The organism is Actibacterium sp. XHP0104, assembly GCF_025751515.1.
Taxonomy (GTDB): Bacteria; Pseudomonadota; Alphaproteobacteria; order Rhodobacterales; family Rhodobacteraceae; genus Actibacterium_D.
In genome coordinates, this window is record NZ_JAOWLE010000001.1 from 56,781 (window position 1) to 112,992 (window position 56,212).

Sequence of the window (56,212 nt, forward strand, 5' to 3'; positions counted from 1 at the left end):
GGGGCTGAAGGCCATCGCGCAGCGCATTCATTCGAAAACCTGCCGTCTGGCCGAGGTGCTGCGCGACCATGGCTTTGCGGTTGAACCCGAGGTGTTTTTCGACACCGTCACCGTCGAGGTCGGCCCGATGCAGGGCGTGATCTTGCGCAATGCTCAGGCGAACCAGATCAACCTGCGCAAGGTGGGCAAGACCAAGGTCGGGATCTCGCTTGATGAAACCACGCGCTGGCAAAGCGTGGTGGATGTCTGGTCGGCCTTTGGCATCGAGGACGTGCCCGAGGATCGCAGCCGCAAGTTCACCATTCCCGCCCCGCATCTGCGCGACAGCGATTACCTGACCCATCCGGTGTTCCAGATGAACCGCGCCGAGACCGAGATGATGCGCTATATGCGCCGTCTGGCCGACCGCGACCTGGCGCTGGACCGCGCGATGATCCCGCTGGGCAGCTGCACGATGAAGCTGAACGCCGCGGTCGAGATGATGCCGATCAGCTGGCCTGAATTTGCCCATCTGCACCCGTTTGCTCCCGCCGATCAGGCGCAGGGCTATGCCGAGGTGGTGCAGGGGCTGGGCGCGATTCTGTGCCAGGCCACCGGCTATGACGCCATGTCGATGCAGCCCAATTCGGGCGCGCAGGGCGAATATGCGGGGCTGCTGACCATTCTGGCCTATCACAAGGCGCGCGGCGACGGGCACCGCAAGATCTGCCTGATCCCGGTCTCGGCCCATGGCACCAACCCAGCCAGCGCCCATATGGCGGGCATGAAGGTGGTGCCGGTGAAATCGTCGGAAAACGGCGATATCGACCTGGCCGATTTCCGCGCCAAGGCCGAGGCCGCCGGCGATAATCTGGCCGCCTGCATGATCACCTATCCCTCGACCCATGGCGTGTTCGAGGAAACCGTGCGCGAGGTCTGCGAGATCACCCACCAGCATGGCGGGCAGGTCTATCTGGACGGCGCCAACCTGAACGCGCTGGTCGGGCTGGTGAAACCCGGCGAGATCGGCGCCGATGTCAGCCATCTCAACCTGCACAAGACATTTGCCATTCCGCATGGCGGCGGTGGCCCCGGCATGGGGCCGATTGGCGTCAAGGCGCATCTAGAGCCCTATCTGCCCGGTCATCCCGAAACCGGCGGGGCCGAGGGGCCGGTGTCGGCCTCGCCCTATGGCTCGGCGTCGATCCTGCTGATTTCCTATGCCTATTGCCTGGCGATGGGCGGTGCGGGGCTGACGCAGGCGACCAAGCTGGCGATCCTCAATGCCAATTACATCGCCAAGCGGCTGGAAGGGGCCTATGACATCCTCTTCAAGGGGCAGGGCGGGCGCGTCGCGCATGAATGCATCCTTGATACCCGGCCCTTTGCTGACAGCGGCGGCATCACCGTCGATGACATCGCCAAGCGCCTGATCGACAACGGGTTTCACGCCCCGACCATGAGCTGGCCGGTGGCGGGCACGCTGATGGTCGAACCGACCGAGTCGGAAACCAAGGCCGAGCTCGACCGGTTCTGCGACGCCATGCTGGCGATCCGCGAGGAAATCCGCGCCGTCGAGGCGGGCGAGATCGACCCTCAGAACAACCCGCTGAAACACGCGCCGCATACGGTCAACGATCTGGTGGCCGACTGGGATCGCCCCTATAGCCGCGAGCAGGGATGCTTTCCGCCGGGGTCGTTCCGCGTCGATAAATACTGGCCGCCGGTGGGCCGGGTCGATAACGTCTTTGGCGACCGCAACCTGGTGTGCATCTGCCCGCCGGTCAGCGACTATGCGGATGCCGCCGAATAGGGCTTGTGCGGGCCGGGGTGGCCCCACATATATTCCGTAACTGGAATTTGAATGAGGGGGCCGCCATGGCCGAGAACGTCAAGCTCGTATGTCTGGAATGCGAAGCCACCAACCGTGTGCCCGCCGCCAAGCTGGGGGCGGGGCCGAAATGCGGCACTTGCGGCGCCAAGCTGGTGGATGGCAAGGTGCGCCCGCTGGATCTGAAAACGCTGCTGAAGGCGGCGAAAAGCGATGACCTGCCGCTGCTGGTCGATTTCTGGGCGCCGTGGTGCGGGCCGTGCCGCCAGATGGCGCCGCAGTTTCAGCAGGCCTCGCAGAACCTGGCGCCCAATGTGCGCTTTGCCAAGATCGATACCCAGTCAAACCCCGATGCCACGGTCCGGTTCAACATCCGCGGCATCCCGCATCTGATCCTGTTCCAGAACGGCCGCGAATTCGCCCGCCTGGCCGGTGCCCGCCCGGCTGCGGCGATCGAGGAGTTCGTGCGGCAGAATGTGCGGATGCCGGCCTAGAACCGCCGGACAGACCGCCCCTTTTTCACCCGTGTTCCGCCGCGCCCAGCGGACGAGCGCCCCAGCGCCTTGTCGGCGGCGGCGTCGATGGCCGATTGGCGGGCCAGCGGGTCGTCGCTGATGGCCAGGTCGACGGCCTCCAGACGCTTGATCTCGTCGCGCATGCGGGCGGCTTCTTCGAATTCCAGGTTCTCGGCGGCTTTGCGCATCTGGGTGCGCAGCCCGTCCAGGTGCGCCTCGAGGTTGGCGCCATGCATCGGTTTGTCGATCGTCGCCGTGATGCGGTTCATGTCGACATCGCCCTTGTAGAGGCCCTGCATGATGTCCTCGACGTTCTTTTTCACCGTCGCGGGGGTGATGCCGTGTTCGAGGTTATAGGCCATCTGTTTTTCGCGGCGGCGGTTGGTCTCGTCCATGGCGCGCTGCATGCTGCCAGTGACACGATCGGCATACATGATCACCCGGCCTTCGGCGTTCCGGGCGGCGCGGCCGATGGTCTGGATCAGTGAGGTCTCGGATCGCAGGAAGCCCTCTTTGTCGGCGTCCAGAATGGCCACCAGACCGCATTCGGGGATGTCCAGACCCTCACGCAGGAGGTTGATGCCGACCAGCACGTCGAAGGCCCCCAGCCGCAGGTCGCGCAAAATCTCGATACGTTCGATTGTGTCAATGTCCGAGTGCATATACCGCACCCGGATCCCCTGTTCATGTAGATATTCTGTAAGGTCTTCGGCCATGCGTTTGGTCAGCGTGGTGACCAAAGTGCGGTAGCCATCGGCGGCCATGCGGCGGGTTTCGTCCAGCAGATCGTCGACCTGGGTCTCGACGGGTCGAATTTCGATCACCGGGTCCAAGAGGCCGGTCGGGCGGATCACCTGTTCGGTGAACACGCCGCCCGATTGTTCCAGTTCCCACGCCGCGGGGGTGGCCGAGACGAACACCGATTGCGGGCGCATCGCGTCCCATTCCTCGAACTTGAGCGGGCGGTTGTCCATGCAGCTGGGCAGGCGGAACCCGTGTTCGGCCAGCGTCGATTTGCGGCGATAGTCGCCCCGATACATGCCGCCGATCTGGGGCACGCTGACATGGCTTTCATCGGCAAAGACGATGGCGTTGTCGGGGATGAATTCGAACAGGGTCGGGGGCGGCTCGCCCGGCGCGCGGCCGGTCAGATAGCGCGAATAGTTTTCGATGCCGTTGCACACGCCGGTGGCCTCGAGCATCTCGAGGTCGAAGTTGGTGCGCTGTTCCAGCCGCTGTGCCTCGAGCAGCTTGCCCTCGGCGACCAGCTGGTCCAGCCGTTTGCGCAGCTCTTGTTTGATGCCGATGATCGCCTGTTTCATCGTCGGTTTCGGGGTGACGTAATGGCTGTTGGCATAGACGCGGATCTGGTCGAACGTGTCGGTCTTTTCACCGGTCAGCGGGTCGAATTCGGTGATGGCTTCCAGCTCTTCGCCAAAGAAGGACAGCCGCCAGGCGCGGTCTTCGAGGTGGGCCGGCCAGATTTCCAGCACATCGCCGCGCACGCGGAAACAGCCGCGCTGAAACGCCTGATCGTTGCGGCGGTATTGCTGGGCCACCAGGTCGGCCATCACCGCGCGCTGGTCGTATTCCTTACCGGTCACCAGGTCCTGGGTCATGGCGCCGTAGGTTTCGACCGAGCCGATGCCGTAGATGCAGCTGACCGAGGCCACGATGATCACGTCGTCGCGTTCCAGCAGCGCCCGCGTGGCCGAGTGGCGCATCCGGTCGATCTGTTCGTTGATCTGGGATTCTTTCTCGATGAACGTGTCACTGCGGGGCACATAGGCCTCGGGCTGGTAATAGTCGTAGTAGCTGACGAAATACTCGACTGCGTTAGAGGGGAAAAATCCGCGAAATTCCCCGTAAAGCTGGGCGGCCAGGGTTTTGTTCGGCGCCAGGATGATCGCGGGGCGCTGGGTTTCCTCGATGACCTTGGCCATCGTAAAGGTCTTGCCGGTGCCGGTTGCGCCCAGCAGCACCTGGTCACGCTCGCCCGCGTTGACGCCCGCGGACAGCTCCGCGATGGCGGTGGGCTGGTCGCCGGCGGCAGAGAAATCGGTGTGCATGACAAAGCGTCTGCCGCCCTCGAGCTTGGGGCGCGATTTCACCTCCGGGGCGGGGGCGTGCATCATGGGCAGGTCGGTCATGGCGATTCCTTTGGCGATGTCCCAGATTTGATCTGTTTTTGTTCCGGTTCAAGAGGCTGGGCAATCTTTCCTGACACTGGTTTCGCTTGCGCTGGGCGCGTGAATTTTCCATAAGGAAACCGGAATCTTGAGGAGAGTCAGCCGATGCGCGCACGTATCTACCGCCCCGCCCGCAACGCGATGCAATCCGGAACGGCGAAAACCCATCACTGGGTTCTGGAATATGCCGCCGACAGTGCGCGCGACCTTGACCCCCTGATGGGCTGGACCGGGTCGTCGGATACCCAGACCCAGGTGCGTCTGCGCTTTGAAAGCAAAGAGGCCGCGCTGGCCTATGCTGCCGACAAGGGCATCGAGGCTACCGTCACCGAGCCGCAGGGCCGCAAGCCCAACATCCGTCCCCGCGGCTATGGCGAAAACTTCGCCACCAACCGCCGCCAGGTCTGGACGCACTAAGCCCGGCAACAGCCTGATTTGATGACGCCGCCCGCATAGCCGAGGCGGCGTTTTTCGTTGTGTCCGGGCGGCGCGGCACAAGCGGACGGCCCTGTCGGGGCGCGGTGATTTTCATGAAGGGGAAAGTGGTAGCGGAGGAGGGACTTGAACCCCCGACACGCGGATTATGATTCCGCTGCTCTAACCAACTGAGCTACTCCGCCACAGGCGAGGGGCTGATTAGGCCGTCGGGGCGGAGGCGTCAAGTGGGAAATTGGCAATTTCCGGCAGCGATTTGAAAACTTTGCCGGTCGTGTTTCGGGCCGCTTTGGCGCGCGGATTGGCGCCAGGGGGGAATATGCGCGCAATATGCCCCTGTTTTGCGGCTTCCGGCCTCTATTCAACTGGAAACCGTGGGGCGTAGTGGTTAGATATGGCCCGATAGATCACGTTGGGGGGCCTGATATTGCTCGATCTTACCAACATTCGCGCCATTCTGGCCGAACATTACGACCTTGCGCCTTCGGTTGAAAAAGCCGAGGCGATGGCGGACATCTACGCCCGCATGGACCGGGTGGTGCCGGCCGCCGACTGGGCGATCTATGCGCCCTATGTCGCGGCGATCAACGCGCTGAAAAAAGAACGCAACGCGGTGATCCTGGCGCATAATTACATGACGCCGGAAATCTATCACGGCATTGCCGATTTCGTGGGCGACAGCCTGCAACTGGCGATCAAGGCGACCGAGGTCGAGGAAGACGTGATCGTGCAATGCGGCGTGCATTTCATGGCCGAAACCTCGAAGGTGTTGAACCCCGGCAAGACGGTGCTGATCCCCGACATGGGGGCGGGCTGTTCGCTGGCGGAATCGATCACCGCCGCAGGCATCGAGGAAATGCGCGCCAAGTATCCCGGCGCCCCGGTGGTCAGCTATGTGAACACCACCGCCGAGGTCAAAGCGGCCTCTGACATCTGCTGCACCTCGTCGAACGCGTTGCAGATCGTCGAGGCGATGGACAGCGACACGGTGATCATGACGCCCGACCAGTATCTGGCGCAGAACGTGGCCAATGAATCGACCAAGAAGGTCGTGTTCTGGCCCGGCTCGTGCATCGTGCATGAACTTTATACCGCCGAAGATCTGCGCGCCTATCGCGAGCTCGACCCCGAGGTCAAGATCATCGCCCACCCCGAATGCACGCCTGCCGTGGTGGCCGAATCTGATTTCACCGGCTCGACCAGCGGCATCATCAAATGGGTGCATGACAACAAGCCCGCCAAGGCAATGCTGGTCACCGAATGCTCGATGGCGTCGAACATCGCTGACGAGCTGCCCGAGGTGGAATTCGCCAAACCGTGCAACATGTGCCCCTACATGAAGAAGATCACGCTCGAGAAGGTGCTGTATTCGCTGCACACGATGACCGAAGAGGTGATCGTTGACCCGGCCGTGGCCGACAAGGCCCGCCAGGCGGTGCAGCGCATGATCGACCTCAGCCAGTCCCTGGCCAAGTAAGGCAGCGCGATTGAGCGGGGCAATTACCACTGATCGCATCGTCATTGTCGGTGCCGGGATGGGCGCGCTTTACGCCGCGCTGAAACTGGCACCGCGGCCCGTTCTGGTGATCTCGCCGGAGCGCGTGGGCGAGGGGGCCAGTTCGGCCTGGGCGCAGGGCGGCGTGGCGGCCGCGATGGATGTCGCAGACAGCCCCGACCAGCATGCCGCCGACACGGTGCGCGCCGGGGCGGGCACCGTCGATGCCACCATCGCCGACAAGGTGACGCGCGACGCCAAGGATTACATCCTTGATCTGACCGAGATGGGCACGCCGTTCGACCGCGATGCCGATGGCAATTACGTGCTCAGCCGCGAGGCCGCGCACAGTCTGGCCCGCGTGGTGCGCGTGCAGGGCGACCAGGCCGGCCGCCAGATCATGGAGGCGCTGATCACCGCCGTGCGCCAGACGCCGTCGGTGCAGGTGCTTGAGGGTGTGATGGCTGCGGGGCTTGAGGTCGACAATGGCGCGGTCACTGGCGTCTGGGTCGAAACCTCGGCGCTGAACCGCTCGAAACCGTCGCTGGTGCGCGGGGCGGCCTATTTGCTGGCCGGGGGCGGCTCGGGAGGGCTTTATGCCCTGACCACCAACCCGCCGCGCATTCGCGGGCAGGTGATCGGCATGGCGGCCCGTGCCGGAGCGGTGATCGCCGATGCCGAATTCGTGCAGTTCCACCCCACCGCAATCGACGCGGGCGAAGATCCCGCGCCGCTGGCGACCGAGGCCCTGCGGGGCGAGGGCGCAACGCTGATCAATCGCCAGGGCGAGCGCTTTATGCTGGCCATTCACCCCGATGCCGAGCTGGCCCCGCGCGACATCGTGGCACGCGCGATCTTTGCCCAGACGCAGGCGGGCAACCGGCCGATGCTGGATACCCGTGCCGCGCTTGGCGCCAAGGTTCTGACCCAGTTTCCCGCCGTGGCCGAGGCCTGCGCCCGCGCCGGGATCAATCCGGCCGTCGACCCGATTCCGGTCGCGGCGGCGGCGCATTACCATATGGGCGGCATCGACACCGCCGAAGACGGGCGCGCCAGCCTGGGCAATCTCTGGGTCTGTGGCGAGGCCAGCTCGACCGGGCTGCATGGCGCCAACCGCCTGGCCTCGAACGGGTTGCTCGAGGCGCTGGTTTTCGCCCGCACCTGTGCCGAGGGCATCGCCGCCACGCTGGGTGCGGCCCCCGCGGATGTGCCCGAGGTCGCGATCGACTTTGCCCCCGGCGGCAGCAGCCCCGATTTCGATCTGGTGCAGCAGCTGCGCCAGACCATGACCAACATGGTCGGCGTGGTGCGCGATGCGGCGGGGTTGAAATCCGCGCTGCGCACGATTGCCACGCTCGAGGCCCGTCAGGCCGACTGCCCTGATTTCGTGAACATGACCGCCACCGCGACGCTGATCGCGGCCTCGGCGCTGATGCGCGAGGAAAGCCGGGGCGGCCATTATCGCAGCGACTATCCCGAAGCCGACCCGGCCATGGCCAGCCGCAGCCGGATCACACTGGCCGAGGCGCTGGCCATCCGCGCCGCCGCCGTGAAGGAGACATCATGACCACCGCTTATGCCACCGTGCCCGACCTGATCCTGGAACCGATGGTGCGTGCCGCGCTGGTCGAGGATCTGGGCCAGTATGGCGACATCACTACCCGCGCCGTGATCCCGGCCGAGACCACCTATAACGCCCGCATCAACGCGCGCGAGCCGGGGGTGGTGTCGGGGATGCAGATCGCCCAGATCGCCTTTCGGCTGGTTGACCCGAACCTGTCGGTCAAGACCCTGCTGCGCGACGGCGATCCGTGCCAGCCGGGCGATACGCTGATGGAGATCTCGGGGCCGGCGGCGTCGATCCTGTCGGCCGAGCGCGTGGCGCTGAATTTCGCGGGCCGCCTGACCGGTATCGCGACGATGACCGCCGCCTTTGTTGCCGAAACCAAGGGCACCCACACCCGCATCACCTGCACCCGCAAGACCACGCCGGGGCTGCGCATCGTTGAAAAGCTGGCCGTGCTGCATGGCGGCGGGTTCAACCACCGCTTTGGCCTGTCCGATGCCATCCTGATCAAGGACAACCACATCGCCGCCGCCGGGGGCGTGAGGGCGGTGCTGGAGGCCGCCAAGGCCGTAGCCTCGCACATGACCCGGGTTGAGATAGAGGTCGACCGTCTGGACCAGCTCGAAGAGGTTCTGGCCACTGGCGGGGCCGATGTGGTGCTGCTGGATAACATGGACACGCCCACGCTGACGCAGGCCGTCAAGCTGGTGAACAAGCGACTGGTGCTAGAGGCGTCGGGCAACATGAAGCTGCCGCGCATCGCCGAAGTGGCGGCGACCGGGGTCGATTATATCTCGTCGGGCGCGCTGACCCATTCGGTGAAAACGCTGGATCTGGGGCTGGATTTCTAAGCCGCCCGCCAGACATGAAAAAGGCCCGGATCGTTGGTGCGATCCGGGCCTTTTTGTTTGTATATCCGTGCCTTAGCCCTGCAGGCTGCGCACGCTGATTTCACCCTCGTTGCGCGACAGCATCGCCTGCGCGGCGGCATGGGCGGCGGCGGCGGTGGTGAAATACGGGATCTTGTCATACAGCGCGACCGAGCGGATCTCGCGGCTGTCCTCAACCGCTTGCGTGCCTTCGGTGGTGTTCATGACCAGCACGATATTACCGTCTTTCAGCATGTCGACCACGTTCGGGCGGCCCTCGTAGACCTTGTTGACCACGTCGCATTCGATGCCGTTGTCACGCAGGAAGGACGCGGTGCCGCGGGTGGCGACGATCTCAAAGCCCAGCTCGCGCAGAATGGCGCCGGTTTCGACCAGTTGCGGGGTCTTGTCGTCATCCTTGATCGAGAAGAACACCTTGCCTTCGGTCGGCAGGGTCACGCCGGCGCCCAGCTGCGCCTTGAGGAAGGCGCGCGGGAAGCTGCGATCCCAGCCCATAACCTCGCCGGTCGAGCGCATCTCGGGGCCAAGGATGGTGTCGACGCCCGGGAAGCGGGCAAAGGGCATCACCGCCTCTTTGACCGAGAACCACGGCGTGCGGTAATCGGCCAGCGCCAGCGGGTCGCCAATCGGGATGGTCACGTCGTCAGACACCGGCGCATGCGGTTTGGCGCGCGGGAAGGCCGACAGTTTTTCACCGGCCATCAGGCGCGCGGCGATCGATGCGATCGCGCTGTCGGTGGCCTTGGCGACGAAGGGCACCGTGCGCGAGGCGCGCGGGTTGACCTCGATCAGGTAGATCACGCCGCCCTTGACGGCGAATTGCACGTTCATCAGGCCAACCACGTTCAGCGCGCGGGCCAGGGCCACGGTCTGGCTTTCCAGTTCGGCGATGATGTCGGCGCTCAGCGTGTGGGGCGGCAGCGAACAGGCGCTGTCGCCCGAGTGCACGCCGGCCTCTTCGATATGCTGCATGATGCCGGCGACATGGACGTTTTCGCCGTCGCACAGGGCGTCGACATCGACCTCGGTCGCGCCCGACAGATAGCTGTCGAGCAGAACCGGGCTGTCGCCCGACACCACCACGGCCTCTTTGATGTAGCGTTCAAGCTGGGCCATGTCGCGCACGATTTCCATCGCGCGGCCACCCAGCACATAAGACGGGCGGATCACCAGCGGAAAGCCGATTTCCTCGGCGATGGCCAGGGCCTCGGCGTCGGTGCTGGCAATGCCGTTCTTGGGCTGTTTCAGGCCCAGACGGTTGACCAGATCCTGGAACCGCTCGCGGTCTTCGGCCAGGTCGATCGCGTCGGGCGAGGTGCCCAGGATCGGAATGCCGGCCTCTTCCAGCGCGTTGGCCAGTTTCAGCGGGGTCTGGCCGCCGAACTGAACGATCACGCCATGCAGCGTGCCGGCCTCTTGTTCCACGCGCATGATCTCCATCACGTGTTCAAAGGTCAGCGGCTCGAAATACAGGCGGTCCGAGGTGTCATAGTCGGTCGACACGGTCTCGGGGTTGCAGTTGATCATGATGGTTTCATAGCCCACGTCAGACAGGGCGAAACAGGCATGACAGCAGCAATAGTCGAACTCGATCCCCTGGCCGATGCGGTTGGGGCCGCCACCCAGAATGACGACCTTTTTCTTGTCGCTGGGGCGGGCTTCGCATTCGACCTCGTCCATGACGGGGGCTTCGTAGGTCGAATACATATAGGGGGTTTGCGCCTCGAATTCGGCGGCGCAGGTGTCGATGCGTTTGAACACGGCGTTGACGCCCAGATTGCGGCGGGCGCGGCGCACGTTGGCCTCGTCGCGGCCGGTCAGCTTGGCAAGGCGGGCATCGGTAAAGCCCAGCATCTTGACCTCGCGCAGGCCTTCCTCGGTGACGGGCAGGCCCTCGGCGCGCAGCTTGGCCTCGGCCTCGATGATTTCGCGGATGCGGGCCAGGAACCACGGGTCATAGGCGGTGGCGGCCTGGATCTCGTCGTTGGTCAGGCCGTGGCGCATCGCCTGGGCGATAGTGCGCAGCCGGTCGGGCGTGGCCTTGGACAGGGCCGAGATCACGGCGGCCTTGTCGGGCGCGCCCTCAATGGCGACCTCGTCGAACCCGGTCAGGCCCGATTCCATCGAGGCCAGCGCCTTTTGCAGCGATTCATGGATCGTGCGGCCGATGGCCATGGCCTCGCCCACCGATTTCATCGCGGTGGTCAGGTAGGGTTTCGAGCCGGGGAATTTCTCGAAGGCGAATTTCGGGATCTTGGTGACGACATAGTCAATGGTCGGCTCGAACGAGGCGGGCGTGACCTTGGTGATGTCGTTGTCCAGCTCATCCAGCGTGTAGCCCACGGCCAGTTTCGCGGCGATCTTGGCGATCGGGAAACCGGTGGCCTTGGAGGCCAGCGCCGACGAGCGTGACACGCGCGGGTTCATTTCAATGACGACCATGCGGCCATCGGCCGGGTTCACCGCCCATTGCACGTTCGAGCCGCCGGTTTCGACGCCGATCTCGCGCAGCACGTTGATCGAATGGGTGCGCATGATCTGGTATTCTTTGTCGGTCAGCGTCAGGGCCGGGGCGACGGTGATACTGTCGCCGGTATGCACACCCATCGGATCGACGTTTTCGATCGAACACACGATGATGGCGTTGTCGGCTTTGTCGCGCACGACCTCCATCTCGTATTCTTTCCAGCCCAGCAGGCTTTCGTCGATCAGGATCTGGCTGACGGGCGAGGCATCGAGGCCGGTGTGGCACAGGTGTTCATAGTCGTCGCGGTTATAGGCGACGCCGCCGCCGGTGCCGCCCAGGGTAAAGGCGGGGCGGATGATCGCGGGCAGGCCGATGTCCTCGAGCGCGGCCATGGCCTGGGCCATGCCGGCCTTGTGGTCATAGGTGCCGTTCTCGCGCTTGGGCGAGCTGACGATGGTGGCCTTGGGGTTCTCGATGCCCAGCCGGTCCATCGCCTCGCGGAACAGTTTCCGGTCTTCGGCCATCTCGATGGCCTCGCGGTTGGCGCCGATCAGCTCGACGTTGAATTTGTCCAGCACGCCCATGTCGGCCAGCGCGAGGCTGGTGTTCAGGCCGGTCTGGCCGCCCATGGTGGGCAGCAGGGCGTCGGGGCGCTCTTTCTCGATGATCTTGGCGACGACCTCGGGGGTGATCGGCTCGATATAGGTGGCGTCGGCCAGTTCGGGGTCGGTCATGATCGTGGCCGGGTTCGAGTTCACCAGGATCACCCGGTATCCCTCTTCGCGCAGGGCCTTGCAGGCCTGGGCGCCGGAATAGTCGAACTCGCAAGCCTGGCCAATGATGATGGGCCCCGCTCCGATGATCATGATAGAATTGATATCGGTTCTCTTCGGCATGGCCCGTCCTCCGGAATGGCAAAATCTCGGGGGTTATAGCCAAGCTCGGACGGGGTGCAAGACCCCGTCGGGACGGAAATGTCAGATTCTCGATAAACCTTGCGTCTGGCGGGCAGGGGGCGGCTTAGCCTTGCCCCTGACGCATGGCTGAGAGCGGGGCATTGACCCTGCGGGGGCAAAGGCCCACTTATGCGCGGACAAGCCGGAAGGAGACCGATGTCGGGCGCATATGTCTATTTCGATCAGGGGCCTCTGGCGGGCGGAACCCTGTTTGAGGCCCCCCGCCGGGTGATCCGCGCGTGGCAGCCCGACGAGGTGCCCGCCGCGCTTGCGGCGATGCATGCCGCGCATGAGGCCGGGCAATGGCTGGCCGGGATGGCGTCGTATGAGCTGGGCTATCTCTATACCGCCAAGCTGCGCGATCTGATGCCCGAGGGGCGCGATACCCCGCTGTTGGAATTCGGCGTGTTCGATGCGCCGCGCCCCGGAGATACGTGGGCGGCGCAGGCCCGCGCGCTGGCGCCCCGCGCCCGGTTTGGCGAGATGGTGCCCGCCTGGCAGCCGCAGGACTACGCCGCCGCGTTCGACCGGCTGCACGCCTATATCGGGGCGGGCGATATCTATCAGGCCAACCTGACCTTTCCGATTCACATGCGCGCCGATGGCCCCGCGCGGGGGCTTTATGCCGCGCTGACCGCCGCTCAGCCGGTGCCGCATGGCGCCTGCCTAGACCTGGGCGGGCCGGTGCTGTTGTCGCGCTCGCCAGAGCTGTTTTTCCGTGTGCGGGGCGGGGTGATCGAAACCCGGCCCATGAAGGGTACCCAGCCGCGCGGTGCCACGCCTAAGGCCGATGCCGATGCCATCGCCTTTCTGGCCGCCGACGAAAAGAACCGGGCCGAGAACCTGATGATCGTCGATCTCTTGCGCAATGATATCAGCCGCGTCTGCCGCCCCGGCACGGTCAAGGTGCCGGAGCTGTTCAAGATCGAAACCTATGCCACCGTGCACCAGATGACATCGCTGGTGCGGGGGGAACTGGTCGGCCGCGTGCCGCTGGCCGATCTGTTCGAGGCGCTCTTTCCCTGCGGCTCGATCACCGGCGCGCCCAAGATCCGCGCGATGCAGATCATCCGCGAGCTGGAACCGGCCCCGCGCGGCGCCTATTGCGGGGCGATGGGCTGGGTTGCGCCGGGTGGGGACATGGCGTTCAACGTGGCGATCCGCACGCTGACCCTGTTGCCGGGTGGCATGGCCAGGCTGAACGTGGGCGGCGGTGTGGTCTGGGACAGCACCGCCGAAACCGAATACGAGGAAGCATTGTGGAAAGCCCGCTACGCGCAACGGCCCCAGGCGGCCTGATCCTGATCGAGACCCTGCGGTTCGAGCCGCGTCTTGGCCCGCTGCGGGGTGACCTGCACCTGGCGCGGATGGCGCGGGGCGCGGCGGCGCTGGGCTGGGGGTTTGACGCGGCGCGGGCGGCCGAGATGATCAATGTCGGGGGCGACGAGCCGCTGCGCCTGCGGCTGACTTTGGATGCGGGCGGTGAGCTGTCGCTGACCACGGGCCCTTATGAAATGGTGCAGGGCGCTTGGCGGCTGGGTCTCGCACCCGAGCGGGTGCAAGCGGATGATCCGTGGCGCGGGGTGAAATCCAGCCACCGCGCGATTTATGACCGGGCGCGCGCCGACCTGCCTGAGGGGCTGGACGAGCTGCTGTTCCTGAATGAGCGCGGCGAGCTGGCCGAGGGCACGATCACCAACGTCTTTATCAAACGCGACCGCGCGTTGCTGACGCCGCCCCTGGCGTCTGGCTGCCTGCCCGGCGTGCTGCGCGAAACCCTGCTGGCCGATGGCACCGCGCGCGAGGCTGTGCTGACCCCCGATGATCTGCATGGGGCCGAGGCGGTGTTTGTCGGCAACTCGCTCAGAGGGCTGATCCCGGCGGTTTGGGCGGCTTAGAGGGGTATTTCGTGGGGTTTTCGCCCGATCCGGCGTGCGCTTCCCTTGACTTTGCCCGCGCGGGCGGGTGTATCGGCGCGACACCGGATTTTACCCAAAGGGACGACCCATGCACGCCTTTCGCAGCCATACCTGCGCCGAACTGAACAAATCCAACGTTGGTCAGACCGTCCGCCTGTCGGGCTGGGTGCACCGCGTGCGCGACCACGGCGGCATCCTGTTCATCGACCTGCGCGACCATTACGGCGTGACGCAGGTGCTGGCCGACCCCGACAGCCCCGCATTCGCCGATGTGGAAAAGGTGCGCAGCGAGTGGTGCATTCGCATCGATGGCGAGGTCAAGGCCCGCGACGAAAGCCTGGTGAACCCCAAGCTGCCCACCGGCGAAGTCGAGGTGTTCGTGCGCGAGCTCGAGGTGCTGGGCGCCGCCGAGGAACTGCCGCTGATGGTGTTCGGCGATCAGGAATACCCCGAGGAAACCCGCCTGCGCTATCGCTATCTCGACCTGCGCCGCGAGGCGATGCAGGACAACATGAAACTGCGCAGCGACGTGGTGGCCAGCATGCGCCGCCGCATGTGGGACAGCGGTTTCCGCGAATTCCAGACCCCGATCATCACCGCCAGCAGCCCCGAGGGCGCGCGCGACTTTCTGGTGCCGTCGCGCCTGCATCCGGGCAAGTTCTACGCCCTGCCGCAGGCCCCGCAGCAGTTCAAGCAGCTGATCATGGTGTCGGGCTTTGACAAGTATTTCCAGATCGCGCCCTGTTTCCGCGACGAAGACCCGCGTGCCGACCGCTCGCCCACCGATTTCTATCAGCTCGACCTCGAGATGAGCTTTGTCACCCAGCAGGATGTGTTCGACACGATCCAGCCGGTGATCGGCGGTATCTTCGAGGAATTCGGCGGCGGCCGTAAGGTTGACCAGACCTGGGAGCAGATTTCCTACAAGGACTCGGCGCTGTGGTATGGCACCGACAAGCCCGACCTGCGCAACCCGATCAAGATGCAGGATTGTTCCGACCATTTCCGCGGCTCGGGCTTTGCGATTTTCGCCAAGCTGCTAGAGCAGGACGGCACCGAGGTGCGCGCCATTCCCGCGCCCACCGGTGGCTCGCGCAAGTTCTGCGACCGGATGAACGCCTTTGCGCAAAAAGAGGGCCTGCCGGGGATGGGCTATATCTTTTGGCGCGATCAGGGCGAAGGCATGGAGGCTGCCGGCCCCCTGGCCAAGAACATCGGCCCCGAGCGCACCGAGGCCATTCGCCAACAGCTGGGCCTAGGCGTGGGCGATGCCGCGTTCTTCCTGGGCGGCAAGCCCTCGGCCTTTGAAAAGGTTGCCGGCAAGGCCCGCACCGTCATCGGCGACGAGCTGGGCCTGACCGAAAAAGACCGCTTTGCCTTTGCCTGGATCGTCGATTTCCCGATGTACGAGGCCGACGAGGAAACCGGCGATATCGACTTTAGCCACAACCCGTTCTCGATGCCGCAGGGCGGGATCGATGCGCTGTCGGGCGATCCGCTGAACGTGCTGGGCTATCAGTATGACCTGGCCTGCAACGGGTATGAGCTGGTGTCGGGCGCGATCCGGAACCACAAGCCCGAGATCATGTTCAAGGCGTTCGAGCTGGCCGGCTATCCCGCTGACGAGGTGATCAAACGCTTTGGCGGCATGGTCAACGCGTTCAAATTCGGCGCCCCGCCGCACGGGGGCTGTGCCGCCGGGATCGACCGGATCGTGATGCTGCTGGCCGATACGGCCAACATCCGCGAGGTCATCATGTTCCCCATGAACCAGCGCGCCGAAGACCTGATGATGAACGCGCCCAGCGAGCCGCTCAACGAACAACTGCGCGAATTGCACCTGCGGGTCATCCCGCAAGACTAAGCCAGCGAATTCCCGCGTATGTGATTGAACCGGGCGGTGCCAGTGCCGCCCGGTTTTGCTATTGTGGCCTCCACATTGTTTTGCAGCCGAGGCCGCACGTGCCCTTTGACCCCCGCATTTCCGCGATCCGTTTCGGCTATGGCCTTGCGCCCTCTGCCGCGCCGCCTGCCAGTGCGGGCGCGATGCTGGCGCGGCTGACGGGGCCCGACCGGATGGCGCAGGCGATGCCCATCGCCCGGTTTGGTGACATGCTGCCCCGCGTGGCGGAGTTTCGCGCGCTCAACCGTCAGCGCAAGGCCATGGGCCGCGACAGCCCGGCGCAAGAGGCGATCAAGGCGCTGCGGCGCGAGATGCGCGGCGACCGGCAGAACGCGCTGGTCACGAACCTTTATCGGGCCGCGCGGGCCGAGGATGCCCTGCGCGAGCGGCTGGTGCGGTTCTGGGCCGATCATTTCACCGCGCTGGGCAAGAACCCGATCCTGCGCGCGCTGGAATTCGGCTATGTCGAAGAGGCGATCCGCCCCAATATCACCGGCACTTTCGCGGGGCTGCTCAAGGCGGCGGTGACCCATCCGATGATGCTGCACTACCTGGATCAGGCGCGTGCGGTGGGGCCGAACGCACCGGAGGCAAAAGGCACGCGGGGGCTGAACGAGAACCTGGCCCGCGAGGTGCTGGAGCTGCACACGCTGGGTGTGGGCGCGCCCTATGGCCAGAACGATGTGCGCGAACTGGCAGAGCTGTTCACCGGCATGACGGTCAATTCTGAACAAGTGTTCAATTTCTATCCGCGCCTGGCCGAACCGGGTGCCGAAGAGGTGCTGGGCCAGCGTTATGGCGGCGCCAATCCGCGCCTTGCAGACATTCACGACGCGCTGGATGATCTGGCCCGCCACCCGGCGACCGCGCGCCATATCGCCTCGAAGCTGGCGGTGCATTTCGTGGCAGATGATCCCGATGCCGGGCTGGTCGATCACATCGCGGCCGCCTATACGCAAACCGGCGGCGATCTGATGGCCTGTTATGGCGCGCTGCTGGATCACCCCGCCGCCTGGGCTGCCGAGGCGCAAAAGGCGCGTCAGCCCTTTGATTTCGTCGCCGCCAGCCTGCGCGCGCTGGACGCGCCAATGCCCGAGGGCGACAAGGCGCCGCTGCGGCTGTTCTCGCGCCCTATGGCCGAGATGGGGCAGCCGATCGAGGGGCCGATCGGGCCCGATGGCTGGCCCGAAGAGGCGCAATACTGGATCACCCCACAAGGCATGGCGGCGCGCATTCAATGGGCCGCGCGGGCGCCGTCGGCGCTGATGCCCGACCTGCCCGATCCGCGCGCCTTTGCCGAGGCTGCGCTGGGCGGCATGGTGCCCGACGATCTGCGCTTTGCCGCTGCCGGGGCCGAAAGTCGGCCGGTGGGGGTGGCGCTGGTGCTGGCTTCGCCGGCCTTTCAAAGGAGATAGCCATGCCGTTCTCGCGCCGCGATATCCTGACGATGGGCTGTTCGGCCGCCGCCGCGCCGTTCCTCACCCCCGTCACCCTGGCCGCCGCCCCGTGGGATCAGCGGCTTGTGGTCATCATCTTGCGCGGCGCGATGGATGGGCTGGACGTGGTGCGGCCCTTGGGCGATCCGCATTTCGCCGCCGCACGGCGCAGTTTGAATAATGGCGTTCAAGGTCATGATCTGGATGGATTTTTTGCGTTGCACCCTGATCTGGGCGGCCTGATGCCGCTGTGGCGTGCGGGGCAGCTGGGGTTCGTGCAGGCGGTCTCGACCCCCTATCGCGACAAGCGCAGCCATTTCGACGGGCAGGATCTGCTTGAGGCTGGCACCGGGTTCGAGGGCGGCACATCGACCATCCGCGACGGCTGGCTGAACCGGATGCTGCAAACCCTGCCGGGCATCACCGCCGAAACCGCCTATGCTGTGGGATCGGGCGGAATGCTCTTGACCTCGGGCGCGGCGCCGGTGGCCAGTTGGGCGCCCGATGCCGATCTCGACCTGTCACCCCAGGCGCGTGATTTGATGAAGCAGGTGGCGCGCGGCGATCCGCTGTTTTCCGGCGCGGTCGAGGGCGCAATCGGCATTGTTGAAAGCCTCGAGGCAGAGGCCGGTGCGGCCGGCGGCCAGCGCGGGCAAAAGCCGCATGTCGCCATCGCGCGCTTTGCCGCCGGGCGGTTGCGGGCCGAAAGCCGGATCGCGACCTTCTCGATCAACGGATGGGATACGCATAACCGTCAGGCGGCGGGGATGCGGCAACCGTTGCAGGCCTTGTCCGATAGTTTGCTGACCCTGCGCGATGAGCTGGGCCCGGTCTGGGATCGCACGGCCGTGGTGGCGATGACCGAGTTCGGCCGCACCCTGCGCGAGAACGGCACTGGCGGCACCGATCACGGCACGGGCGGCGCGATGGTTCTGGCGGGTGGGGCGATTCGCGGCGGGCGGGTCTATGGCGACTGGCCCGGGCTGGACGAGCTGGACCTTTACAAGGGCCGCGACCTGATGCCGACGGCCGATGTGCGGGCCTATGCGGCCATGGCAATGCGGGGGCTGTTCGGGCTGCCGCGCGACGTGCTGGAACGCGTGGTGTTTCCGGGGGTGGAACTGGCCGGGGTGCCCGAGATCATTCTTTAGGGCTTTCGCAGGGGCGGGATCACGGGCAGGCTGCGTGGAAAGCAAAGAGGCCTGACATGACCACGAACCCGCTTGGGGCCCCCGTGCCCGACTGGACTCCGCCGCCCGCGCCCGATCTTGATGTGATCGGCGGGCGCATTGTGCGGCTGGAACGGCTGCGAGCTGATGCCCATGCGGCGGATCTTTATGCGGCCTATCAGGGCCATCATGACCTGTGGGATTACATGCCCATCGGGCCGTTCTTGTCGTTCGACGATTTCCGCGCCTGGGTGCAGCAGGCCGAGGCCGGGCGTGATCCGCTGCTTTATGCGATTGTCGATCAGGCCAGCGGCCGGGCCGTGGGGCAGGCCAGTTTCCTGCGAATCGCGCCGGCGGCCGGATCGATTGAGGTGGGGTTCATCTGCTTTTCTCCGGAACTGAAGCGCGCGCCAGCGGCGACCGAGGCAATGTATCTGATGATGCGTTGGGCCTTTGATGCGGGCTATCGCCGGTATGAATGGAAATGCGATGCGCTGAACCGGCCTTCGCGCCGGGCGGCGCAGCGGTTGGGGTTTAGCTACGAGGGCATTTTCCGGCAGGCGGTCGTGGTTAAGGGCCGCAATCGCGACACGGCCTGGTTCGCGATGATCGACAAGGAATGGCCGGCCCTGCGCCTGGCGTTCGAGACCTGGTTGGCGCCCGAGAATTTCGATGCGGGCGGGCGGCAGATACAGCGCCTGTCGGATCTGACCGCGCCGATCCGGGTTACATCCGACCCGACGCTTGCCGAGTAAAGGTGATCGGGGCGTCGGTGGTGCGGTCGCGCAGCAGTCGCGCCAGCTTGCGGGCCAGAACCTCGGCCCGGGCGCCCTTGCGGCGTTCCTGCGTCAGGTCCGAAGTGACATGTTCCAGCCGGGCATCCTCGGCTGAAGTGGCGAGGGCCGCCAGGAATTGCAGCAGGTAATCAACAGTTTCGGCATCTGCGTGCCCCTCTAGCAGATCGGCGGCATGGCGCAGGTCGTCCAGTTCGGCCAGCGGGTCGGGCTGCACGGTTTCGGTGCTGATCACGAAGGGGCGCTGGGCATTTTCTGTGCGCAGATGGGGCAGGATGGTGTGCTGAAAGGCGGCGACGCTGGTGACGGGTTTGGGCAGAAACCCGTCTGCCCCGGCCTTGATCACCCGCGCCTCGGCGGCGTCATCGCCGCTGGTGCCCAAGATGACGGGGATGCGCGACCTTGCCCCGGCCAGCTGCGCGATCAGGGTTTCGCCGGCACCGTCGGGCAGGCCCAGATCGATGATGACCACATCGGGGCGATAGCAGCGCAGGTGCCTGTCCGCGGCGGCCAGGCAGTCGGCCCGGCGCATCCGCGCGCCCGATCGCAGGCACATCAGGCGCAGCGCCTCTGAGGCATAGCGGCTGTCTTCGACCGCCAGAACCGTTGTGCCGCCCAGCGGCCGCCCCAGCCCCATTCCGAAAGTGTTCGTCAGATCATCCATGCCGGCCTCCTGTCCGTCAGGATCATTGATGACCGCAAAGGATTAAGCCCGCGTAAATCTCACCCGACCCTTGCAGGAGGGCGCGGGAAACCTCATAACCGGCAAAAATGGAGGAAAGGAAACACCCATGATCGGTCGTCTGAATCACGTCGCCATCGCCGTCCCGGATCTTGAAGCCGCCTCGGCGCAATATGCCAACACCCTTGGCGCCACCGTGCGCGCGCCGCAGGATGAGCCCGACCATGGCGTGACCGTGGTGTTCATCGAGCTGCCCAACACCAAGATCGAGCTGCTGTATCCGCTGGGCGAGAACAGCCCGATCGCCGGGTTCCTGGAAAAGAATCCCTCGGGCGGCATTCACCACATCTGCTACGAGGTCGACGACATTCTGGCCGCTCGTGACAAGCTGAAAGAGCAGGGCGCGCGGGTTCTGGGCTCGGGCGAGCCCAAGATCGGCGCTCATGGCAAGCCCGTGCTGTTCCTGCACCCCAAAGATTTCAACGGCTGCCTGGTCGAGCTGGAACAAGTCTGATGACCATTACCGCCGCGCTCGTCCTGTTTGCCGTGATCTGGTTTATGGTGCTGTTCATCGCACTGGCCATGCATCGCGATTTTCAGGGCGATACCGGCGAGGTCGTGCCCGGGACGCATTCCAGCGCCCCGGTCAATTTCCGCCCCAAGCGCACGGCGTTCATGGTTACGGCGATCACCGTCGTGCTGTGGGGAATTGCGGCCGGCGTCATCACCTCGGGGGTGATCTCGGTGCGCGATTTCGACGGGCTTAACCGGCTGACGATTTTGCCAGCCGGTGGAAAAGATGGGTAAAGGTCGCCACGCCCAGTATCGGGATTAGCAGGTTGATCAGCGGCACGCTGAGTGGAATAGCCATCAGCGTGCCGGCCAGCCAGACCTGGGCCCGGTTCTTGCGACGAAACTGCGAGGCCTCGATGCGGCCCATGCGGCGCATGGCGACCATCTGGAAATATTCGCGCCCCAGCAGATAGCCGTTCACCAGCCAGAACATCACCGGTGCCAGCGGCCCGATGAAGACCGCCATCCCCAACGCCAGCGCGTTCACCGCCACCAGCACGCCAAAGAAATTCACGCTGTCGCGAAACGTGTCATAGGCGCCGGTATGCAGGGCGGGGGGAAGGTGCGGGTAATGGGTGTCTTCGACCGCGTCGGCCACTTCTTCGAGGAACAGCCCGGTAAAGGCCGAGGCCACCGGCACCATCAGGAACACCGACATCAGCATCATCACCCCGATCGCGGCGAATGAAAACAGGCTGTCCAGCCCGCGCACTTCGCCGATCAGGGGCAGGGTGATGACGTCGGGGGTGACAAACCCCACCAGCCACAGCACCGCCACCGAGATGCCCACCAGCAAGGCCACCGTCAGGCCCAGGCCCATCACCAGGATCTTGCGAAAGCGCGGGTCGCTCAGCTGTGCCAGCGCCTTGGAGAAATCGTTGAATATCATGCGTCGACCCAGGTGGTGATCGCGGCCAGGTCGGGGCGCGGGCGATCGGGCGGCGCGAATTTCGGCGTGCCCAGGTGGATGATGCCGGCCACCTGTTCGGTCGGGCCAAGGCCCAGCCCGGTCTCGACGAACTCGCGGTCGAACGCGGCCCAGCCGGTGATCCAGTTCGCGCCCCAGCCCGAGGCCAGCGCGGCATTGGTCAGCGCTAGGCAGACCGCGCCGGCGGAATAGATCTGCTCGATCTCGGGCACCTTGTCCGACACCTGCGGGGCTGAGACGACCACGACGGCCAGGCCTGAATCGGCGTAGGTCATGCGTGATTTCTCGATCTTGTCGGGGTCGATCCCCAGGGCCTGCCCGCGAGCCGCCACCAGATCGGCCAGCCGGGTCAGCGCCGCGTCGCCCAGCACGATGAACCGCCAGGGTTCCAGCTTGCCGTGATCGGGGCTGCGGGCGGCGGCGGTCAGGATCGGCGTCAGGTCGTCGCGCGACGGAAAGGGCGCGGTCAGCGTCTTGGCGGGCACCGACCTGCGGGTCAGCAGGAATTCCAGCGCGGCGGGGTTCGGATCGGGCATCGGTGTCTCCTTTGGCTCGCCCTTCATGTCGGCTATCGGGGGCGGGGGTTCAAGAGGGCGGGGGCAATTTGGCGAGGGGGTTGTGATCGGCCTCGGGGTGCCGCAAGACTGGGCAAACGGAGGGGCACATGGCCGGGGCAGAGCTGGCACATCTGGCGCAAGAGGGCGCGGAACTGGCCGTGCGGGTCACGCCCAAGGCCGCGCGCAACATGGTGCGGGCCGAGGATGGGCTGATCCGCGTCTATGTCACCGTGGTGCCCGAGGGCGGCAAGGCCAATGCCGCCGTGCAAAAGCTGTTGGCCAAGGCGCTGGGCGTGCCCAAGTCGCGGCTGGAGTTGCTGCGCGGCGCCACCTCGCGCGACAAGGTGTTTCGGGTGCTGGGCTAGTCTTGGGTGCGCGCCAGGCGATAGACGCCTTCGGGCAGGTCCAGCGCCGCCGCCAACTCGTTCAGCTGGGTCAGCGACAGGGTGATGGTCTTGACCTCATCGGTGCGCGGGTCAAGCTGTTCGATGGTCACGCATTCCTCGAAGGCGTTGATGATGACGTCCTCTTGCAAGGGGGCGTCGCCTTCGTCGACAAGGGTGATGACAGTGGCGTCGAATTCGTGCTCGATGGTAAACATGGGGCCACGCTAGCGCCCTGCGGTCAGGTTGGAAAGAGGTTCTGACCGGGATAAGAATGGCCCGGGCCGGTGTGGCTTGGCAGAGTGAAATATAGGTATCGGAGGTTTCATGCGCAGATTTTCCCTGATGGTTTCGGCCTTGGCCCTGGCGGGCTGTGTCACGACGACGGAGGCTCCGCCCGAGGAGACGCCCCAGATTGATTCTGTGGCCAGCCGCAATTTTCAACTGGTTGTCGCCCAGGTCGAGCCCGTGGCAGAGGCCCTGTGCCGCGAACGGATCAACAAGGTTAAGGGCGGCAATTGTGATTTCCTGATTCAGATCGACCCGCGCGCCGATCAGCCTGCCAACGCCTATCAAAGCGTCGATCGCAGCGGGCGCCCGGTTATCACCTTTACCCAGGCGCTGATCGCCGATGCGCAAAACCGGCACGAACTGGCCTTTGTTCTGGGGCACGAGGCCGCGCATCACATCCGAAACCACATCCCCAAGAAACAGGGCAGCGCGATCGCTGGCGCCCTGATTCTGGGCGTGCTTGCCGCCGCCGGAGGGGCCGGTTCGGCCGGGCAGGATGCCGCCATTCGGGTGGGGGCCGCGATTGGTGGTCAGGTTTTCTCGAAGGATATGGAGCTGGAGGCCGACGAGCTGGGCACGGTCATCACCGCGCGTGCGGGGTTTGATCCGGTCAAAGGGGCCGAGTATTTCGCCCGCATCCCCGATCCCGGCAACGGGGTGCTGAGCTCGCACCCGCCCAATGCCGAACGCCAGAAAATCGTGCGCCAGACCGCTGCGGCGCTTTGACCCGTTTGCGCCCGGTTGCGTTTGACACGTGTCAAGGCGGGGCCGGGCGCGCTCTGGTTTCCTGATCCTGTATTCTACGGGAGAAACCTGATGTTTGGTTTTGCGAAACTGGAAGAGCACGGCAAGCTGGTCGACAAGATGGCCGATGCCGTAGGCGTTGATCTGGACGAGATGGAACAGCGCGGAGAGCTAAGCCTTGAGGCGCGCGAGGATCTGGTCAAGCGCTGTGTCGGTTGCGCCGACACCTGCGACTGCCAGCAATACCTGGCCCAGACGCCCCCCGGCTCGGCCGAGGCCGCGCCGGATTACTGCCTCAACCGCGACGCGTTCGCCGCGATGCGTGGCGCAAAGGGCTAGGCGGATCAAGATGCAGGAAAGCGCCCGCCTGGAACGCCATTTCTGGCTGACACAGGGCATGGCCCGCAGTGTCGGCGTCGACTTGAACGCGGCGCTGAAATCGGGGCGCATGCCGCGGCCCGATTACGACGCAGCAATCGCCGCCTGTTTCATGTGTGGCCGCTCGGACGATTGCGTGGCCTGGATGGCGCGCCAGGGCGCGGGGGCAGAAGCGCCCCCGGCCTATTGCGCGATCCGGCACGAGATCGAGAAGCTGCGCAAACAGTCTCAGCGCGCGTAGGGGTCTTTCAGCGCGGGCAGCAGGGTGCCGGTACAGGCGCCAAAGCCGATGGTATAGCCATCGCCATGACAGGCGCCATGCAGGGTCAGCGTGTCGCCATCCTCGATAAAGCTGCGGGTGTCGCCGCTCTCCAGCGTCATCGGCTCTTTGCCGCCCCAGCTGAGTTCCAGCAGGGATCCGCGGCTGTCCTTGGTCGGCCCCGAGATCGTGCCCGACCCCAGCAGATCGCCCACATTCATCGCGCAGCCCGAGGTGGTGTGATGCGCCAGCTGCTGCGCGGCCGAGTAATACATGACATTGTAATTGGTCTGCACGATCTGGGTCGCGGGCTTGCCCTGCGGCGCCATGGTGACACGCAGGTCGATGTCATACAGCATCGGCCCGGTGTCGCGCAGATGCGGCAACAGCTCTTTCTCGCGCGCGGGGGTGTCGCAGCGGAACGGTTCCAGCGCGGCGCGGGTGACGATCCAGGGGCTGATGGTGGTGGCGGTGGCCTTGGCCTGAAAGGGCCCAAGCGGCTGATATTCCCAGGCCTGAATGTCGCGCGCCGACCAGTCGTTCAGCAGCACATAGCCAAAGATCATCGCATCGGCCTCATCCACCGTGACCGGGCCGTCCGAGGGCTGGCCGACGATGGCGCCCATTTCCAGCTCGATATCGAACCGGGCCGAAGGCGCAAAGCGCGGCGCGTCGTCGTCGGGGCCTTTCAGCTGGCCCCAGGGGCGGCGTACATCGGTGCCCGACACCACCACCGAACTGGCGCGGCCGTTATAGCCGATGGGGATGTGCAGCCAGTTGGGCGGCAGCGCGTTTTCGGCGCCGCGGAACATGGTGCCCACGTTGAAGGCGTGGTTCTTGCCGGCGTAGAAATCGGTGTATTCCGACACGACCATCGGCATTTCCAGCACGGCCTCGGCCATCGGTACCAGCGCGGGTTCGATCCGGGCGCGGGTGTCGGCGTCGGCGCCATCACCCAGCATCGCGATCAGATTGTTGCGAAAGGCGGCCCAGGCGTCGGGGCCCAGATCCATGAAATCGTTCCAATAGGGCACGTCGAACACCGGATGCTCGGCCGGGGCGATCACGCCGTCCTCTTCCAGGCGCGTGACGTCCAGGATCATGTCGCCGATCGCCACGCCACAGCGGGCCTCGGACCCATCGACCGAGAAAACCCCGCAGGGCAGGTTGTTCAGCGGAAACGGGCAATCGGGGGCGTTGGCGCTGTCGATCCAGGATGTCAGCAGGGGCATGGGCGTATCCTTCAGGGCTGTGCGTCGGGTTGGGCTTCGGGGGCGGCGTCGCGAAAGGCGTCAAGCGCCAGGCATTCGGCCTCGATCGCGCAAAGGCGCGGGTAGGGGGCGAGGTCCAGCCCCCAGCGGCGGGCGTTGTAGAACTGTGCGGTCAGGCAGATATCGGCCAGGCCCGGCGCATCACCAAAGCCAAAGCGACTGTCGCCCGCCATCAGCGTTTCCAGCGCGGCGAAACCGGGGGCCATCCAGTGGCGCATCCACTCGGCCTTGTCCTCGGGCGAGGCGCCGAACCGGGTGCCCAGGTGGCTGACCACGCGCAGGTTGTTGACCGGGTGGATATCCATCGCCACCGTATGCGCCGCCGCCAGAACATGGGCGCGGCGCACCGGGTCGGCGGGTAGCAGCGGCGGCGCGGGATGGGTGGCCTCGATCCAGTCGATGATCGCCAGCGACTGGGTCAGAACGGTGCCGTCGTCCAGCTCCAGCGCGGGCACCAGCATCGCCGGGTTCAGCGCCGCATAGCCGGGCGCGCGGTGCTCGCCGCCATTGGCGACCAGGCTGACCGGCCGGGCCTCATAGGCGATGCCCTTGAGGTTCAGCGCGATGCGCACCCGGTAGGCGGCGGTCGAGCGCCAATAGGTGTAAAGCCGGATCATTTCGTCCCCGGCGTGCCGTCGAATTTCTTTTCCAGCCCCGACCAGCAGTCGACATAGTCATCCTGCAAGGGCGCCTCTTGCGCGGCAAAGGGCGTCAGGTGCTGGGGAAAGCGGGTCTCGAACATGAAGGACATGGTGTTGTCGAGGAAATGCGGCTCCATCGGTTCGTTGCTGGCGCCCTCGAACGCGTCGCGGTCGGGGCCGTGGGGCAGCATCATGTTGTGCAGGCTGGTGCCGCCGGGGATAAAGCCGTCGGGCTTGGCGTCGTAGATGCCATAGATGTTGCCCATCAGCTCGGACATGATGTTCTTGTGATACCAGGGCGGGCGAAAGGTGTTTTCGGCCACCATCCAGCGTTCGCGAAATAGCACGAAATCAATATTCGCGGTGCCCTCAACACCCGAAGGAGCGGTCAGAACAGTAAAAATCGAAGGATCGGGGTGATCGAACAGGATCGCGCCCACGGGGCTGAAGGCGCGCAGGTCGTATTTCACCGGCGCGTAGTTTCCGTGCCATGCGACCACGTCCAGCGGCGAGTGGTCGATGAAGGTTTCGTGGAACTGGCCGCACCATTTGATCACCACGCGGCTGCGGGCCTCGCGGTCCTCATAGGCGGCGACGGGGGTCTTGAAATCACGTGGGTTGGCCAGACAGTTTGCGCCGATCGGGCCGCGGCCGGGCAGGTCGAATTTCTGGCCGTAATTCTCGCAGACAAATCCGCGGGCGGGGCCTTCCAGCACCTCGACCCGGTAGACCAGCCCGCGCGGCAGCACGGCGATCTCTTTCGGTTCCAGGTCGATCACACCCAGCTCGGTCGAGAACCGCAGCCGGCCTTCTTGCGGCACGACCAGCAGCTCGCTGTCGGCGGAAAAGAAATATTCGTCCTGCATCGACTGGGTGATCAGGTAGATATGCGCGGCCATGCCGACCTGGGTGTTCACGTCGCCTGCCGTGGTCATGGTGCGCATGCCGGTGATCCAGGTCAGCGGTTCGTCGGAATGGGGCACCGGATCCCAGCGGTACTGACCCAGGCTGATGATGTCGGGGTCGACGCAGGGGGCCGATTTCCAATAGGGCAGGTCGATCTTGGAGAAGCGCCCCACATGTTTGACCGAGGGGCGGATGCGATAGCACCAGGTGCGCTCGTTCTGGCCGCGGGGGGCGGTGAATGCCGTGCCCGACAGTTGCTCGGCATAAAGGCCATAGTTGCATTTCTGCGGGCTGTTCATGCCCTGGGGCAGGGCGCCGGGCAGGGCTTCGGTTTCAAAGTCGTTTCCAAAGCCGGGCATATAGCCCGTCGCGGGCGCGAGGCCCTGCATGGTGGTATTGGCCTGAATGTGGTCGCTCATCGTGCCCTCCCTGAACCTGATCGCCCCCGCATCATATTGTTGCATGTGCAACGATCAAGCAAAACCTGACTTTGATATGCCTGTTTCGTTACGCGAAGGGGTCTTGGGGGTATCCGACGCGGGCGAGGTAAAGGCCCTGCGGCGGGCAGACCGGGCCGCAGGCGGCGCGGTCGCGGGCATCAAGCGCGGTTTTCACGTCATCCGGCGCCCAAGACCCGGCGCCGACCCGTTCCAGCGTGCCGACAAAGCTGCGCACCTGGTTGTGCAGAAAGCTGCGGGCGCGGACGTGAAAGTGGAACTCGCGGCCATGGGGGATGTCAAAGGCCTCGACCCGCAATTCGTCCAGCGATTTGACCGGCGAGGCCGCCTGGCAGATCGACGCGCGGAAGGTGGTGAAATCATGCCGGCCCAGCAGGTGACGGGCGGCCTCTTGCATCGGTTCCAGCTCCAGCGGGTGCTGCACTTGCCAGACCTTGCCGCGCTCATGCGTGACGGGGGCGCGGCGGCTGATCAGGCGAAAGAGATACTGCCGCTCGGTCGCGGAAAACCGGGCGTGAAACGCGTCATCGACCCGTTTCGCGACCAATATCGAAACCGGCAGCGGCTTGAGGTGGAAATTCAGCGCCTCGGACAGGCGAAACGCATCCCAGTCTTTCGCCATGTCGCAATGGGCCACCTGACCCAGCGCATGCACGCCCGCATCCGTGCGGCCCGCGGCAGCGATGGTATGGGGGCCGGGCTCCAGCCGCGCCAAGGCATCCTCGATCGCGCCCTGCACCGAGGGCTGATCAGCCTGTCGCTGCCACCCGGCAAAGGGCGCGCCATCATATTCGACTTTCAGGGCGTATCTGGGCATGGCACCGGGTTAGCGCGGCTGCGACGCTTTGGCAATCATGCGATGGCGGCTGGCGCAATGGCGGGGGCGTGCCTATCTTTATCGTGACCAATCAAGAGGGTGTCGTGGGTATCGGTGATCTGGCAGAGGGTTTGGCGCGCAGCGTGGGCGGCATTGGCGATGCGGTCGGGGATGTGTTTCGCGAGCCGGTGATCCGGCTGGGCGTGACCGGCCTGTCGCGGGCAGGCAAGACGGTGTTCATCACCTCGCTTGTGGCGAACCTGCTGGATCGGGGGCGGATGCCTCAGCTGATTGCGGCGCGGGATGGCACGATCCAGACCGCCTATCTGCGGCCCCAGCCCGACAATACCGTGCCGCGGTTCGATTATGAAACCCACCTTGCCGCCCTGACCGGCGATGTGCCGCATTGGCCCGACAGCACCCGCGCAGTGTCGCAACTGCGCCTGTCGTTCAAAGTGCGACCCGGCGGGTTGCTGGGGCCGGTGACGGGGCCGCGCCGGATTCATCTGGATATCGTCGATTATCCGGGCGAGTGGCTGCTGGATCTGGGGCTGCTGGATAAATCTTATCGCCAATGGTCTGACGAGGTGCTGGCGCGCATCGCGCCGCGCACATCGGCCGACGCGTTTCGCGGGGCCCTGGGTGCGGTCGATCCGGTCGCTGCCTTTGATGAGACCACGACCAAGACCCTGGCCGAGGCCTTTACCGCCTATCTGCATGCCGCGCGGGCCGAGGGCTATTACGATTGCACGCCGGGTCGGTTCCTGCTGCCCGGCGAGATGGCGGGCTCGCCCGTGCTGACATTCGCGCCGCTGCCGGCGACCGAGGGCAAGACCGGCGCGCTGGCCCGCGAGATGGAGCGCCGGTTCGAGGCCTATAAGCGCGAGGTGGTGAAACCGTTTTTCCGCAACCATTTTGCCAAGATCGACCGGCAGGTGGTTCTGGTCGATGCGCTGGGCGCGATTCATTCCGGCCCCCGCGCGGTTGACGACCTGCGCGCCGCGATGGCCGATATTCTGGGGGCGTTCCGGCCGGGACGAAATGCGTTCCTGTCGCAAATCCTGTTGGGCAAGCGGGTGGAAAAGATCCTATTCGCGGCGACCAAGGCCGATCATCTGCACCACGCCCAGCACGCCCGCCTGACCGCGATCATGGAGGCGCTCTTGCGTGACGCCAAGGACCGCGCCGATTACGCGGGCGCGCAGACCGCCGCCATGTCGATTGCTGCCCTGCGCGCCACGGTCGAGGAAACCATCACCCATGACGGGCGCGATCTGGATTGCGTGCGCGGCACCTTGCTGGAAACGGGCAAGCAGGCCGCGTTCTATCCGGGCGAGCTGCCCGAAGACCCGGCGCGCATTCTGTCTCCGGCGCGATCGGGCGGGCAGAAATGGCTGGATGCCGATTACCAGATCATGCGTTTCGCGCCCGCGCGCCTGACGCTGAAACCGGGCGAGGGCCCGCCGCATATCCGGCTGGACAAGGCCGCCGAATTCCTGATCGGAGATCGCCTGAGATGACCAATGGCCCCGTTCTGATTGACCTTGAAGACACCGCGCCCGCGCCCGGCCCTGATGCCGCGCCGCCGGTGCCTGACTTGGCCGAGGTGCCGACGGGCCGCGCGATGCAGACCATGGCGACGCTGGCCGCGCGCAAGCCGTCGCGGCTGGGCCGGTTCTTTTGGTCCGCCGCGCTGGGGCTGATCGGGTTCTGGGCCTCGGTCGCGGCCTGGGATTTCGTCACCGGCCTGATTGATCGCAACCCGATCCTGGGCGGGGTGGCGACGGCGCTGATCGCGGCGGTGCTGCTGGCGGCGCTGCTGATTATCCTGCGCGAACTGGCGGCCTTTGCCCGCCTGCGCCGGGTGGACGCCCTGCACAAATCGGCCGAGGCGGCGATTGTCGCGAATGACCTTAAGGCCGCGCGGGCCGTGGTCGGGCGTTTGAACGGGCTTTATGCCGGGCGCGATGATCTGCAATGGGGCCGTCAGCGGCTGGCCGAACGGCAAGGCGATGTGTTCGATGCCGACGGGTTGCTGGGATTGGCCGAGGTCGAACTGTTGGCCCCGCTCGATGCCGCCGCCCTGCGCGAGGTCGAGGCCGCCGCGCGGCAGGTCGCGACCATCACCGCGCTGGTGCCGCTGGCGCTGGCCGATCTGATCGGGGCGCTGACGGCGAACCTGCGGATGATCCGCCGCATTGCCGAGATTTACGGCGGCCGCTCGGGCACGCTGGGCAGCTGGCGCATCACCCGCGCGGTGCTGACCCATCTGGTGGCCACGGGCGCGGTGGCGGTGGGCGACGACATGCTGGGCAGTTTCGCTGGGGGCGGGGCGCTGGCCAAGATCTCGCGCCGCTTTGGCGAGGGCGTGGTCAACGGCGCGCTGACCGCGCGCGTGGGCGTGGCCGCGCTAGAGGTTTGCCGCCCGCTGCCGTTTCGCGCGACCAAACGGCCCGGCGTGTCGGGCATCGTGTCGCGGGCGCTGAAGGGCCTGTTCGGGCGCGGCGATTAATGCAGCTTGGGCACGCCGCCGGGCAGGGTCTGGCGGTCGACAACGCCCGCGCGCAGCGACCGGCCGATGCGATGCGCCAGCGCCGACCATGCGGCGGCCTGATCGGGCGTCAGCTCGGTCATAAGTGTGGCATCGAACAGCGCCAGCCACGGCCCGAACATGCCGGGCCGCACATTGCCCGCGTTCACATGGGCGGCCATCGGGCTGCCGTCATAGACGCGTTCGTTCAAGATGGCATTGGCCCAGAAATTCGCGATCTTGGCCTCATGCGCGGGCCAGTCCTTTACATGCACCGCAAAGACCGGGCCCAGGCCCGGATGCTCGCGCACCGCGGCGTAGAACCGGGCGACGACGCGCTCGATCTCGGGGCGGGTGATGGGAAATTTCGGGGGCAGGGCGTTTGTCATGCGAAATGCTTGCCAGCCCGCGCGCGCCCGCGCAAGGCGCAAAGCGCCGCACCATCTTGCCCCGGATTGCTGCGCCGCCTATAACGCGGGGCATGATGACCCGTTTCGCCATCATCATTCGAATTAGCAGCCCGGCGCTCTGACACTATGAGCCGCCGGGACAAGGCGTTTGAGACCTCGCGCCGACCCTTCTCAGACATCCGAAATTCTGCAAGGACCACACAAGATGTGCGCCGATACGCCTGACTACAAAGACACGCTGAACCTGCCCCAAACCGATTTCCCGATGCGCGCCGGCCTGCCCAAGCGCGAGCCCGAATGGCTGGCCCGTTGGGAACAGATCGGCATCTATGACCGCCTGCGCGAGAAAGAGGGCCGCAAGCCGTTCATCCTGCATGACGGCCCGCCCTATGCGAACGGCAACCTGCATATCGGCCACGCGCTGAACAAGATCCTCAAGGATTTCATCGTCCGCAGCCAGCAGATGCTGGGCCGTGATGCGCGCTATGTGCCGGGCTGGGATTGCCACGGCCTGCCGATCGAATGGAAGATCGAGGAACAGTATCGCGCCAAGGGCAAGAACAAGGATGACGTGCCGGTCATCGATTTCCGCCAGGAATGCCGCAAGTTCGCCGAGGGCTGGGTGGATATCCAGCGCGAAGAGTTCAAGCGCCTGGGCGTCACCGGCAACTGGCCCGATCCCTATCTGACGATGGATTTCCACGCCGAGGCGGTGATCGCCGACGAGTTCATGAAGTTCCTGATGAACGGCACGCTCTATCAGGGGTCGAAGCCCGTGATGTGGTCGCCGGTCGAGAAAACCGCGCTGGCCGAGGCCGAGATCGAATATCACGACCACCAGTCGCACACGATCTGGGTGCCGTTTGCCTTTGCCGATGCGTCGGGCGATCTGGCCGCGGCGCGCGTGGTGATCTGGACGACCACGCCCTGGACGATCCCGTCGAACAAGGCCGTGGCCTATAATCCGGGCATCGCTTATGGCCTGTATCGCGTTGATGCGACCGAGGATGAAAGCTGGACCACGCCCGGCGATCTTTACATCTTTGCCGATGCCCTGGCCGAGGATGCGCTGACCAAGTCGCGCGTCACTGCCCATACGCGTGTGCGCGATGTCGCGGCGGATGAGCTGGGCGCGCTGACCTGCAAGCACCCGTTCAACGGTCTCGAAGGTGCCGATGGCTTCTGGGATTACGACGTGCCGATGATCGACGGCGACCATGTGACCGACGATGCGGGCACGGGTTTCGTGCATACCGCGCCCAGCCATGGTGCCGATGACTATGACGCCTTTGTCAAACGCAACTGGATGGACCGGATGACCCACAATGTGGGCGAGGAATCCGAGTTCCTGCCGCATGTGCCGTTCTTTGCCGGGCTGCAGGTGTTCGACCGCAAGGGCAAGGAAGGCAAGGCCAACAACGCCGTGATCGCAAAGCTGGTCGAGGCCGGCGGCATCATCGCCCGTGGCCGCGTGAAACACAGCTATCCGCATAGCTGGCGCTCCAAGGCACCGATCATCTTCCGCAACACGCCGCAGTGGTTCGCCAGTGTCGACCGCCAGGTCGGCGACGGGCAGGATGACTATGGCAAGACCATCCGCGAGCGCGCCCTGACCAGCATCGACAAGCTGGTGAAATGGACCCCGCAGACCGGCCGGAACCGCATCTATTCGATGATCGAAACCCGGCCCGACTGGGTGCTGTCGCGCCAGCGCGCCTGGGGCGTGCCGCTGACGTGCTTTACCAAGAAGGGCGCGCTGCCCACGGATGACGATTTCCTGCTGCGTGATCCGGCGATCAACGCGCGCATCAAGGATGCGTTTGAAACCGAGGGCGCCGATTGTTGGTATGCCGAGGGCGCCAAAGAGCGCTTTATTGCGGATGCCGCGAACCCCGATGACTATGAGCAGGTGTTCGACGTGCTGGACGTGTGGTTCGACAGCGGCTCGACCCATGCCTTCGTGCTGCGCGACCGCGCCGATGGCACGCCGGATGGCATTGCCGATCTTTACCTTGAGGGTACCGACCAGCATCGCGGTTGGTTCCATTCGTCGATGTTGCAGGCCTGCGGCACCAAGGGCCGCGCGCCCTATCGCGGGGTGCTGACCCACGGGTTCACCCTGGACGAGAAGGGCAACAAGATGTCCAAGTCCTTGGGCAACACCATCGTGCCCGAAGAGGTCATCAAGCAATACGGCGCGGATATCCTGCGCCTGTGGGTCGCCCAGACCGACTATACCAACGATCAGCGGATTGGCCCCGAGATCTTGAAGGGCGTGGCCGACAGCTATCGCCGCCTGCGCAACACCATGCGGTATATGCTGGGCGCGCTGTCGGGCTATGACGCCGCCGATGCGGTTGCCGCCGATGACATGCCCGAGCTCGAGCGCTGGGTGCTGCATCGTCTGGCCGAGCTGGATCACAAGGTGCGCGTGGGTTACGCCGCCTATGATTTCCAGGGCGTGTTCCAGTCGCTGTTCAACTTCTGCACGGTGGATCTGTCGAGCTTTTACTTCGATATCCGCAAGGATGCGCTGTATTGCGATGGCGCGAGCAGCCTGACCGCCCGGTCGGCGCGGACGGTGATGGATATCCTGTTCCATCGTCTGACCACCTGGCTGGCGCCGATCCTGGTGTTCACCATGGAAGAGGTCTGGCTAGAGCGTTTCCCGGGCGATGACAGCTCGGTGCACCTGACCGACATCCCCGACACGCCCGCCGATTGGCTGGACGAGCCGCTTGCCGCGAAATGGGCCGGTATCCGCCAGGTGCGCCGCGCCGTGACCGCCGCGCTGGAGGTGCAGCGCCGCGACAAGGTGATCGGTGCCAGCCTTGAGGCCGCGCCGGTGGTGCATGTGCAGGATGGTGCGGTGCTGAAGGCGCTGAAATCGGTGAATTTCGCCGATATCTGCATCACCTCGGATATCGCGCTGTCGAATGATCCCAGCCCGTCCGAGGCCTTCCGCCTGCCCGAGGTTCCGGGCGTGGGCGTGGTGTTCGAAACCGCCGAGGGCGAGAAATGCCAGCGCTGCTGGAAGATCCTGCCGGATGTCGGCACGCATAGCCACGCGGGTACCTGCAAGCGCTGCAACGACGCGCTGGGCTGATCAAAGGGGCGCCTTCGGGCGCCCTTTTCACGCCTTGGGATGGGCGCGCATATAGCTTTCCATCAGGTGCGCGGTATCGACGGCGGTATAGGTCTGTGTGGTTGCCAGCGAGGCATGGCCCAGCAGTTCCTGAATGGCGCGCAGGTCGCCGCCGGCCTCTAGCAGATGTGTCGCAAAGCTGTGGCGCAGGGCATGGGGCGTGGCGCTTGAGGGCAGGCCCAGCTGCATGCGGGCGGACTCCATCACCTTGGCGATCAGGCGCGGGTTCAGCGCGCCGCCGCGGGCGCCGCGAAACAGCGGGCCGTCGGGGGTTAGATCGTGCGGGCAGAGGCTGCGGTATGTGTCCACTGCGCGGCGCGCGGCGGGCAGCACCGGCACGATCCGTTCCTTGCCGCCCTTGCCCAGAATGCGCAGCACATCGGCCAGGGGGGCGTCGCGGCCCTTGAGGCCCATCGCCTCGGAGATCCGCAACCCGCAACCATAAAGCAGCGTCACCACCGCCACGTCGCGCGCGGCGATCCAGGGGTTTTCCGATTGCATCTCGACCGTGTCGATAATCGCGCGGGCGGCATCGGGGGCCAGCGGGCGGGGCAGCTTGCGCTGGAACTTGGGCGCGCGCATCGACAGCACGGCGGTGGCGTCAAAACCCTGGCGCCGCGACAGCCAGCGATAGAAGCCCTTGACCGCCGACAGCGCCCGCGCCAGCGATCGGGGCGCGACGCCGCGCGCGCGCTCATGCGCCATCCAGGCGCGCATATCCGACGGGGTGATTTGCGCCAGCGGCCCCAGCCCCGGCGCGCCGCCCAGGTGCTGGCCCAGAAAGGCCAGAAACCCGGTGACATCGGTTGAATAGGCTTTCAGCGTGTTCTCGGCGGCGGCGTTCAGCGCCTTTTCCTGCGCCAGCCAATCGGCCAGCGCCGCGCGGGCGGCGGGCGAGATCGCCAGGCTCACGAGATCCAGCGGCGCATGGATCGCTCAAACACGCCGGCAAAGAAGGTCAGAAGGTCGGTGCCCTGGTTGGGGGCGAACTGGTGCGGGTCCTCGGACCCCATGGCCAGCATGCCTTTCCCGCGACCGGGGCCGAAATCCAGCCGCAGCAGGGCTTCGGATTGAATCCAGCTGGCGGCCTGGCCGTAGATACGGCCGTTTTCGGGGGCCATCTGGCGCAGGGTGACGGTGCGGCCCGAGGTGTCGCGGCCGCGCGTCAGGTAGGTGTCGATGAAACCGGGCTCGACCACCCGCAGCACCTTGCCCAGCCGGTCCAGCGCGGGGTCTTTGCCTTCGGGCGATTCCAGCACCAGGCGAATGCGATCGACGCGCAGGGTCTCGGCCACCTCGCCGCCCAGCTTGCGCAGGAAGGTTTCGAAATCGAGCGGTTCCAGCAGGGCCAGAACGGCGCGATGCACCTGGTTGGTGCCGGCAAGGTTGTCATAGGCCGCCGCGATCACCGAGCGGTGCGTGTCTTCCAGCCGTTCAAGGCGTGCCTCAAGCCGCTCCATCGCGATGCCGCGCAGGTCGACGATATTCGACCCCATGCTTTTCTCATTGGCCACGATCAGCGCGCGCATCAGGTCGCGGTCCTCGAGTATGACATCGGGGTCCGCGATGATGCGTTCGCGCAGGGTGGTCTCGGTCAGGGCTGTGCTGCTCATTGTGCCTCTTGGTCTTTGCCCCGGATGTTACAGGATCGTCAGAGGATTTTCTGCCCCGTTTTTTCCCAATCCTTCAAAAAAGCCTCAAGACCCTTGTCGGTCAGCACATGGCTGGCCATCGCCTTGATCACCGACGGCGGCGCGGTGGCCACGTCGGCGCCGATCAGGGCGGCGTCTTTCATGTGGTTCACGTTGCGGATCGAGGCGGCCAGGATCTCGGTGGTGAAGCCGTAATTGTCATAGATCGCGCGGATGTCGGCGATCAGCTCCATCCCGTCGAGGTTGATATCGTCGAGGCGGCCGATAAAGGGCGAGATGAAGGTCGCGCCGGCCTTGGCGGCCAGCAGGGCCTGGTTGGCCGAGAAGCAAAGCGTCACGTTCAGCTTGTGGCCCTCGGACGACAGCACCTTGCAGGCCTTGAGGCCATCCCAGGTCAGCGGCACCTTGATGCAGATGTTTTCCGCGATCTCGGCCAGCTTGCGGCCCTCGGCGATCATCGAGTCGGCGTCAAGCGCGACAACCTCGGCCGATACGGGGCCATCGACCATGTCGCAGATCTCTTTGGTGACTTCCAGAATGTCACGACCCGATTTCAGGATGATCGAGGGGTTGGTGGTCACGCCATCGACCATGCCCAGCTCGTTGAGTTCGGCAATGGCGGCGACGTCGGCGGTATCGACAAAGAATTTCATGGTTGCGGCCCCGGGGGTTGCTATGGCTGTTTGCGAACCTGATACCCTAGGACTAGGGTGCCGGAAACCCCTTTGAGGCCGCACTGACGCAATGACCGACTTCTTCAGCGAAGGCATGCCGGTGGGTGTGCTGACTGCCCAACCGCTGGACCGGGTGCTGGATTACACAGCACCCGAGGGCGGCTGTTGGCGCGGGGCCTTTGTCGAGGTGCCTTTGGGCCCGCGCAAGGTGCTGGGCGTGGTCTGGGGCGATGCGCAGGGCGGCTATGACCGGGCCAAGCTGCGCGCCATCAACCGGGTGCTGGACGTGGCGCCCATGCGTGACGAGATGCGCGATTTCCTGATCCGCGCCGCCGATTACACGATCACGCCCATGTCGGCGATGCTGCGGCTGGCCACGCGCGCGCCGGGGCTGGGCGATGGGGTGTCGATGCGCAAGGTTTACCGGCTGGGGCAGGGGGCGCCTGACCGCCAGACCGACGCGCGCAAGCGGGTGCTGGAGGTGCTGGAAAGCTATGGCGGGCTGTCGTTCACCTTGGGCGAGCTGGCCGAGCAGGCGGGCGTATCGGCATCGGTGGTCAAGGGGCTGGTGAAACAGGGCGTCGTGTCCGAAGAGGATGCGCCGCGCGATCTGCCCTATCCCCGGCTTGACCCTGCCATGCCCGGCAAGCCGCTGACCGAGGATCAGGCTGCCGCCGCAGCGCAGTTGCGGGCCGACATGGCCAGCGGGGCCTTTGGCGCGACGCTGCTGAAAGGCGTCACCGGGTCGGGCAAGACCGAGGTTTATCTCGAGGCCGTGGCCGAATGTCTGGCGCAGGGACGGCAGGCGCTGGTGCTGTTGCCCGAGATCGCCCTGACCGCCGAGTTCCTGACCCGGGTCGAGGCGCGCTTTGGCGCGAAACCCGCCGAGTGGCATTCGGGCGTGACGATGACCGAACGCCGCCGGTGCTGGCGCATGGTCGGGCAGGGCGGGGCGCAGCTGGTGGTCGGCGCGCGCTCGGCGCTGTTCCTGCCGTTTCAGGATCTGGGCCTGATCGTCGTCGATGAGGAACATGACACATCCTACAAGCAAGAGGACGGCGCGCTTTATAATGCCCGCGACATGGCTGTGCTACGGGCATCGTTCGCGTCGGCGCAGGTGGTTCTGGCCTCGGCCACGCCCAGCCTTGAAAGCTGGGCCAATGCCGAGGCGGGTAAATACAAGCGCCTTGATCTGACCGCCCGGTTCGGGGCGGCGGTGCTGCCCGAGATGCGGGCCATTGATATGCGCGCCGAGGATCTGCCCGGCAGCCGCTGGATCTCGCCCAGCTTGCAGGCGGCGGTGCGGGCGCGGATCGCGGTGGGTGAACAGTCGCTGCTGTTTCTCAATCGGCGCGGCTATGCGCCGGTGACGATTTGTCGGGCCTGCGGGCATCAGGTGGGCTGTGACCATTGCGACGCGCGCATGGTCGAGCACCGGTTTCAAAAGCGGCTGGTCTGCCATCAATGCGGCGAAACGAAACCGATCCCCGAGGCCTGCCCGTCCTGCAAGGTCGAGGGCAAGCTGGCTCCGGTCGGGCCGGGGGTCGAACGTCTGGCCGAAGAGGTGGCCGAGGTTTTCCCCGAGGCGCGGCTGGCGGTGCTGTCGTCTGATCTGTTCGGCTCGGCCCGGGCGCTGAAGGAACAGATCGAGCTGATCGCGCAGGGCGGGGCGGATATCATCATCGGCACGCAGCTGGTCGCCAAGGGGCACAATTTTCCGCATCTCACGCTGGTGGGGGTGATCGACGCCGATCTGGGGCTGCAAGGGTCCGACCTGCGCGCGGCCGAGCGCACGTTTCAGCTGATGCGCCAGGTGGCGGGCCGGGCTGGGCGGGCCGAAAAGCCGGGGCTGGCGCTGTTGCAGACGTTTCAGCCCGAGCACCCGGTGATCCGGGCCATTCTGTCGGGTGACGAGGAAGGGTTCTGGCGTGCCGAGGCCGATGAGCGCCGCGTGGCGGGCGTGCCGCCCTATGGCCGCATGGCCGGGATCGTGCTGTCATCCCCCGATTTGCAGGCGGTGTTCGATCTGGGCACCGAGATGGCCCGGCGCGATGGGCCCCTGCGCCGGGTGGGCGCGCAGGTCTTTGGCCCGGCGCCCGCGCCGATTGCGCGTATTCGCGGGAGGCACCGGGTGCGTCTGCTGGTCAAGGCCGACAAGGGGGTGCCGCTACAGGCGGCGCTGCGCGATTGGGCCGGGCAGTTTCGCCTGCCCGCCAATCTGCGCCTGCAAATTGATATAGATCCGCAGAGTTTCTATTAGGCCGCCGCGCGGCGCATGGCGGTCTGATCGACAAGAAAGTCGGTAATCATCGCGCCGATCCACATGCAGAACAGAGCCAGCCAGGCCGTGCCGGCAAAGATCGATCCGCCGGTCACGCCCGCGCCGATGGCGCAGCCGCCGGCCAGCATCCCGCCAAAGCCCATGAGGGCCGCGCCCAGCATGGCGCGTTTCATGTTGTCGGCATCCTGAAAGCCCTGGAATTTCAGCTCGCGCCCAAAGGCCGCGGCTAGGAAGGCACCGATGAACACGCCCGGCACCAGGCCGATGTCGAATTCCAGAACCGGGTTGTCGACCAGGAAGAACATCAGCGTATTGGCCGAGGGGCCGGTGAAGGTGGCGCTTTCGATCTGCACCGGCTCAAAGCTGACCTGCGCCAGCCCGAAGGTCAGCACCCAGCCCACCGCGACGGCAAAGCCCACGCCCGAGGCAAAGAACAGCGTGCGCGCGCCGATCTTGTTCTTGTAGGAAAACCACAGCGCCAGCGCGGCCGTGCAGATGCCCATCAGCAGCCCTGCGAAATCGGGCAGATGCGCGGCCTCTAGCAGGTTGAGGTTGCGCCCGCCCTCGGTGATCCACAGCGCCGCCAGCTTGTCGCGCAGGGGCGACAGCCATCCGTGCAGGCTCATCTGGGCGACCACGGCAAAGATCAGCCCCGACACGACCGAGCGCAGGTTGCCCGTGGCCGCCAGCACCAGCAGCCGCCCCGAACAGCCGCGCGCCAGCACCATGCCCGCGCCGAAAACCAGCCCGCCGATGATCGCGCCCGACCAGCTGCCGGTGACGGCCATCATCCGGGCTTCGTCGGTTTGCATCAGGCCCAGCATCTGCGCGCCCTGCACCCAGACAACGGCGGTGGAAAAGGTCAGCAGCCAGACAGAGACCCGCGTGCCGATCTGGCCGCGCGCGAATTCTACCGTTGCCGCGCGCAGGCAGAACGAAGACCGCTGTGCCGCGACGCCAAAGATGATGCCGGTGACCAGCCCGAACAGAGCCGCCGCGCGGGCTTCGCCCACCCATTCCACGATGCCGAGAATATCCATGCCACGCATTCCCAAACTGCAAAATTTGAATGTGTATGCCGGATGCGATGTTTGTGAACATTGATTCAGATCAGTGAATGGCGGGAATCAGCGGGCTTTGTCACGCTCTCGTGTGTTATGAAACGGGCCAGACGGCCCTATATGAAAGCCCAGCACAAAAGGGAGGCACGTATGTTTGGACTTTCGATCCACAAAACCGAGATGGTCCCGGCCGAAAAGGCGTTGCCGGGGCGCGAGAGGGCGATCCCGACCGCGACCGCGCATCACCTGTGGCAGCGACCGCTGAAATCGCCCGTGCCGGATGGCATGGCCGAGGCGGTGTTCGCGATGGGCTGTTTCTGGGGCGTCGAACGCAAGTTCTGGCAACTGCCCGGTGTTTGGCTGACCATGGTGGGCTATGCCGGCGGCTATACCCCCAATCCGACCTACGAAGAGGTCTGTAGCGGCCAGACCGGCCATACCGAGGTGGTGCGGGTGATCTATGACCCGGCCCAGATCAGCTATGACGACCTGCTGCGCACCTTCTGGGAAGGCCACGACCCGACCCAGGGCATGCGCCAGGGCAATGATCGCGGCACGCAGTATCGCTCGGCCATCTATACGTTCAGTGACGATCAGCTTGCCCGCGCCGAGGCCAGCCGCGCGCTGTTTCAGCACCGGCTGATGCGGGCGCGGATGGGCGCGATCACCACCGAGATTGCGCCAGCGGGGCCATTCTATTATGCCGAGGATTATCACCAGCAATATCTGGCGAAGAACCCGAACGGATATTGCGGCATTGGGGGGACGGGCGTGAGCTGTCCCATTGGCACCGGGGTCTAGATCGCGTGACACCAGGCAGGCGCATTCATGTATTGGGGGCCAGCGGCTCTGGCACTTCGACGCTGGCGCGGGCGCTGGCGTCGAAGATGGCGACGCAGGCCTTTGACACCGATGATTTCTACTGGCGCCCCAGTGACCCGGCTTTTCAGAGGAAACGCCCGGTCAAGGATCGGCTGGCGCTGATGGAAGAGATGTTCCTGCCCCGGCGCGACTGGATCTTATCGGGCTCTTTCGCGGGCTGGGGCGATCCGGTGATCCCGCGGCTGACCCATGTGGTATTTCTGACCCTGCCCGCCGGTCAGCGGCTGGCCCGGCTGCGCGCGCGTGAACGCCGCCGCTATGGCAAGGCGATCGAGCCGGGCGGCGAACGCGCCGCCGCTTTCGCCAGCTTTCTGGACTGGGCGATGCAATATGACGACCCCGGTTTCACCGGCCGCACCCGGCACGTTCACGAAGAGTGGCTGTCGCAATTGCCCTGTCCGGTGATCCGCATCGATGCCACGCAAAGCGTCGACCAGATGGTCGCGCAGGCGATGGCAGAGCTTGACCAACCGGTTCCGGCATCCTAGGCGACTGGGGCATCATAGCCCGGAGACAGCCATGCCCACCTTTACCGCCCTGACCACCGTGCCCGGAAAACCCGCCGCCGATGCCCTTGGCGAGGCGATGGAGGAACTGATCCCCGAACCCACCGGTGTCGGCGTGTTCGAGATCGAGGACGGCTCGGGCCTGTGGGAGGTCGGCGGCTATTTCACCGAGACGCCCGACCTGGCCGGGCTGGCGCTGCTGGCGGCGATGCATGGCGCGCGCGACTTTACCATTTCCGAGCTGCCCGAGATCGACTGGGTCGCCAAGGTCAAGCGCGAGCTGTCTCCGGTCGAGGCGGGGCGGTTCTTTGTCTATGGCAGTCACGATGCCGATCAGGTGCCCGAGGGCAAGGTCGCGCTGCTGATCGAGGCGGCAATGGCCTTTGGCACCGGCCATCACGGCACCACGCTGGGCTGCCTGAGGGCGCTGGACCGGCTGGCCAATGACGGGTTCGTGGGGTGCAACGTGGCCGATATCGGCTGTGGCACGGCGGTGCTGGCGATGGCTGCGGCCAGCATCTGGCCCGGCGAGGTTCTGGCCAGCGATATCGACGAGGTCGCCGTGGACGTGGCCGAGGCCAACGTCGCGGGCAACGGGCTGGCCGGGCGGGTAACCTGCCTGGAGGCCGCGGGCTTTGATCATGACCGCCTGCGCGCCGCCGCGCCCTTTGATCTGGTGTTCGCCAATATCCTCAAGGGGCCGCTTATCATGCTTGCCCCCGACATGGCGGCCCATATCGAGTCGGGCGGCTACGCCATATTGTCCGGAATTCTTAACGATCAGGCCGAAGAAGTTGGGCGGGTTTACGCCGAAAACGGCTTTTTGGTCGTTAATAAAGAACAAATTGGAGACTGGACGACGTTTTGTATCCGCAAGTAGCCGGGGTTACGCCCTAGAATTGCCATATTTGGACCGTATTAATGCCTATGTGGTGGGGGCGTGTCAGGAGTTGGTAAAATGTCTGACCCGCTTTATGATGATTTCCAGGGACGCGTGCAGCGTGTTGAGAAAATGCACCGTCGTGGCCGCGCGTTCGAGGCCACTGGGACTGTGGGGCGTTCTGTGTATGTGAGGCCGACTCGGCAAGTGAGCCTGACACGCCCGCTCATGTTGGTTCTGGCTACGGGCCTGATGCTCAAGTCCAGCCTTATGATGTACCTCGGAGAATCCGACTATACCGAACGTGTCTCGCGTCTGAACGATGGCACCAAGGTAGAGGCTATCGGCGCCGTGCTGATGCAGCCCGACGATCTGTCGCGCTGGTTGTCCGAAACCATGTCCAGTTTTCTGGATGATCTGGTCTGATCTGACCTGATTTCACGTCAAGACAAGCGCCCCCGTCGCATCGCCGGCGGGGGCGCTTGGCGTTTGAGGGCGCATTCATGCTGGCGGATGTTCACCATTCGTGCTAGTCAGGGGCAACGAAAACAACAACAGGGGCGCGAGCAGTATGCGTGTCTTGGGCATCGACCCTGGCCTGCGGAACATGGGATGGGGCGTGATCGACGTGAACGGGTCGCGCATCAGCCATGTGGCCAACGGCATCTGCCATTCCTCGGGCGCCGATCTGGCGCGGCGGCTGATGTCGCTGCATGACCAGCTGACCGATGTCATCGCGCGCCACGCGCCGGAAACGGCCGCCGTGGAACAGACTTTCGTGAACAAGGATGCGGTGGCGACGCTGAAACTGGGCCAGGCTCGGGCGATTGCCCTCTTGGTGCCGGCGCAGGCGGGGCTTGAGGTTGGCGAATACGCCCCCAATGCCGTCAAGAAATGCGTGGTCGGCGTGGGTCATGCCGACAAGCGCCAGGTCGATCACATGGTGCGCCTGCAAATGCCGGGTATCGAGATCGCCGGCCCCGACGCCGCCGATGCGCTGGCGATCGCGCTGTGCCATGCCCATCACGCCCAAAGTGCCGGTCGTCTGGCCGCCGCAGTCAGGCGGGCGTCATGATCGGCAAGGTGTCCGGACGGCTTGACTATCGCGGCACCGATCACGTGCTGATCGACGTGCGCGGCGTGGGCTATATTGTTTACGTTTCCGAGCGCACCCTGGCCGCCCTGCCGCCGGTGGGGCAGGCGGTCGCGCTTTATACCGAACTCTTGGTGCGCGAAGATCTGTTACAGCTGTTCGGCTTTCCGACCCTGTTGGAAAAGGAATGGCACCGCCTTTTGGTCAGCGTTCAGGGCATCGGCGCCAAGGCTGCGATGTCGATCCTGGGCACGCTGGGGCCCGATGGCGTCAGCCGCGCGCTAACGCTGGGGGATTGGGCGGCGCTGAAGGCCGCGCCCGGTATTGGCCCCAAGACCGCTCAGCGCGTCGTGATGGAATTGAAAGACAAGGCGCCTGCCGTGATGGCCATGGGGGCGTCGCTGCCCGCTGCGCTGGATGGTCTGCCGGCCGGGGCGGATGATGTGATCGAGGCCGCCAAACCCGCGCCCCGCCCCAACCCTGCTGCATCCAGCACAGCCTCGGCCCAGGCCGAGGCGCTGTCGGCGCTGGGCAATCTGGGCTATGGCCCGTCCGAGGCGGCGCAGGCTGTGGCACAGGCGGCGGGCGAAGCGCCCGACTCTGATACGCCCGCGCTGATCCGGGCCGCGCTGAAACTGCTGGCGCCGAAAGGGTAACCGATGTCCGAACCCGACCCGACCCTGCGCCCCGATCCCCGACCCGAGGATGCCGACCGCGCGCTGCGTCCGCAGGTGCTGGACGACTTTATCGGTCAGGCCGAGGCCCGCGCGAACCTCAAGGTGTTCATTCAAAGCGCCCGCCAGCGTGGCGAGGCGATGGATCACGCGCTGTTCTACGGCCCGCCGGGGCTGGGCAAGACCACGCTGGCCCAGATCATGGCGCGCGAGCTGGGGGTGAATTTCCGCATGACCTCGGGGCCGGTTCTGGCCAAGGCGGGCGATCTGGCGGCGATCCTGACCAACCTGGAGCGCAACGATGTGCTGTTCATCGACGAAATCCACCGCCTGAACCCTGTCGTCGAAGAGGTGCTTTACCCCGCGATGGAGGATTTCGAGCTGGATCTGGTGATCGGCGAGGGGCCTGCCGCACGCACCGTGCGGATCGAGCTGCAGCCCTTTACGCTGGTTGGCGCCACGACCCGGCTGGGCCTGTTGACCACGCCCCTGCGCGACCGGTTCGGCATTCCAACGCGGCTGCAATTCTATACCGTGGATGAGCTGAACGAGATCGTCACCCGCGGTGCGCGCCTGATGGGCGTGCCTGCCGATGATGGCGGCGCGCGCGAGATCGCCAAACGCGCCCGTGGCACGCCGCGTATCGCCGGGCGGCTGCTGCGCCGGGTTGTCGATTTCGCCGTGGTCGAGGGCGATGGCCGTATCACCCATGCCATTGCCGACAATGCGCTGACCCGGCTGGGGGTCGATCACCTGGGGCTTGACGGGGCCGACCGGCGCTATCTGCGCATGATCGCCGAGAATTTCGCCGGTGGGCCGGTGGGGATCGAAACCATGTGTGCCGCCCTGTCGGAAAGCCGCGATGCGCTGGAAGAGGTGATCGAGCCCTTCCTGCTGCAACAGGGGCTGATCCAGCGCACCCCGCGCGGGCGCATGTTGACGACACGCACCTGGGCGCATCTGGGCCTGCCCGCACCGCAACAGCCCGGACAGGGGCAGCTGTTTGACGGATAGGTCGGTTCGGCCTATGCCTGCGGATGAGAACAACGATTAGGCAGTCCCGATGACGTCCGACCAGATTACCCAGATGTTCACCCGCAACGGGGCCTATGCCTTTGCCCGCTGGGGCCGCCCGATCGCGCCCGTTGTTTTCGGCGTGACCGAGGACAGCCTGCAAACGGTCAAGGGCGCCTGCGAGGCGATCGTGTCGCTGGCCGGGCACAAGATGGCCGAGACCGACCCGGAACTGGGCGCCAACCTGATGGTGTTCTTTTTCCGCGAATGGGACGAGTTGCTGGAAACCCCGAACCTGGACAAGCTGGTGCCCGATCTGGCCGGGCAGGTGGTGCGGCTGAAGGCGGCGGGGGCGAACCAGTATCGGTTCTTCCGCTTTGATGACACGGGCGCCATTCAGGCGGCGTTCGTCTTTCTGCGCATGGATGCGGCGCTGTCGGACATGCCGGCCGAGGAGCTGGCGCTGGCGCAGATGGTGCAGATCATCCTGCTGTGGGGCGACCATGCTTTTGCCGCGCGCAGCCCGCTGGCGGTGACGCCCACTGGCGTGACGGTGCTGCGTCCCGAGGTGGCGGATGTGATCCGCGCGGCCTATGACCCGGTGATGCCGGCGGTGGCGAATGATGCCAGCCATGCGCTGCGGCTGGCGGCGCGGGTGGGCGCGGCATGACGCACCGGCTGAACCTGCGGGTCTATTACGAAGACACCGATCTGGCGGGCATCGTCTATTACGCCAATTACCTGAAATTCATCGAGCGCGGCCGCACCGAGTTTGTGCTGTCTCTGGGCATCGACCAGGCCGCCTTGCGGGCCGAACAGGGCATCGTCTTTGCCGTGCGCCGGGTCGAGGCCGACTATCTGCGCCCCGCGCTGTTCCAGGATCAGCTGACCGTGGAAACCGAGATGGCCGAGGTGGGCGGCGCGCGGCTGGTGATGGCGCAACGGGTGATGCGGGGCGAAGAGGTGCTGTTCAAGGCCGATGTCACCCTTGTGGCGCTGTCCGACAGCGGTGCGCCGGCGCGCATTCCGGCGGAACTTCGCCGATTGTTTGCCGATCTTGCGGGGTGACGCGGCGGTAACGCGGATGTGTTGGCAATTCACTTTGAAACACTGTAATGTCGCCCCCAATCAGAGCCGGGTGAATCCGGCCCAACTACGAGCAGGCTAATGGAAACCGAAACCCTTGCGATGGCATCGGAGATTGATTTCTCGATGCTGGCGCTGTTTGCGCGCGCCACCTTTGCCGTCAAGATCGTGATGCTGCTGCTGATCGCGTCGTCGTTCTGGAGCTGGGCGATTATCATCCAGAAGATCATCAACTATCGCGCCGCCCGCGCGCAGGCCGATGCCTTTGACCAGGCCTTTTGGTCGGGCGAGCCTCTGGACGAGCTGTATGACCAGATCGAGGCCAACCCGCAGGGCGGGTCTCAGCGCATCTTTGCCGCCGGCATGACCGAATGGCGCCGCAGCCATCGCCAGGATGGCGGGTTCATCGCCGGCGCCGCGCCGCGCATTGACCGGTCGATGGATGTGGCCATCGCCAAGGAAACCGAATTTTTGAACGGCGGGCTGTCGTTCCTGGCGACCGTGGGGTCGACCGCGCCTTTCGTGGGGCTGTTCGGCACGGTCTGGGGTATCATGCACGCGTTCGAACAGATCGCTTTGCAGCAGAATACCAGCCTTGCCGTTGTCGCCCCCGGTATCGCCGAGGCGCTGCTGGCGACCGCTTTGGGCCTGTTGGCCGCGATCCCGGCGGTGGTGTTCTACAACAAGCTGTCGGCCGACAGTGACCGCATCATCGGCGGCTACGAGGCCTTTGCCGACGAGTTTTCCACCATCCTGTCGCGCCAGCTGGACGCCTAGGCGATGGGCGCGGGGGTGATGCAACGCAAAAGCGGGGGCAAGGGCCGCCGCAGCCGGGGGCGCAGCCGTGCCGCCGCCATGTCGGAAATCAACGTCACGCCCTTTGTCGACGTGATGCTGGTGCTGCTGATCATCTTCATGGTCGCCGCTCCGTTGTTGACCGTTGGCGTGCCGGTCGAGCTGCCGAAAACCGCGGCCGAGGCCCTGCCCAGCGAGCAAGAGGAACCGCTGACCATCACGCTGACCGCCGATGGCGGCATCCAGATCCAGACGACCGAAACCGCCCCGAACGAGCTGATCGCCAAGCTGCGCGCGGTGTCGGCCGAACGCGACAGCGACAAGATCTTTCTGCGTGCCGACGGGGCCATCCCCTATGAGCGGGTGATGCAGGTCATGGGCGCGCTCAATGCGGCGGGGTTCAGCAATATCGGTCTGGTGACCGATACCGGCGGTCCGACGCTGGACGGGCAGGGGAATTAAGGCAGCGCCCATGAAAACGGGCTATACCATCTCGGCAATCGGACACGGCGCCCTCATCCTGTGGGTGCTGCTGGGCGGGTTTTTCCCGTCGCGCCAGCATGACCCGATCGAGGTGGCGCAGGTGTCGCTGGTCTCGGCCGAGGAATTTGCCGCGATGACCGCGCCCGCTTCGGCCCCGCGCGCGGTGGACCAGGCGCCCGAGCAGCCCGCGCCCGATCAGCCGGCCGCCGCCCCCGAAGCGCCGCAGCCGCTGACGCGGCCCACGCCGCCCAAGCCCGCCGAGCGGCCCGAGCCCGCAACCGCGCCCGACCCGGCCCCCGAACCCGACGAACCCCAGCCCACGGCCGAGGTCGAAGACACCCCGCCGACGCCGCCCGCGCCGCCGTCCGAGACCGAGGGCGAAACCCTGCTGGCCGAGCCGTCGCCGCCGCGCGCCTCGCCGCACATTGCGCCGGTGCCGTCGCTGACGCCCGATCCGGCCGCCGTGCCCGACGAGGTTACGGCCGAGGTGACCGCGCCCAGCCCCGATGCGGAAAAGCCCGCCCCCGAGGTGACCGAGAACACCGCCCCGCAAGAGGCCAGCACCCAGATCGTCACCGAGGCCGAAGAGCAGGATACCGAAACCCCGGCGCTGACCTCGTCGCTGCGGCCGCGTTCGCGCCCGAACCGGCCTGCGCCGCAGCCTCAGGCCCAGCCCGAGCCGACGCCCGAACCCGCCCAGCCGCAAAATGACGCCATTGCCGATGCGGTGGCTCAGGCCGTGGCCAGCGGCAGTGCGCCCGCCACCAACGGCAGCGGCACCGCCCGCGTCGGCCCGCCGCTGACGCAGGGCGAAAAGGATGCGCTGCGCGTTGCCGTGCAAAGCTGCTGGATCGTCGACCCCGGCTCTCCGGCCGCGCGGGTCACGGTGACGGTCAGCATGTCGATGAGCGAAGACGGCAAGGTGGACGGCAATTCGTTGAAATTGCTGTCGGACAGCGGCGGAGACCCGGCGGCAATCCGCTCGGCCTTTGACGCTGCGCGCCGGGCCATTTTGCGTTGCCAGAAAGGCGGCTATGATCTGCCGAAAGACAAATACGAGCAGTGGCGAGACATCGAGATTACCTTCGATCCGTCGAAAATGAGGAAATGACCATGCTGAGAGTTATGATCCTGTTTCTGGCCCTTCTGGGGCTGGCCGCGCCGCCTGCGCTGGCGCAGAACGGGCCGTTGCGGATCGTGATCGATCAGGGTGTGATCGAGCCGATGCCCTTTGCGGTGCCCGATTTCGTGGCCGAGAACCGCGAGGCCACGCAGCTGGCGCGCGATATCAGCCGGGTGATTTCATCCGACCTGACCAGCACCGGCCTGTTCCGCGAGATCCCCAACTCGGCCTATATTTCGGGTATCACCAGCTTTGCCAGCCCGGTGCAATATGCCGACTGGAAAGCGATCAATGCCCAGGCGCTGATCACCGGCGCGGTGTCGGTCGGGCCGGGCGGCCGGATCACGGTCAAGTTCCGCCTGTTCGACGTGTTCTCGAACGCGCCGTTGGGCGAGGGGCTGCAATTCACCGGCACCACCGACAGCTGGCGCCGCATGGCCCACAAGGTGGCCGATCAGGTCTACGCCCGCATCACCGGCGAGAGCGGTTATTTCGACAGCCGCGTGGTGTTCGTGTCGGAAAGCGGGCCCAAGAACAACCGCCAGAAACGGCTGGCGATCATGGATTCCGACGGGGCCGGGCTGCAATACCTGACGCAGGGCGGCGCGCTGGTTCTGGCGCCGCGGTTCTCGCCCAATGGCGACCGGGTGCTTTATACCAGCTTTGAAAGCGGCTTTCCCCGGATCACGGTGATGGATGTGAACAGCCTGGCGCGCCGGTCGCTGGACGATCAGCGCGGCACCATGACCTTTGCGCCGCGTTTCGCGCCCGATGGCACGTCGGTGGTCTACTCGCTGGAACAGGGCGGCAATACCGATATCTACACGATGAACCTGCGCACCGGCGCGCGGTCGCGGCTGACCTCGGCCCCGTCGATCGAGACCGGGCCCAGCTATTCGCCCGATGGCAAGAGCATCGTCTTTACCTCGGACCGCTCGGGCACGCCGCAGCTTTACGTGATGTCCGCCGGGGGCGGCGAGGCGCGGCGGGTCAGTTTCGGCCAGGGTCGCTATTCGACCCCGGTCTGGTCGCCGCGCGGTGACATGATCGCCTTTACCAAGCAAAGCCAGGGCCGGTTCCATATCGGCGTGATGCGCACCGATGGCTCCGAAGAGCGCCTGCTGACCGCCTCGTTCCTCGATGAAGGCCCGACCTGGTCGCCCAACGGACGGGTGATCATGTTCGGCCGCGAGACCTCGGGGGCGGGCGGGCAAAGCGCGCTTTACTCGGTCGATGTTTCGGGCCGCAACCTGCGCCGGATGCCGATCCAGGGCGCGGGCTCCGACCCGGCCTGGTCGCCGCTCTTGCCGTAAGCACAACGATTTCCAAACCTTGGTCCGGCTGCTAGACTGGCAGCAATCGGGCCAAGAACGATAACAAGGACACGAACATGAACCTTCTCACGAAATCCGCTCTTGTGGTGGCCATGCTGGGGCTGGCCGCCTGTACTGATCCGGGCCGCTTTGGCGGCTCTGCCGATGGCGCCGGCGGGTTTGGCGCCGCCGGTCTGGGCAGCGCCTCTGATCCGGCCTCGCCGGCCTATTTCCAAGAGGCGATCGGTGACCGCGTCTGGTTTGCCGTCGATCAAAGCACCCTGTCGGATTCCGCCGTGGTCACGCTGGACGGGCAGGCGGGCTGGCTGAACACCAACACCGACTACAGCATCCTGATCGAAGGCCATGCCGACGAGCAGGGCACCCGCGAATACAACCTTGCCCTGGGCGCGCGTCGCGCCAGCGCGGTGCAGGAATACCTGATTTCGCGCGGTGTCTCGCCGAACCGCGTGCGCACCGTCAGCTATGGCAAGGAACGTCCGATCGAGATCTGCTCGGAAGAGAGCTGCTATGCCCAGAACCGCCGTGCCGTGACCGTCGTGGGCACGGGCGCGGGCTCGTAAGGGCGCCGGTTGATGCGGGGCATTACAGCGGCGATCGTGCTGGGGGTGGTCGTGGGCGTCAGCGCCCCGGCCCTTGCCCAGTCGCGTGAGGAAACCCTGGCCGATATCCGTCAGCAGCTGTCGATTGTCTATGTCGATGTGCAGCGGCTAAAACGCGAGCTGTCCACAACCGGCGCCGCGCCGGGTGTGGCGGCGGCCGGCACGCCGCTGCAACGCATTGATGCCATCGAGGCCGAATTGCAGCGCCTGACCGCCAAGGCAGAGCAGCTGGAGTATCGCATCAATCAGGTGGTCACGGACGGCACCAACCGTATCGGCGACCTGGAATTCCGCCTGTGCGAGCTGGAAAAGGGCTGTGATATTAGCCAGTTGGGCGAAACATCGACCCTTGGCGGTATCGCTGTCACCACCCCGCCCAGCACGCCGGCACAGCCCGTCAGCACCGAGCTGGCGGTCAGCGAGCAGGCCGATTTCGACCGCGCCGCGCAGGCGCTGGCCGATGGCGATTACCATGGTGCGGCCAATCAGTTCGCGGCCTTTGCCCAGACCTATCCGGGCGGCCCGCTGAGCGGCGAGGCGCATTACCTGCGGGGCGAGGCTCTGGCGCAGCTGGGCCAGACGACCAATGCCGCCCGCGCTTTCCTTGAGAGCTTCTCTGGCGCGCCGGACGGCCCGCGCGCGCCTGATGCGCTGTATCAGCTGGGGATGCAGCTGGCGGCGCTGGGACAGACGCAAGAGGCTTGCGTGACGCTGGGCGAGGTTGGGGCGCGGTTCCCGTCTTCGGCGGTGGTGCTGGATGCGCAGGCCGCACGTCAAAGCCTCGGGTGCAGTTGACCCCGGCCCCCGGCGATCCGGCCGCGTGTTTCGCGGCGTTTTTCAACGATGACATGCCCGCGCGGCTGGGCGTGGCGGTTTCGGGCGGCGGGGATTCCGTCGCCCTTTTGCATCTGGCGCATCGGTGGGCGGCGGGTCGCGACGTGGCGCTAGAGACCGTGACCGTCAATCATGGCCTGCGGCCCGAAGCGGCGGAAGAGGCGGCGTTCGTGGCGCGGCTGTGCGCCGATCTGGGTATTCCGCATCAAACCCTTCGCTGGGGCGGCTGGGACGGGCAGGGCAACCTGATGGATCGCGCCCGCGACGCGCGTCAGGAGCTGATCGCCGATTGGGCGGCGGCACGGGGCGTCGGCCATGTGGCGCTGGGCCATACGCTGGACGATCAGGCCGAAACGGTGTTGATGCGGCTGGCGCGCGGGTCGGGTGTGGACGGGCTGTCGGGCATGGCGGCGCGCAGTGTGGCGCGCGGGCTGGTCTGGCTGAGGCCCTTGCTGGATGTGCGCCGCGAGGCGCTGCGCGATGTTTTGCGGGGCGCGGGGCAAGACTGGATCGAAGACCCCAGCAATGACGATATGCGCTTTCAGCGAGTCAAGGCGCGGCAGGCGTTGGCGCAGCTCGCCGATCTGGGCATTGATCCCGCCGGGCTGGCCGATACCGCCGACCGCATGACCATGGCGCGCGAGGTGCTGGAAGGCGCGGCGCTGAGCGCGGCCCGCACGATGGCGAGGGTCGAGGCGGGCGACGTGGTGTTCGATGCCGCCGCCCTGGCCGATCTGCCCGACGAGACCCGGCTGCGACTGATGGCGGGGGCGGTGTGCTGGGTTGGGTCCAGCCCCTATCGGCCGCGCCTGTCGGCCTTGCGCGACGCGCTGTCCGAGGCGCTGGCCGGGCGCAGCCGCACTTTGCAGGGCGCGCTGCTGTTTCCCCATCGCGGCACGTTGCGTGTCACGCGCGAGCTGAACGCTGTTTCTGGGCAGCGATGCGCGCCGGCTGACAGGTGGGACGGGCGCTGGCGCGTGACCGGCCCCGACCTGCCCGGCGCCGAATTACGGGCCCTGGGCGAGGCCGGGCTAGCGCAATGCGGCCCCTGGCGCGACACGGGTTTGCCACGGGTAACATTGCTTGCATCGGTGTCGATTTGGCAGGGCGAGGCCCTGATTGCCGCGCCGCTGGCCGGTTTCGGGGCGAAATGGCGCGCTGAATTGGCGCAGAGCGGCGAAAGCTGGCCCGAAACGCTGATATCGCATTGAACCCCGATCTTATATCTCTATTTTAGTGAGGTGGCCTGCCCGCTGGGGCGGCAGTGCTGGTTTTCAAGGAGTCTACCGTGGGCAACGCGCGCAACATCGCCTTTTGGGTCGTTCTGTTTCTGCTGATCCTGGCCTTGTTCAATCTTTTCAGCGGCGGTCAGACGACCATGTCGTCGCAACAGCTGAGCTATACCCAGTTCCTTGAACGGGTCGAGGCGGGCGAGGTGACGGCCGTGAAACTGGATGGCGAAAAGGCGCTGATCCGGGCAACCGATGGCACCACCTATTCGACCGTCGTGCCGCAGGGCGTGGACCTGACCGACCGGCTGATCGACAAGAATGTCGATGTCACCGCCGAGCCGCAGGAACAAAACGGCCTGTTGGCCTATATCGGCACGCTGCTGCCGTTCATCCTGCTGATCGGTATCTGGATCTTCCTGATGAACCGCATGCAGGGCGGCGGCAAGGGCGGTGCGATGGGCTTTGGCAAATCGCGGGCCAAGCTGCTGACCGAAAAGCATGGCCGGGTGACGTTCGATGACGTGGCCGGCATCGACGAGGCCAAGGAAGAGCTGGAAGAGATCGTCGAATTCCTGCGCAACCCGCAGAAATTCAGCCGTCTGGGCGGCAAGATCCCCAAAGGCGCGCTGCTGGTTGGCCCTCCGGGCACCGGTAAGACGCTGCTGGCCCGCGCCATTGCGGGTGAGGCGGGCGTGCCGTTCTTTACCATCTCGGGTTCGGATTTCGTCGAGATGTTCGTGGGTGTCGGTGCCAGCCGCGTGCGCGACATGTTTGAACAGGCCAAGAAAAACGCCCCTTGTATCGTCTTCATCGATGAGATCGACGCCGTGGGCCGGTCGCGTGGCGTTGGCTATGGCGGCGGCAATGACGAGCGCGAGCAGACGCTGAACCAGCTGCTGGTGGAAATGGACGGGTTCGAGGCGAACGAGGGCATCATCATCGTGGCCGCGACCAACCGCCCCGACGTTCTTGACCCCGCGCTGCTGCGCCCCGGCCGTTTCGACCGCCAGGTGCAGGTGCCGAACCCCGATATCAAGGGCCGCGAGAAGATTTTGGGCGTTCACGCCCGCAAGGTGCCGCTGGGGCCTGATGTCGATCTGCGCATCATCGCGCGCGGCACGCCGGGTTTCTCGGGTGCCGACCTGGCCAACCTGGTGAACGAGGCCGCTCTGATGGCGGCGCGTGTTGGTCGCCGGTTCGTCACGATGGAAGATTTCGAGAACGCCAAGGACAAGGTCATGATGGGCGCCGAGCGCCGCAGCATGGTCATGTCCGAGGACGAAAAAAAGCTGACCGCCTATCACGAGGCGGGCCATGCGATCGTCGGCCTGAACGTGCCGCAGCATGACCCGATCCACAAGGCGACGATCATTCCGCGCGGTCGTGCGCTGGGTCTGGTTCTGTCGCTGCCCGAGCGTGACCAGCTGAGCGTGAGCTATACGAAATACACCTCGAAAATCGCCATGGCGATGGGCGGGCGCGTGGCCGAAGAGCTGATCTTTGGCAAGGAAAACGTGACCTCGGGTGCGGCCAGCGACATTCAGCAGGCGTCGCGCATTGCGCGGGCCATGGTGACCCAGTTCGGCTTTGCCGAAGAGTTGGGCTATGTCGATTACGCCAATGAACAGCAGTCGTATCTGGGCAGCTATGGTGGCGGGTCGAACCATTCGGGCATCACCCAGAAGACCATCGACGACAAGGTCAAGGAAATCATCGACACCGGCTATGAGACCGCGCGCCGTATCCTGACCGAGAAACACGATGATCTGGAACGTCTGGCCCAGGGTTTGCTGGAGTATGAAACCCTGACCGGGGCCGAGATCACCCGCGTGATTGCCGGCGAACCGCCGCGCCCCGAAGGCGGGGACGATGGCGCCGACAGCGGGAATGCCGGGTCGGTGACGGCCATTCCCAAGACCAAGCCCAAGGCCTCGCCCGATGGCGGGTTCGAGCCGGAGCCCTCGGCCTAATCATCGCGATATCTGACGCAAGACGGCCGGGGATCAGCCCCGGCCGTTTTCATTTGTGTGGCGCATCAATTTACGGTATGCAATTGTATACAATAAAGGTGCGAGCCATGAATTCAGCCGACTGGAACCCGTCATCCTATGCCCAATTTGCCGGCCTGCGCCTTCGTCCGGCGCTGGATCTGTTGGCGCAGATTCCAAATTTGCCAAAAGGCGATATCGTCGATTTGGGGTGTGGTGCGGGGGCCGTTGCGCCAGACTTGGCGCTACGGTTTGCGGGCCGGGGGCTGATCGGTGTCGATACATCCCCTGAAATGCTGGCACAGGCAGAGGCTGGCCAGATTTATCATCAGCTTTACACAGCCGATGCCGGGTTATGGGCGCCGCATGACCCTACCGCGCTGATCTATTCCAACGCGCTGTGCCACTGGCTGCCTGATCACGACCGGCTGTTCGCGCGGCTGGCGGGCATGCTGGTGCCCGGTGGGGTGCTGGCGGTGCAGATGCCGCGGCAGTATGGCCAGCCCTCGCATGCCCTGATGCGCGAGATCGCGCCGCTGCTGTTTCCCGACCGGTTCGATTTCTCGGACTGGCAGGCGCCGGTGCATGAGCCGGCAATCTATCACCGGATGCTGGCTCCGCTCGGGGCGGTTTCGGTTTGGCAGACAGAATATCTGCAACCACTGGATGCCGTGCCTGACGGCCACCCGGTGCGCCATTTCACCCAGTCCACCGCGCTGCGCCCCTTTGCGGCAAAGCTGTCCGGCGCCGAGCTGACCAGCTTTGTCGCGGCCTATGACGATGCGCTGCGCATCGCCTACCCGCCAGCACCCGATGGCAGCGTTCTGTTCCCGTTTCAGAGGCTGTTTTTCACGCTGGTCATCTGAGAGGCGATTTCGCCCTGTGATGGGTCGCAATTGATCCTGTGTCGTGTCGGAAACTCTGACTAGAGTTGGGAAAAGACATGAAACCCGCATCACCACAGGGAACCGAAATGACCGCAACCGACATCGAAATCGCCCGCGCGGCGAGCAAGTTGCCCATGGCCGAGATCGGCGCAAAGCTGGATATTCCGGCCGAAGCGCTGCTGCCTTATGGCCATGACAAGGCCAAGATCAGCGCCGATTTCATCGCCGGGCTGAACGGGCGCAAGCCGGGCAAACTGATCCTGGTGACGGCGGTGAACCCGACCCCGGCGGGCGAGGGCAAGACCACCACCACCGTGGGGCTGGGCGACGGGCTGACGCGTATCGGCAAAAAGGCGGCGGTCTGTATCCGCGAGGCCTCGCTGGGCCCGTGTTTCGGGATGAAGGGCGGGGCCGCGGGCGGCGGCTATGCGCAGGTCGTGCCGATGGAAGACATGAACCTGCATTTCACCGGCGATTTCCACGCCATCACCAGCGCGCATAACCTGCTGAGCGCGATGATCGACAACCATATCTACTGGGGCAACGCGCTGGGTATCGACGAGCGCCGCGTGACCTGGCGCCGGGTGATGGACATGAACGACCGCGCGCTGCG

56 protein-coding genes and 1 tRNA gene (2 of these 57 only partly in view) are annotated in these 56,212 nt (G+C 65.5%); 41 read left to right on the top strand and 16 right to left on the bottom strand.

The genetic code is table 11. The features are described 5' to 3' along the window. Both gcvP and trxC read left to right on the top strand, forming a co-directional pair. Positions 1-1,792 carry the 3' portion of an aminomethyl-transferring glycine dehydrogenase gene (gene gcvP, locus OE856_RS00255; RefSeq protein WP_263714039.1) on the top strand. 1,058 nt of this gene lie to the left of the window's left edge, so the window shows 1,792 of its 2,850 coding nt (coding positions 1,059-2,850); its start codon lies beyond the left edge, outside the window; its stop codon occupies positions 1,790-1,792. Positions 1,793-1,857: 65 nt separating this feature from the next. After that, positions 1,858-2,304: a thioredoxin TrxC gene (gene trxC, locus OE856_RS00260; RefSeq protein ID WP_263714040.1), complete on the top strand. Its 447-nt coding sequence runs from the start codon at positions 1,858-1,860 to the stop codon at positions 2,302-2,304. Here trxC and uvrB read toward each other — a convergent pair. Next, positions 2,301-4,475 (bottom strand): excinuclease ABC subunit UvrB, encoded by a 2,175-nt coding sequence (gene uvrB, locus OE856_RS00265; protein ID WP_318527605.1) that lies wholly within the window; start codon positions 4,473-4,475, stop codon positions 2,301-2,303. The two genes, trxC and uvrB, sit on opposite strands and share 4 nt — an antisense overlap. Positions 4,476-4,619: 144 nt before the next feature. Between uvrB and OE856_RS00270 the strand changes: the two genes are divergently transcribed. Continuing rightward, on the top strand, positions 4,620-4,931 hold the full coding sequence (locus tag OE856_RS00270) for an ETC complex I subunit (RefSeq protein WP_263714041.1): 312 nt from the start codon (positions 4,620-4,622) through the stop codon (positions 4,929-4,931). 126 nt (positions 4,932-5,057) lie between these two features. On the opposite strand, the gene OE856_RS00275 is transcribed toward OE856_RS00270, so the two are convergent. After that, positions 5,058-5,134 (bottom strand) — tRNA-Met (locus OE856_RS00275). A 242-nt stretch (positions 5,135-5,376) separates the two neighbouring features. Between OE856_RS00275 and nadA the strand changes: the two genes are divergently transcribed. The 3 genes from nadA to nadC are packed head-to-tail and all read left to right on the top strand — an operon-like array spanning position 5,377 to position 8,862. Continuing rightward, positions 5,377-6,426 carry a quinolinate synthase NadA gene (nadA, locus tag OE856_RS00280; RefSeq protein ID WP_263714042.1) on the top strand — a complete coding sequence of 350 codons (1,050 nt, stop codon included), beginning with the start codon at positions 5,377-5,379 and terminating at the stop codon, positions 6,424-6,426. Positions 6,427-6,484: 58 nt separating this feature from the next. Then, the gene (locus OE856_RS00285) at positions 6,485-8,011 is read left to right on the top strand and encodes an L-aspartate oxidase (protein ID WP_412174853.1); all 1,527 of its coding nucleotides are present in this window, start codon (positions 6,485-6,487) and stop codon (positions 8,009-8,011) included. Continuing rightward, positions 8,008-8,862, top strand: a complete 855-nt coding sequence (nadC, locus tag OE856_RS00290) for a carboxylating nicotinate-nucleotide diphosphorylase (RefSeq protein WP_263714044.1) — start codon at positions 8,008-8,010, stop codon at positions 8,860-8,862. The genes OE856_RS00285 and nadC overlap by 4 nt, the downstream gene beginning before the upstream one ends. A gap of 72 nt (positions 8,863-8,934) precedes the next feature. Here the strand turns inward: nadC and carB are convergent, their stop codons facing one another. Further along, positions 8,935-12,264, bottom strand: coding sequence for a carbamoyl-phosphate synthase large subunit (gene carB, locus OE856_RS00295; protein WP_263714045.1), 3,330 nt, complete (start codon positions 12,262-12,264; stop codon positions 8,935-8,937). A 216-nt stretch (positions 12,265-12,480) separates the two neighbouring features. Between carB and OE856_RS00300 the strand changes: the two genes are divergently transcribed. From OE856_RS00300 to OE856_RS00325, 6 genes are all read left to right on the top strand, one after another. Then, a complete protein-coding gene (locus OE856_RS00300) occupies positions 12,481-13,623 on the top strand; it encodes an aminodeoxychorismate synthase component I (RefSeq protein WP_263714046.1) in 1,143 nt (380 codons plus the stop codon). Next, positions 13,584-14,222: an aminotransferase class IV family protein gene (locus OE856_RS00305; protein ID WP_263714047.1), complete on the top strand. Its 639-nt coding sequence runs from the start codon at positions 13,584-13,586 to the stop codon at positions 14,220-14,222. The genes OE856_RS00300 and OE856_RS00305 overlap by 40 nt, the downstream gene beginning before the upstream one ends. A gap of 109 nt (positions 14,223-14,331) precedes the next feature. Continuing rightward, positions 14,332-16,107, top strand: a complete 1,776-nt coding sequence (aspS, locus tag OE856_RS00310) for an aspartate--tRNA ligase (protein ID WP_263714048.1) — start codon at positions 14,332-14,334, stop codon at positions 16,105-16,107. Positions 16,108-16,205: 98 nt separating this feature from the next. Then, positions 16,206-17,561 (top strand): DUF1800 domain-containing protein, encoded by a 1,356-nt coding sequence (locus OE856_RS00315; RefSeq protein ID WP_263714049.1) that lies wholly within the window; start codon positions 16,206-16,208, stop codon positions 17,559-17,561. 2 nt (positions 17,562-17,563) lie between these two features. Next, positions 17,564-18,733 carry a DUF1501 domain-containing protein gene (locus OE856_RS00320; RefSeq protein WP_263714050.1) on the top strand — a complete coding sequence of 390 codons (1,170 nt, stop codon included), beginning with the start codon at positions 17,564-17,566 and terminating at the stop codon, positions 18,731-18,733. Positions 18,734-18,789: 56 nt separating this feature from the next. Continuing rightward, on the top strand, positions 18,790-19,506 hold the full coding sequence (locus tag OE856_RS00325; protein ID WP_263714051.1) for a GNAT family N-acetyltransferase: 717 nt from the start codon (positions 18,790-18,792) through the stop codon (positions 19,504-19,506). Here the strand turns inward: OE856_RS00325 and OE856_RS00330 are convergent. After that, positions 19,478-20,209, bottom strand: a complete 732-nt coding sequence (locus OE856_RS00330) for a response regulator (protein WP_263714052.1) — start codon at positions 20,207-20,209, stop codon at positions 19,478-19,480. The two genes, OE856_RS00325 and OE856_RS00330, sit on opposite strands and share 29 nt — an antisense overlap. A gap of 127 nt (positions 20,210-20,336) precedes the next feature. On the opposite strand from OE856_RS00330, the gene mce reads away from it, so the two are divergent. Both mce and OE856_RS00340 read left to right on the top strand, forming a co-directional pair. Next, positions 20,337-20,741: a methylmalonyl-CoA epimerase gene (mce, locus tag OE856_RS00335; protein WP_263714053.1), complete on the top strand. Its 405-nt coding sequence runs from the start codon at positions 20,337-20,339 to the stop codon at positions 20,739-20,741. Next, positions 20,741-21,034 (top strand): DUF1467 family protein, encoded by a 294-nt coding sequence (locus tag OE856_RS00340; RefSeq protein ID WP_263714054.1) that lies wholly within the window; start codon positions 20,741-20,743, stop codon positions 21,032-21,034. The genes mce and OE856_RS00340 overlap by 1 nt, the downstream gene beginning before the upstream one ends. Here OE856_RS00340 and OE856_RS00345 read toward each other — a convergent pair. Together OE856_RS00345 and OE856_RS00350 are read right to left on the bottom strand one after the other, a co-directional pair. Further along, entirely contained in the window at positions 20,991-21,689 is a 699-nt protein-coding gene (locus OE856_RS00345; RefSeq protein ID WP_263714055.1) for an EI24 domain-containing protein, read from the bottom strand. The two genes, OE856_RS00340 and OE856_RS00345, sit on opposite strands and share 44 nt — an antisense overlap. Beyond that, a complete protein-coding gene (locus OE856_RS00350) occupies positions 21,686-22,264 on the bottom strand; it encodes a nitroreductase (protein WP_263714056.1) in 579 nt (192 codons plus the stop codon). The genes OE856_RS00345 and OE856_RS00350 overlap by 4 nt, the downstream gene beginning before the upstream one ends. A gap of 128 nt (positions 22,265-22,392) precedes the next feature. On the opposite strand from OE856_RS00350, the gene OE856_RS00355 reads away from it, so the two are divergent. After that, a complete protein-coding gene (locus tag OE856_RS00355; RefSeq protein ID WP_263714057.1) occupies positions 22,393-22,650 on the top strand; it encodes a DUF167 domain-containing protein in 258 nt (85 codons plus the stop codon). On the opposite strand, the gene OE856_RS00360 is transcribed toward OE856_RS00355, so the two are convergent. Further along, positions 22,647-22,886: a hypothetical protein gene (locus OE856_RS00360; RefSeq protein WP_263714058.1), complete on the bottom strand. Its 240-nt coding sequence runs from the start codon at positions 22,884-22,886 to the stop codon at positions 22,647-22,649. The genes OE856_RS00355 and OE856_RS00360 overlap by 4 nt on opposite strands. A gap of 109 nt (positions 22,887-22,995) precedes the next feature. On the opposite strand from OE856_RS00360, the gene OE856_RS00365 reads away from it, so the two are divergent. From OE856_RS00365 to OE856_RS00375, 3 genes are all read left to right on the top strand, one after another. Continuing rightward, a complete protein-coding gene (locus OE856_RS00365) occupies positions 22,996-23,685 on the top strand; it encodes a M48 family metalloprotease (protein ID WP_263714059.1) in 690 nt (229 codons plus the stop codon). Positions 23,686-23,775: 90 nt separating this feature from the next. After that, entirely contained in the window at positions 23,776-24,042 is a 267-nt protein-coding gene (locus OE856_RS00370; protein ID WP_263714060.1) for a DUF6455 family protein, read from the top strand. Positions 24,043-24,052: 10 nt separating this feature from the next. Next, positions 24,053-24,322 (top strand): DUF6455 family protein, encoded by a 270-nt coding sequence (locus OE856_RS00375; protein WP_263714061.1) that lies wholly within the window; start codon positions 24,053-24,055, stop codon positions 24,320-24,322. Here the strand turns inward: OE856_RS00375 and fahA are convergent. The 4 genes from fahA to truA form a co-directional block, all read right to left on the bottom strand. Further along, entirely contained in the window at positions 24,310-25,572 is a 1,263-nt protein-coding gene (gene fahA / locus OE856_RS00380) for a fumarylacetoacetase (RefSeq protein WP_263714062.1), read from the bottom strand. The genes OE856_RS00375 and fahA overlap by 13 nt on opposite strands. Before the next feature lie 11 nt (positions 25,573-25,583). Beyond that, on the bottom strand, positions 25,584-26,228 hold the full coding sequence (maiA, locus tag OE856_RS00385; protein ID WP_263714063.1) for a maleylacetoacetate isomerase: 645 nt from the start codon (positions 26,226-26,228) through the stop codon (positions 25,584-25,586). Continuing rightward, complete coding sequence (gene hmgA, locus OE856_RS00390) at positions 26,225-27,577, bottom strand: homogentisate 1,2-dioxygenase (RefSeq protein ID WP_263714064.1); 1,353 nt, start codon at positions 27,575-27,577, stop codon at positions 26,225-26,227. The genes maiA and hmgA overlap by 4 nt, the downstream gene beginning before the upstream one ends. Before the next feature lie 88 nt (positions 27,578-27,665). Next, positions 27,666-28,433 carry a tRNA pseudouridine(38-40) synthase TruA gene (gene truA / locus OE856_RS00395; RefSeq protein ID WP_263714065.1) on the bottom strand — a complete coding sequence of 256 codons (768 nt, stop codon included), beginning with the start codon at positions 28,431-28,433 and terminating at the stop codon, positions 27,666-27,668. Positions 28,434-28,537: 104 nt separating this feature from the next. Here truA and OE856_RS00400 point away from each other — a divergent pair, with 104 nt between their 5' ends. Together OE856_RS00400 and OE856_RS00405 are read left to right on the top strand one after the other, a co-directional pair. Further along, positions 28,538-29,953, top strand: a complete 1,416-nt coding sequence (locus OE856_RS00400; protein WP_263714824.1) for a YcjX family protein — start codon at positions 28,538-28,540, stop codon at positions 29,951-29,953. After that, entirely contained in the window at positions 29,950-30,945 is a 996-nt protein-coding gene (locus tag OE856_RS00405) for a YcjF family protein (RefSeq protein ID WP_263714066.1), read from the top strand. The genes OE856_RS00400 and OE856_RS00405 overlap by 4 nt, the downstream gene beginning before the upstream one ends. On the opposite strand, the gene OE856_RS00410 is transcribed toward OE856_RS00405, so the two are convergent. Then, positions 30,942-31,352 carry a group III truncated hemoglobin gene (locus OE856_RS00410; protein ID WP_263714067.1) on the bottom strand — a complete coding sequence of 137 codons (411 nt, stop codon included), beginning with the start codon at positions 31,350-31,352 and terminating at the stop codon, positions 30,942-30,944. The two genes, OE856_RS00405 and OE856_RS00410, sit on opposite strands and share 4 nt — an antisense overlap. A gap of 226 nt (positions 31,353-31,578) precedes the next feature. Between OE856_RS00410 and ileS the strand changes: the two genes are divergently transcribed. Further along, positions 31,579-34,479: an isoleucine--tRNA ligase gene (gene ileS / locus OE856_RS00415; protein ID WP_263714068.1), complete on the top strand. Its 2,901-nt coding sequence runs from the start codon at positions 31,579-31,581 to the stop codon at positions 34,477-34,479. Between the two features lie 27 nt (positions 34,480-34,506). On the opposite strand, the gene OE856_RS00420 is transcribed toward ileS, so the two are convergent. The 3 genes from OE856_RS00420 to fsa are packed head-to-tail and all read right to left on the bottom strand — an operon-like array spanning position 34,507 to position 36,823. Beyond that, complete coding sequence (locus tag OE856_RS00420) at positions 34,507-35,430, bottom strand: tyrosine recombinase XerC (RefSeq protein ID WP_263714069.1); 924 nt, start codon at positions 35,428-35,430, stop codon at positions 34,507-34,509. Next, complete coding sequence (locus tag OE856_RS00425; RefSeq protein ID WP_263714070.1) at positions 35,427-36,131, bottom strand: DUF484 family protein; 705 nt, start codon at positions 36,129-36,131, stop codon at positions 35,427-35,429. The genes OE856_RS00420 and OE856_RS00425 overlap by 4 nt, the downstream gene beginning before the upstream one ends. Before the next feature lie 38 nt (positions 36,132-36,169). Further along, positions 36,170-36,823: a fructose-6-phosphate aldolase gene (gene fsa / locus OE856_RS00430; protein ID WP_263714071.1), complete on the bottom strand. Its 654-nt coding sequence runs from the start codon at positions 36,821-36,823 to the stop codon at positions 36,170-36,172. 91 nt (positions 36,824-36,914) lie between these two features. On the opposite strand from fsa, the gene OE856_RS00435 reads away from it, so the two are divergent. Next, positions 36,915-39,104: a primosomal protein N' gene (locus tag OE856_RS00435; protein WP_263714072.1), complete on the top strand. Its 2,190-nt coding sequence runs from the start codon at positions 36,915-36,917 to the stop codon at positions 39,102-39,104. Here the strand turns inward: OE856_RS00435 and OE856_RS00440 are convergent. After that, positions 39,101-40,165, bottom strand: coding sequence for a YeeE/YedE family protein (locus tag OE856_RS00440; protein WP_263714073.1), 1,065 nt, complete (start codon positions 40,163-40,165; stop codon positions 39,101-39,103). The genes OE856_RS00435 and OE856_RS00440 overlap by 4 nt on opposite strands. Before the next feature lie 171 nt (positions 40,166-40,336). On the opposite strand from OE856_RS00440, the gene msrA reads away from it, so the two are divergent. From msrA to OE856_RS00535, 19 genes are all read left to right on the top strand, one after another. Beyond that, a complete protein-coding gene (gene msrA, locus OE856_RS00445; RefSeq protein WP_263714074.1) occupies positions 40,337-40,987 on the top strand; it encodes a peptide-methionine (S)-S-oxide reductase MsrA in 651 nt (216 codons plus the stop codon). Positions 40,988-40,992: 5 nt separating this feature from the next. Beyond that, the gene (locus OE856_RS00450; RefSeq protein ID WP_263714075.1) at positions 40,993-41,556 is read left to right on the top strand and encodes an AAA family ATPase; all 564 of its coding nucleotides are present in this window, start codon (positions 40,993-40,995) and stop codon (positions 41,554-41,556) included. 31 nt (positions 41,557-41,587) lie between these two features. Then, positions 41,588-42,454 (top strand): 50S ribosomal protein L11 methyltransferase, encoded by an 867-nt coding sequence (locus tag OE856_RS00455; RefSeq protein ID WP_263714076.1) that lies wholly within the window; start codon positions 41,588-41,590, stop codon positions 42,452-42,454. 207 nt (positions 42,455-42,661) lie between these two features. After that, positions 42,662-42,880, top strand: coding sequence for a hypothetical protein (locus tag OE856_RS00460; RefSeq protein ID WP_263714077.1), 219 nt, complete (start codon positions 42,662-42,664; stop codon positions 42,878-42,880). A 145-nt stretch (positions 42,881-43,025) separates the two neighbouring features. Beyond that, positions 43,026-43,529 carry a crossover junction endodeoxyribonuclease RuvC gene (ruvC, locus tag OE856_RS00465; RefSeq protein WP_263714078.1) on the top strand — a complete coding sequence of 168 codons (504 nt, stop codon included), beginning with the start codon at positions 43,026-43,028 and terminating at the stop codon, positions 43,527-43,529. Further along, positions 43,526-44,203, top strand: coding sequence for a Holliday junction branch migration protein RuvA (gene ruvA / locus OE856_RS00470; protein WP_263714079.1), 678 nt, complete (start codon positions 43,526-43,528; stop codon positions 44,201-44,203). The genes ruvC and ruvA overlap by 4 nt, the downstream gene beginning before the upstream one ends. A 3-nt stretch (positions 44,204-44,206) precedes the next feature. Then, positions 44,207-45,235, top strand: a complete 1,029-nt coding sequence (gene ruvB, locus OE856_RS00475) for a Holliday junction branch migration DNA helicase RuvB (protein WP_263714080.1) — start codon at positions 44,207-44,209, stop codon at positions 45,233-45,235. A gap of 49 nt (positions 45,236-45,284) precedes the next feature. After that, on the top strand, positions 45,285-45,905 hold the full coding sequence (locus tag OE856_RS00480; protein ID WP_263714081.1) for a hypothetical protein: 621 nt from the start codon (positions 45,285-45,287) through the stop codon (positions 45,903-45,905). Then, a complete protein-coding gene (gene ybgC, locus OE856_RS00485; RefSeq protein ID WP_263714082.1) occupies positions 45,902-46,303 on the top strand; it encodes a tol-pal system-associated acyl-CoA thioesterase in 402 nt (133 codons plus the stop codon). The genes OE856_RS00480 and ybgC overlap by 4 nt, the downstream gene beginning before the upstream one ends. Before the next feature lie 99 nt (positions 46,304-46,402). After that, positions 46,403-47,098, top strand: coding sequence for a protein TolQ (tolQ, locus tag OE856_RS00490; RefSeq protein ID WP_263714083.1), 696 nt, complete (start codon positions 46,403-46,405; stop codon positions 47,096-47,098). A 3-nt stretch (positions 47,099-47,101) separates the two neighbouring features. Continuing rightward, positions 47,102-47,578, top strand: coding sequence for a protein TolR (tolR, locus tag OE856_RS00495; protein WP_263714084.1), 477 nt, complete (start codon positions 47,102-47,104; stop codon positions 47,576-47,578). A 10-nt stretch (positions 47,579-47,588) separates the two neighbouring features. Then, on the top strand, positions 47,589-48,710 hold the full coding sequence (locus OE856_RS00500) for a hypothetical protein (RefSeq protein ID WP_263714085.1): 1,122 nt from the start codon (positions 47,589-47,591) through the stop codon (positions 48,708-48,710). A gap of 2 nt (positions 48,711-48,712) precedes the next feature. Further along, entirely contained in the window at positions 48,713-50,035 is a 1,323-nt protein-coding gene (tolB, locus tag OE856_RS00505) for a Tol-Pal system beta propeller repeat protein TolB (RefSeq protein WP_412174842.1), read from the top strand. 77 nt (positions 50,036-50,112) lie between these two features. Then, the gene (pal, locus tag OE856_RS00510; protein WP_263714087.1) at positions 50,113-50,619 is read left to right on the top strand and encodes a peptidoglycan-associated lipoprotein Pal; all 507 of its coding nucleotides are present in this window, start codon (positions 50,113-50,115) and stop codon (positions 50,617-50,619) included. 12 nt (positions 50,620-50,631) lie between these two features. Continuing rightward, positions 50,632-51,453 carry a tol-pal system protein YbgF gene (gene ybgF / locus OE856_RS00515; protein WP_263714089.1) on the top strand — a complete coding sequence of 274 codons (822 nt, stop codon included), beginning with the start codon at positions 50,632-50,634 and terminating at the stop codon, positions 51,451-51,453. Then, on the top strand, positions 51,444-52,703 hold the full coding sequence (gene tilS, locus OE856_RS00520) for a tRNA lysidine(34) synthetase TilS (RefSeq protein ID WP_263714090.1): 1,260 nt from the start codon (positions 51,444-51,446) through the stop codon (positions 52,701-52,703). The genes ybgF and tilS overlap by 10 nt, the downstream gene beginning before the upstream one ends. A 77-nt stretch (positions 52,704-52,780) precedes the next feature. Further along, positions 52,781-54,694 (top strand): ATP-dependent zinc metalloprotease FtsH, encoded by a 1,914-nt coding sequence (gene ftsH, locus OE856_RS00525; RefSeq protein ID WP_263714091.1) that lies wholly within the window; start codon positions 52,781-52,783, stop codon positions 54,692-54,694. Positions 54,695-54,801: 107 nt separating this feature from the next. Further along, positions 54,802-55,578: a methyltransferase domain-containing protein gene (locus tag OE856_RS00530; RefSeq protein WP_263714092.1), complete on the top strand. Its 777-nt coding sequence runs from the start codon at positions 54,802-54,804 to the stop codon at positions 55,576-55,578. A 107-nt stretch (positions 55,579-55,685) separates the two neighbouring features. Further along, positions 55,686-56,212: the beginning of a formate--tetrahydrofolate ligase gene (locus OE856_RS00535; protein WP_263714093.1), read on the top strand. The gene runs 1,147 nt beyond the window's last position; only the first 527 of its 1,674 coding nucleotides appear in the window; its start codon is at positions 55,686-55,688; its stop codon lies off the right edge, out of view.

Bases quoted from the DNA above. Each gene is read 5' to 3' on its own strand.
- OE856_RS00340 (WP_263714054.1), top strand. From the start codon at position 20,741: ATGACCATTACCGCCGCGCTCGTCCTGTTTGCCGTGATCTGGTTTATG.
- OE856_RS00330 (WP_263714052.1), bottom strand. From the start codon at position 20,209: ATGGATGATCTGACGAACACTTTCGGAATGGGGCTGGGGCGGCCGCTG.
- OE856_RS00425 (WP_263714070.1), bottom strand. From the start codon at position 36,131: ATGAGCAGCACAGCCCTGACCGAGACCACCCTGCGCGAACGCATCATC.
- tolQ (WP_263714083.1), top strand. From the start codon at position 46,403: ATGGAAACCGAAACCCTTGCGATGGCATCGGAGATTGATTTCTCGATG.
- OE856_RS00365 (WP_263714059.1), top strand. From the start codon at position 22,996: ATGCGCAGATTTTCCCTGATGGTTTCGGCCTTGGCCCTGGCGGGCTGT.
- ruvC (WP_263714078.1), top strand. From the start codon at position 43,026: ATGCGTGTCTTGGGCATCGACCCTGGCCTGCGGAACATGGGATGGGGC.
- OE856_RS00480 (WP_263714081.1), top strand. From the start codon at position 45,285: ATGACGTCCGACCAGATTACCCAGATGTTCACCCGCAACGGGGCCTAT.
- tolR (WP_263714084.1), top strand. From the start codon at position 47,102: ATGGGCGCGGGGGTGATGCAACGCAAAAGCGGGGGCAAGGGCCGCCGC.
- OE856_RS00375 (WP_263714061.1), top strand. From the start codon at position 24,053: ATGCAGGAAAGCGCCCGCCTGGAACGCCATTTCTGGCTGACACAGGGC.
- trxC (WP_263714040.1), top strand. From the start codon at position 1,858: ATGGCCGAGAACGTCAAGCTCGTATGTCTGGAATGCGAAGCCACCAAC.
- OE856_RS00360 (WP_263714058.1), bottom strand. From the start codon at position 22,886: ATGTTTACCATCGAGCACGAATTCGACGCCACTGTCATCACCCTTGTC.
- OE856_RS00350 (WP_263714056.1), bottom strand. From the start codon at position 22,264: ATGCCCGATCCGAACCCCGCCGCGCTGGAATTCCTGCTGACCCGCAGG.
- OE856_RS00440 (WP_263714073.1), bottom strand. From the start codon at position 40,165: ATGGATATTCTCGGCATCGTGGAATGGGTGGGCGAAGCCCGCGCGGCG.
- carB (WP_263714045.1), bottom strand. From the start codon at position 12,264: ATGCCGAAGAGAACCGATATCAATTCTATCATGATCATCGGAGCGGGG.
- mce (WP_263714053.1), top strand. From the start codon at position 20,337: ATGATCGGTCGTCTGAATCACGTCGCCATCGCCGTCCCGGATCTTGAA.
- pal (WP_263714087.1), top strand. From the start codon at position 50,113: ATGAACCTTCTCACGAAATCCGCTCTTGTGGTGGCCATGCTGGGGCTG.
- OE856_RS00410 (WP_263714067.1), bottom strand. From the start codon at position 31,352: ATGACAAACGCCCTGCCCCCGAAATTTCCCATCACCCGCCCCGAGATC.
- OE856_RS00405 (WP_263714066.1), top strand. From the start codon at position 29,950: ATGACCAATGGCCCCGTTCTGATTGACCTTGAAGACACCGCGCCCGCG.
- OE856_RS00285 (WP_412174853.1), top strand. From the start codon at position 6,485: ATGGGCGCGCTTTACGCCGCGCTGAAACTGGCACCGCGGCCCGTTCTG.
- OE856_RS00455 (WP_263714076.1), top strand. From the start codon at position 41,588: ATGCCCACCTTTACCGCCCTGACCACCGTGCCCGGAAAACCCGCCGCC.
- uvrB (WP_318527605.1), bottom strand. From the start codon at position 4,475: ATGACCGACCTGCCCATGATGCACGCCCCCGCCCCGGAGGTGAAATCG.
- fahA (WP_263714062.1), bottom strand. From the start codon at position 25,572: ATGCCCCTGCTGACATCCTGGATCGACAGCGCCAACGCCCCCGATTGC.
- nadC (WP_263714044.1), top strand. From the start codon at position 8,008: ATGACCACCGCTTATGCCACCGTGCCCGACCTGATCCTGGAACCGATG.
- ruvA (WP_263714079.1), top strand. From the start codon at position 43,526: ATGATCGGCAAGGTGTCCGGACGGCTTGACTATCGCGGCACCGATCAC.
- ybgC (WP_263714082.1), top strand. From the start codon at position 45,902: ATGACGCACCGGCTGAACCTGCGGGTCTATTACGAAGACACCGATCTG.
- OE856_RS00270 (WP_263714041.1), top strand. From the start codon at position 4,620: ATGCGCGCACGTATCTACCGCCCCGCCCGCAACGCGATGCAATCCGGA.
- OE856_RS00355 (WP_263714057.1), top strand. From the start codon at position 22,393: ATGGCCGGGGCAGAGCTGGCACATCTGGCGCAAGAGGGCGCGGAACTG.
- OE856_RS00500 (WP_263714085.1), top strand. From the start codon at position 47,589: ATGAAAACGGGCTATACCATCTCGGCAATCGGACACGGCGCCCTCATC.
- OE856_RS00435 (WP_263714072.1), top strand. From the start codon at position 36,915: ATGACCGACTTCTTCAGCGAAGGCATGCCGGTGGGTGTGCTGACTGCC.
- OE856_RS00320 (WP_263714050.1), top strand. From the start codon at position 17,564: ATGCCGTTCTCGCGCCGCGATATCCTGACGATGGGCTGTTCGGCCGCC.
- tolB (WP_412174842.1), top strand. From the start codon at position 48,713: ATGCTGAGAGTTATGATCCTGTTTCTGGCCCTTCTGGGGCTGGCCGCG.
- OE856_RS00300 (WP_263714046.1), top strand. From the start codon at position 12,481: ATGTCGGGCGCATATGTCTATTTCGATCAGGGGCCTCTGGCGGGCGGA.
- aspS (WP_263714048.1), top strand. From the start codon at position 14,332: ATGCACGCCTTTCGCAGCCATACCTGCGCCGAACTGAACAAATCCAAC.
- maiA (WP_263714063.1), bottom strand. From the start codon at position 26,228: ATGATCCGGCTTTACACCTATTGGCGCTCGACCGCCGCCTACCGGGTG.
- OE856_RS00345 (WP_263714055.1), bottom strand. From the start codon at position 21,689: ATGATATTCAACGATTTCTCCAAGGCGCTGGCACAGCTGAGCGACCCG.
- OE856_RS00325 (WP_263714051.1), top strand. From the start codon at position 18,790: ATGACCACGAACCCGCTTGGGGCCCCCGTGCCCGACTGGACTCCGCCG.
- ruvB (WP_263714080.1), top strand. From the start codon at position 44,207: ATGTCCGAACCCGACCCGACCCTGCGCCCCGATCCCCGACCCGAGGAT.
- truA (WP_263714065.1), bottom strand. From the start codon at position 28,433: ATGCCCAGATACGCCCTGAAAGTCGAATATGATGGCGCGCCCTTTGCC.
- OE856_RS00530 (WP_263714092.1), top strand. From the start codon at position 54,802: ATGAATTCAGCCGACTGGAACCCGTCATCCTATGCCCAATTTGCCGGC.
- fsa (WP_263714071.1), bottom strand. From the start codon at position 36,823: ATGAAATTCTTTGTCGATACCGCCGACGTCGCCGCCATTGCCGAACTC.
- ybgF (WP_263714089.1), top strand. From the start codon at position 50,632: ATGCGGGGCATTACAGCGGCGATCGTGCTGGGGGTGGTCGTGGGCGTC.
- OE856_RS00370 (WP_263714060.1), top strand. From the start codon at position 23,776: ATGTTTGGTTTTGCGAAACTGGAAGAGCACGGCAAGCTGGTCGACAAG.
- msrA (WP_263714074.1), top strand. From the start codon at position 40,337: ATGTTTGGACTTTCGATCCACAAAACCGAGATGGTCCCGGCCGAAAAG.
- hmgA (WP_263714064.1), bottom strand. From the start codon at position 27,577: ATGAGCGACCACATTCAGGCCAATACCACCATGCAGGGCCTCGCGCCC.
- ileS (WP_263714068.1), top strand. From the start codon at position 31,579: ATGTGCGCCGATACGCCTGACTACAAAGACACGCTGAACCTGCCCCAA.